This is a genomic window from Streptomyces sp. CB02959 (assembly GCF_002803155.1).
GTDB lineage: Bacteria > Actinomycetota > Actinomycetes > Streptomycetales > Streptomycetaceae > Streptomyces.
The window spans coordinates 56,213-100,781 of record NZ_NNBP01000033.1; the positions used below are offsets into that span (position 1 = coordinate 56,213).

A 44,569-nucleotide genomic window follows, 5' to 3' on the forward strand; every position below is an offset into this window, starting at 1 on the left:
CCCACGGACACCCGCCCCGCACCCGCACCGTCGGCTGTCCGCCGGACGCCGGCACCGCACTCCCCCCGCCACCAGGCCGCACCGGACGGTCCGGCACCGCATCGCCGCGACCGGCGACCGGTGGCGCCGCGGCACGAACCAGCAGAGGAAGCCCGATGAACAAGCCGACGGACGACGACCGCGCGTACTGGCGGAAGGCCCTCGCCGACGGAGGACGCACCGCGATCCCGCGATGGGCCACCGCCCCGGCGGCCGGCCTCGCCACACACGAACTGCCGCTCCCCGACAACCTGGTGGCGCGCCTGGACCGATGGGCCGAGACCCGTCGCATATCCCTGGACGCGGTCCTGTTGGCCGCGCACGCCGCGGTGCTCGCGGCGCTCTCCGGAGAGCAGGAGGTGACCACCGGCTACCTCGCCGCCGACGGCGGTCCGGCGCTGCCCTGCCGGGTGTCCACCGCCCCGGGCAGCTGGCAGGGACTGGCCCTGGAGTCGGCCCGGACGGTGGCCGAGATGCTCGCGCACCGAGATGTCACGGTGGCTGACCTCATCGGCGAACTGGGCCTGCCCGAAGCGCCGTTCGAGACCGAACTCGACCTGTTCGGTACCGACGGCGAGCCGGCCGCGAGCACGGTGCTGCGGGTGGCGGTGGCGCGACACGGCGGGCGGCGCACCCTGCGGCTGCGGTACCGGACCGACGTGCTGGACGCGGAGAGCGCCGCCCGAATAGCCGGCTACCACCTCACCGCGCTGACCCGTTTCGCCGCGGATCCGAACGCCGAACACGGACGGCGGAGCCTGCTCTCCGCCGCCGAACGCCGCTTCCAGCTCGACGGGTTGGCCGGGCCCCACCGGGACCTGCCCGACCTGCGGTTCCACGAACTGTTCGAAGCGCGGGTACGAACCCATCCGGACGCCGTCGCCGCCGTGCACGGCGACCAGCGGTGCACCTACCGGGAACTCAACCGCCGCGCCAATCGATTGGGGCGCGCCCTGTTGGCCAGGGGGCTGGCCCACGAGGACGTAGTCGCCGTCGTCACCGAACGCAACCTGGACTGGATGGCTGCCGTCCTTGCCGTTTTCAAGGCCGGCGGCGTCTACCTGCCCATCGAGCCGCACTTCCCGGCCGACCGCATCGCGGCCGTGCTCGCCCGCGCCGCATGCCGCCTGGTCCTGACCGAACCCGGCAGCACCGCCACCCTCGACCGGGCCCTGGCCGCCCTGCCCGGGGTCCGCACGCTCGGCGTCGACGCCGCCCACGACGGCGCCTACGCGGCGGACGATCTCGGTGTCCCGGTCGGCCCGGACCAGCTCGCCTACATCTACTTCACCAGCGGCTCCACCGGGGAGCCCAAGGGCGCGATGTGCGAGCACGCCGGATTCCTCAACCACCTCCTCGCCAAGATCACCGACCTGGGGATCACCGAGGGCCAGGCAGTCGCCCAGACCGCCCCCCAGTGCTTCGACATCTCCCTCTGGCAACTGGTCTCCGCCCTCCTGGTCGGCGGACGCACCCATCTGGTCGACCAGCGGGCCGTCCTGGACGTCCCGCGCTTCGTCGACACCCTCGCCGAGGGACGCATCACCGTCCTCCAGGTCGTACCGTCCTACCTCGAAGCCGTCCTGTCCCACCTGGAGCTGCACCCGCACCCCCTGCCGGACCTGCGGTGCGTCTCGGTCACCGGCGAGGCGCTGAAGCACGAGCTCGTCCAGCGCTGGTTCGCGGCGCGGCCGGGCGTCAGGCTCGTCAACGCCTACGGGCTGACGGAGACTTCCGACGACACCAACCACCACGTCATGGACCGGGCACCCGACGGCGACCGGGTCCCGCTCGGGCGATGCGTGAACAACGTGCGGGTCTACGTCGTGGACGAGCGCCTGGAGCCGGTGCCGCTGGGCGCCCCCGGCCAGATCGTCTTCTCCGGGGTCTGCGTCGGCCGGGGATACGTCAACGACCCCGAGCGCACCCGGCTGGCCTTCCTCGACGATCCGCACCGCCCGGGCCGACGGCTCTACAAAGGTGGCGACTACGGCCGGTGGCTGCCCGGGGGCGCGTTGGAGTTCCTCGGGCGCCGGGACGCCCAGGTGAAGGTCCGCGGCTTCCGGATCGAGATCGGCGAGATCGAGAACGCCCTGCTGCGCGTACCAGGTATCCGTGACGGTGCCGTCGTGGTCGCCGGGCACGACGATCAGGGCAAGCACCTGGTGGCGTTCTACTGCGGCCCGCGGCCCTTGGAGGCGGACTCCCTGCGCGAGCGGTTGGCCGAGTCGCTGCCGCCCTACATGCTGCCCAGCGCCTTCCACTGGCGGGCGCACCTGCCGCTGACCCCCAACAGCAAGATCGATAAAAAGGCGCTGACCGCTCTCGCCTGCCGACCGGAGGCACCCGGGGAGGGCCACCGCGCCCCGCGTACGCCCACCGAGCGGCGGCTGGCCCGTGCCTGGGCGGAGGTCCTCGGCATCCGGGAGGACGGGATCGGCCGGCACGACCACTTCTTCGACCGGGGCGGCACCTCGCTGTCGGCGGTGAAACTGGCGATCGCCCTGGACCGCACGGTCTCCCTCAAGGACCTCACCCGCCACCCGGTACTCGCCGACCTGGCCGAACGGGTCGACGGCCGCCGCGCGCCGGACCACGGACTGCTCCAGACCCTCGCCGAACCGGTGGACGAACCCATCGGTCACCTGGTGTGCTTCCCCCCGGCAGGGGGCAACGCGGTCACCTTCCGGCCGATGGCCCAAGTACTGCGGACCAGCGGACTGGCCGTCCACGCCGTCGAACTGCCCGGCCACGACCCGGCCGCCGACCACGAGCCCTTCGCCCCGTTGGACGCCGTCGCCGAGCAGACCGCCGCCGAGATCGTCCGGCGCGGCCTGACCGGGGTCCTGCTGTGGGGCCACTCCGCGGGCGCCGCGCTCGCCGTGGCCACCGCCCGGCGGCTCCAGGACCGCCGGTGGCCCGTACAACGGGTCTTCCTCGGCGCGCAGTTGCTCGGCGACGCCACCGAACGACGCGCCGCCGCCGACGCCCTGACCACTCGGAGCGATCCGGAGCTCGCCGAGGAGCCGGGTGCCGACCGCGACCACCCCGCCCTCGGCGCACCGGGCTCCCGGCACGCCGCCCACACCGGCGCCGCCTACCGGCACGACTGCGTCGCCGCGCACCACTACTTCGCCGACGCCCTGGACCACCCGCCGGCCACGAAGCTGACCGCGCCCCTCACCGTCGTCACCGCCGACGACGACCCGAGCACGGCCGACGCCGCACACTTGCACCGCGACTGGCGGCTCCTGGCCGAACACGTCGACCTGCACCGGCTCCCCGCCGGCGGCCACTCCTTCCCCCGCACCCGACCGGCCGAGGCGGCACAGACCGTGCTGTCCGCCGTCCCCCTCCCGACGTCTTCGTGAACCGCACGGAAGACCTCGGCCGCACCACCCCGTACCCCCCACCCATGGGACAGGACAATGCCCACAACAGGAGAGGCACCCCTATGGCATCGCCACCTTCAGTGACCCGGCTCGACGTGGCCCTGCGGCCCGGCCGACCGCCGATGCTGCTGGCCGAATCCCACGGCGACCCGGCAGACTGGGCAGCCCGACACCGGGAGGCCCTGCGCGCCGCCCTCGCCGCGCACGGTGCCGTCCTGGTCCGCGGTCTGGGCCTGCGCGACACCGCCGGGACCACAGCCACCTTCAAGGCCCTGACCACCGATCTGATGGTGGAAACGGAGAGCTTCGCGCCCCGGCAGCGCTACGGAGCGGGCGTGTACTCCTCCTCGAAGTGGCCCCGGAACCAGCCGATGTGCATGCACCACGAGCTCAGCTACACCCTGGAGTTCCCCGGTCTGATGCTGTTCGCGTGCCTGCGGGCCCCCGCCGACGGTGGGGCGACCGCGGTGGCCGACGCGACGGCCGTACTGGACGCACTGCCCAGGAGGGTGGTCAAGCGGTTCGAGCGGCAGGGCTGGCTGCTGACCCGTACCTACAACGAGGAGATCGGAGCCTCCGTCGCCGAGGCGTTCGGCACCGACGACCGCGAAACCGTCGAGCGGTACTGCCGCGCCAACGCCATCGACGTCCGGTGGCAGCCCGACGGCACCCTCCACACCCGCCAGCGGCGCAGCGCGGTGGTGCGCCACCCGCTCTCCGGCCGACGCTGCTGGTTCAACCAGATCGCGTTCCTCAACGAGTGGACGATCGCCCCGGAGATCCGGGAGTTCCTGGTGGACACCTACGGCGCCGACGGCCTGCCGTTCAACACCCGCTACGGCAACGGCGATCCGATCGGCGCGGACGTCGTCGAACTGCTGAACTCGGTCTACGAGCACCACACCGCACGAGAACCGTGGCAGGACGGCGACCTGCTGCTCGTGGACAACCTCCGCACCGCGCACAGCAGGGAGCCCTTCGAAGGGGCCCGCGAAGTGCTCGTCGCGATGGCCGACCCCATCCGCCTTGCCGACTGCTCTCCCAGCATCGAGGTGACTGTCCCGTGACGACCCTGCACTCCCCCGTTCCGCAGCCCGCCGGCCCCGCACCGCGCACCGCACCGTCCTTCGCGGTGATCTCCGGGGCCCAGGTCCAGCACGCCTTACAGGGACGGGCGCGCGAGATCGTGGACCTGGTCGAGGCCACCTATCGCCTGCACGGCGCCGGTGACTCGGTCAACCCGCCGTCGTACTTCCTGAGGTTCCCCGACCGGCCGGCCTCCCGCATCATCGCGCTGCCCGCCTCGCTGGGCGGGGCGACCCCGGTGGACGGCCTCAAGTGGATCTCCAGCTTCCCGACGAACGTGGCGGGCGGAATCCCGCGGGCCTCCGCGGTGCTGATCCTCAACGACCATGACACCGGGTACCCGTTCGCCTGTCTGGAGAGTTCGATCATCAGCGCCACCAGGACGGCGGCGTCCGCGGCCCTGGCCGCCGACCGGCTCAGCCGCGGCCGGCCGCGCCCCCGGCGCGTCGGATTCTTCGGCACGGGGCTGATCGCGCGCTACATCCACACCTTCCTGGCGGACACCGGCTGGGAGTTCGACCAGATCGGCGTGCACGACCTGTCCGCCGACAGCGCCGCCGGATTCCGCCTGTACCTGGAGCAGACCGGCGCCACCCGGTCGATCACCGTGCACGACAGTGCCGAGCAGCTGATCCGCACGAGCGATCTGGTCGTCTTCGCCACCGTCGCCGGACGACCGCACGTCGGCGAGGTGTCGTGGTTCGACCACCACCCGCTGGTGCTGCACATCTCGCTGCGCGACCTCGCCCCCGAGATCGTGCTCGCCTCGACCAACATCGTCGACGACATCGAGCACTGCCTGAAGGCCGACACCTCGCCGCACCTGGCCGAACAACGCACCGGACGGCGGGACTTCCTCCTGGGCACACTCGACGACGTGATGGCGGGGCGAGTGGCTCCGCCCGCGGACCGGACCGTGGTCTTCTCGCCCTTCGGACTCGGAGTGCTGGATCTGGCGGTCGGCAAGTACGTCTACGACGAGGTGGCCCGCTCCGGCGAACTGCACGTCGTCGACGGCTTCTTCCACGAACTGCGCCGCCATGGCTGACCGGCCCGGAGCGGTGCCGCCGATGAGGTGGACGTCATGACCGTCATCTCCGTTCCCACGGACTTCAACGCCGAGGATCTCTACGTCGACCTGCGGCCGATCGTGGGGCATGCGCTGTTTCTCAAGTGCGAGGGCTTCAACTTCGCCGGTTCGATCAAGCTGAAGGCGGCGACCGAGATGGTGGCGGCCGCCGAGTGGAACGGCATCCTCAAACCGGGATCCGTCCTGGTCGAGTCCTCGTCCGGGAACCTGGGCGTGGCCCTGAGCATCCTCGCCGCCAGCAAGGGCTACGGCTTCCTGTGCGTGACCGATGCCCGCTGCAACCTCTCCGCGCGGCGGTTCATGGAGGCGATGGGAGGCCAGGTGCACATCATCGCCGAACCGGCCGCCGAGGGCGGCCTGCTCGGCGCACGGATCGCCCACGTCAGGGCGCTGTGCGCCGCCGACGACCGGTACGTGTGGCTCAACCAGTACACCAACGGGGACAATTGGAAGGCCCACTACCGCACCACCGCACCGGCCATCGCCCGCCGCTTCCCACGGCTTGACGTGCTGTTCGTCGGGGCGGGCACCACCGGGACCCTGATGGGCTGCGCCCGCTACTTCCGGGAGTTGCACCGGCAGGTGCGGGTCGTGGCGGTGGACAGCGTCGGCTCGGTGACCTTCGGCGGCGAACCGGGCCGACGGATGATCCCCGGGCTGGGGACGAGCGTGCGCCCGGCGTTGCTGGACGAGTCCTACGTCGACGATCTGGTCTTCGTCGAGGAGGCGGACACCGTCCGGGCCTGCCACCGCCTGGCCAGGCGCGGATTCCTCTTCGGCGGGTCCACCGGCACCGTCGTCAGCGGTGCCGTGAAGTGGCTGGCCCGGCACGAGGGCCAGGACCTCACCGCGGTCGCCATCGCCCCGGACCTCGGCGAGCGCTACCTGGACACCATTTACCAGACCAACTGGCTGCACGCCCTGTACGGCGAGGACGTGCTCGATCCCGACGAACTCGCGGCCGATCTCAGATCGGTCTGAGATCCGCCGGAGACCGTTCCGAGGGCCACCGGCGGGCACCCCGCCACCGGCGTGGATCCACCCGGGCTCCACCCCTGAGTGGATCCACTCCACCCGGCCCCGGTGCGAGGCTGAGGTCGCACGACCCCGTGTCGGGGTACGGGGTCCGGGAACGGCCGGGAGGTGCTGTGATGCAGCACGCCGTGAACACCGCACTCGTCGTCACACTGTGGGCCTGGGCGGCGGCCGAGGTCCTGCTCCAGGTACGGCAGCGGACCCGCAGCGAGCGGACCGAGCGGACCGAGCGGCTCAGCCTCCTGCTCTTCGTGGTGCTGATCGGTGGCGGGATCGCGCTGGCGGCGCCCATCCGGCACGCGGTGCCCGCCCTGTCGTATTCCACCCAGTCGCCGGCCGTGCGGTCGGCGGTGCTGGCCGTGGCCTGGGCCGGGACAGCGCTCCGACTGTGGGCCATCGTCACGCTGGGCCGCTTCTTCCGCGGCACGGTGCACATCCAGCACGGTCACCGGGTCGTCGCCTCGGGGCCGTACCGGTACGTGCGGCACCCCGCCTACACCGGCTTCCTGCTCGCCGCGGCGGACCTCGCACTGCTCCTGGACAACGCCGCGTCCTGGCTGGTGCTCACCGTCTGCTGCCTGCTCGCGGTGGGCTACCGGATACACGTCGAGGAGCGGATGCTGCTCGACGCCCTGGGCGAGGAGTACCAGGCGTACGCGGCCCGGACCCGCAGGCTCGTACCGGGCGTGTGGTGATGCCCGGCATCGTCGGCCCCGGGGCCCGACGTCCTCCGGACCGCACTCCTCTGACCGCCGTCCTCGGACGTCACCCTTCGGAGTCCTCGAGGAACTCCGCGACACGGAAGAGGGCGGGCAGCGCAGCCCGCACGGCTGCGCGATCGGCCTCCTCCAACGACTCCAGGGCGGCGTCCAGTCGGCTCTCGTGGGCGCGGGTCCAGGCGTCGAGCTGACTTCGGCCCGCGCCGGTCAGGGTGACGACGGAGACGCGGCGGTCCGCGGGGTCGACGGCACGGGCGACCAACCCGGCCTGGATCATCTGCCCGACCAGGCCGCTGACCGTACTGGCCGCCAGCCGCTGGCGGGCGGCCAGGTCCCCGATCCTGGCGGGCGAGTGCTCGGCGAGCACCTGGAGGAGTTCGACCTGGGCCATGGGCAGCGTCTCCCACGGGTAATCGGTGCGGATCGACGCACGCAGGGCACGCCGCAGGCGTGTGACGGCCTCGGTCAGCAGACGGGAATCCGTGGCGTTCCCCGTCCGGTGCGCGGGGAGGCGGGAGCGGGACTGCGGAGGCATGCAGGCACTTTACCCGCGCTGTGCACGGGCCATCCTGGGAGAAATTTCGGTGTCCGATGTAATCTCGGGCCCGTCCCTCCCGGCAGACGGCCGGGTCCGCCCGTGAGAACGGTCGACCGTATGAACCTGGCGTATCTGCCGAGCCCCTCGCAGGGGGTCTGGCACCTGGGCCCCGTGCCCATCCGCGCGTATGCACTGTGCATCATCCTCGGCATCTTCGTGGCGGTGTGGCTGTCACAGCGCCGGTGGGCGGCGCGGGGCCGGGATCCGCAGGAGATCGCCGACATCGCGATGTGGGCGGTGCCGTTCGGTCTGCTCGGCGGCCGGCTCTACCACGTGATCACCGATCCGGAGCTGTACTTCGCACCGGGCAAGCGCCCCATCGAGGCGCTCTATGTGTGGAACGGCGGGCTCGGCATCCCCGGCGCGGTCGCCCTCGGCGCGTTCGGTGCCTGGCTCGGCTGCCGTCGGCGCGGCATCAAACTGGCCGACTTCGCGGACGCGGTCGCCCCCGGCCTGGTCCTGGCCCAGGGAATCGGCCGCTGGGGCAACTACTTCAATCAGGAGCTCTACGGCGCCCCGACCAGCCTGCCGTGGAAGCTGCTGATCGACCCCGCGCACCGGCCCCCGGACAGCCCCACCGTCGCCTTCTACCACCCCACGTTCCTCTACGAATCCCTGTGGGACGTCGGCGTCATGGCCCTGCTGCTCTGGCTCGACCGGCGTCACCGGCTCCCGCGCGGCCGACTGTTCGCCATCTACGTCCTGGCCTACGCGGCGGGCCGCGTCTGGATCGAAGCGCTCCGCATCGACCATGCCAACCACTTCCTGGGCCTGCGCCTGAACGACTGGGTCTCGGTGGCCCTGATCGTCTCGTCGTTCGCCTACCTCGTCGCCACCCAGCGCCGGACCGCTCCGCCGGACACCGAACCGGGCGACGACGCGACCGCGAAGGACGGAACCGCCAAGGACCTCCGGGACGCGTAGCGGCAGGCCCCGCCGCCATCCCTCGGCGGCGGGGCGCAGACGTCCGAATCAAGGCGTAGGTTCACCCCAATCCTGGGAAGCAGAGCTGTTCAAGCCGAGATTCCCGTGCTGGCATGCGCTCGTCATCCCACTCCTGGTGTGCCCGCGCCGCGGGTCCAGGACGACCGGAAGGAAGAGCCCATGCTCAGCACGCTCAGTGCTGGTACCGCTGTGGCAGCCTTGCTCCTCGGATCGGCATCCCCCACCACGCCAGCGCGGTTCGGCGACGACCCGCCCACCGGAAAGATCACCATCACCGTCGCCACGGTCAACGGATCCGGGTGCAGACCCGGCAGCGCCGCGGTGGCCGTCGCCCCCGACAACACCGCGTTCACCGTCACCTACAGCGAATACCTCGCCCAGGTGGGCGGCAGCAGCAAACCGACCGACGCCCGCAAGAACTGCCAGATCGCCCTCAACGTGCACGTCCCGCAGGGCTTCACCTACGCCGTCGCGCGGGCCGACTACCGCGGTTACGCCTCGCTGTCCCCCGGCGCCAAGGGCCTGGAGCAGGCGAACTACTACTTCCAGGGCCAGCCGGAGACGGCCCGCAAGAGCCACACCTTCGCGGGCCCCTACGACACCAACTGGCAGACCTCGGACGAGACCGACGTCGACCAGCTCGTCTACGCGCCCTGCGGCGAGGAACGCTACTTCAACATCAACACCGAAATGCGGGTGGACGGCACGTCGGCGGACCCCAAGTCCACCAGTTTCATGGCCATGGACTCCACCGACGGCAGCATCAACACCCTGTACCAGTTCGCCTGGAAGCAGTGCCCCGCGCGTAGGTAGTCGGCAGCGGCCGGCCCGGAGACCGGTCCGGGGCCCGTACGCCGGTGCGTACGGGCCCCGCGTCAAGTCCCTTCGGTGCGTGCGCCGTTCACGCAGTCGTCGCGCGTTCGGCGACCGCCGTGGCCGCCAGGCGGCGCTCCGCGAGTTCGGTCAGGAGCGCCGCCTGGCGGTGGAGCACCCGGTCGTCGAAGACGGCGCGCGGCGAGTGGTTCATCGGGGCGTGCTGCCAGTCACTTCCCTCCGGGGCGGCGCCCACCAGCAGCATCGCTCCGGGGACGCGCTGCAGGACGTATGCGAAGTCCTCGGAACCGTTGGTGGGTATCGGGGACTCCCACACCTCCTGCGGCGGGAGCACGTCGCGGGCGGTGGCCAGGGCGAAGGCGGTCTCGTCCGCGTCGTTGACGGTGACCGGATAGTGCCTGGCGTAGTCGGCCTCCGCTTCCAGGCCGTGCGCGTCCGCGATCGAGCGCACCAGACGGGGCAGTCCCGCGGCGAGCTGTTCCCGGGCGCGTTCCGAATAGCTGCGCACGGTGGCCCGGAACTCGGCGGTGTCGGGGATGACGTTGGCCTGGGTGCCGGCGTGGAAGGTGCCGACGGTGACGACGACCGGGTCGAAGATGTCGAAGGTGCGGGTCACCCAGCTCTGCAGGGCGGTGACCATCTCGCAGGCCACCGGGACGGGGTCCTTGGCGGTGGCCGGCGTCGAGCCGTGACCGCCCTTGCCGCGCACCGTCACCGTCAGCAGGTCGGAGGCGGAGGTGATGGTGCCGGAGCGGGTGACGACCACTCCCCCGGGCACCTGGTTGGCCGCCACATGCAGCGCGTACGCCGCGTCGAGCGGCTTGCCCGCCGCGTCCAGCACGCCTTCCGTGATCATCGTGCCGGCGCCGTTGTGCCCCTCCTCGCCCGGTTGGAACATGAACACCACGTCGCCGTGCAGGTGCTCCCGGCGTTCGGCCAACAGCCGGGCCGCGCCGACCAGTCCGGCGGTGTGCAGGTCGTGTCCGCAGGCGTGCATCCGGCCGGGGACCTCGGAGGCGTAGGCCACACCGCTGTCCTCGGTGACCGGCAGGGCGTCCATGTCGCCCCGCAGCAGCACCGCACCGCCGGGTCGGCCGCCCCGGAGGACGGCGGTCACCGAAGTGAGTCCCGTGCCGAGGGTGATCTCCAACGGCAGCCCGTCGAGCGCCGCGAGCACCTTCTCCTGTGTGCGCGGCAGCGCCAGGCCCAACTCCGGCTCCCGGTGCAGCGACCGGCGCAGCCGCTCCAGCTCGGGCTGCAGTTCCTTGGCGCGTTCCACTGCCGACATGCCGAATCCCACTCCTGTCGCTCGGGGGTTGCCTGGTACGGTCCGCCCGTACCGAGTCCAGACTGAAGGATGAGCCGACCGGTGGGCCGAATCCGCCGGAAAAACGCAAGGAGGCGTTCTTGGCGCAGGATTCCGGGCCACCGCCCCGGTCCCTGGATCATGTCGATCAGGCCCTGGTGCACGCCCTGCAGATCGCCCCGCGGGCCAGTTGGACCCGGATCGGTGCCGCGCTCGGCCTGGACGCGGTGACGGTGGCCAGGCGCTGGCACCGGCTGACCGAGGCCGGTGCCGCCTGGATCAGTTGTCACCCCGCCCCGGTGCTGGCCGCGTCGGGCCAGGGGTGTCTGGCCTTCGTCGAGGTCGACTGCGCGCCCGGCCGGCTGCGCGGGGTCGCCCGGGCGCTGGCCGCCGCACCGCACGTCGCGGCGCTCTCCCACGTCACCGGGGACCACGACCTGCAGTTGAACGTCATGGCCCGGGATCCGGCCGCGCTGTCCCGCTGGATGACGCACGACCTCGCCGCGCTGGACGGCATCCTGGCCGTCCGTACGCATCTGGCGGGTCCGGTCCACACCGAGGGCAGCCGGTGGCGTCTGCGGGCCCTCGACCGGAGTCAGATCGCCCGGCTCGCCGCGGCCGCGCCCCGTACCAGTCCCGACACCCCGGCCTTCACCCTCGACGAGCTGGACCAACGTCTGGTCACCGCGTTGTCCGTGGACGGCCGGGCCACCTACCGGGCGCTGGCCGAGCAGTGCGGCGCCGGTCCCGACACCGTGCGCCGTCACGTCGGCCGGCTCTTCGCCGCGGACATGCTGCACGCCCGGTGCGAGGTCGCCCGCCCGCTGTCGGAGTGGCCGGTCACGGTGAGCCTGTGGGGCCATGTCCCGGCCGCCCGGCTGCGCGAGGTGACACGCCGGGTCACCGGGATGCGCGAGGTCCGCCTGTGCGCCAGCGTCATCAGCCGCCACAACCTGCACCTGGTCGCCTGGGTGCGCTCCCTCGACGACGCCCAGCGCTTCGAGGTCCGCCTCGCCGAACGGGCCCCGGACCTGACCGTCACCGAACGCGCGGTCGCTCTCTGGCCCATGAAGCACGGCGGCCAGCTGCTCGACGAGGAGGGCTACCGGATCGGGGCGACACCGCTGGCACTCTGGGCGGAGCCCACGGGCCGGGCGGCCACCGGGCGCGGCTGACGCACCGCCGGGCCCGGTCCACGGGTTGATCCCGTCGAACCGGGCCCTGGCCCTGGTGCCCATCGCTTCCAGGCCGCCCCCGCCGACCGCCGGAGGAGGCCCGCGCGCCCTCAGGAGGTGAAGTGCCCCCGCAGCAGGTCGATGATGGCCGGGGCCTCGGAGCTGAGGAAGAAGTGCCCGCCCGGATAGACCTTGAGGTCGAAGTCCCCGGTGGTGTGGCCGCGCCACGCCTCGGCCTCGTCCAGGGAGGTCTTGGGGTCGCGGTCGCCGGTGAGGACGGTCAGCGGGGCCCGGACGGTGATGTCGGGCGCGCAGCGGTAGGTCTCGATGGCCCGGTAGTCGCTGCGGATGGCGGGCAGGATCATCCGCAGGATCTCCTCGTCGCCGAGCAGCGCGTCGTCGGTCCCGGCGAGCTGCTTCAGTTCCTGCACGAGGCCGTCGTCGGACCGCCGGTGGACGGACTCGGCACGGAGCCGGGAGGGGGCACGGCGGCCGGAGGCGAAGAGGCGGGTCAGCTCACCGCCGTCGGCCTCGAAGCGCCGGGCCACCTCGAAGGCCAGGGTCGCGCCCATGCTGTGTCCGAAGAAGGTGCTCGGCCGCCCGTCGAGGAGGAGGGGGCGCAGCGCGTCGTAGACCTGGTCGGCCAAGGTGCCGAGGTCATCGATGCCGGCTTCCTTGTGCCGGTCCTGGCGCCCGGGGTACTGGAGCGCGAACACCTCGGCCACCGAGGAGAGTTGCGCGGACACGGGGTGGTAGAAGGAGGCTGAGCCGCCCGCGTGCGGGAAACAGAAGAGCTGGGCCGGGGCTGCCGGTGCCCGGTGGAAGCACCGGGCCCACAGGCTCTCCTCGGTGGACGTCGTCATGGGGGGACCTCCTAGGGGCGAACAAAGTGGCACACTTCGCCGGGCAGCAGTAGCCGGACGCCTCGACCGCGGAGCTGCCGTGGCGCCCTGTGCACGCCGCCACTACCGGTCGAACGCGTGGTCACACCGTAACTCCGCGGCTCGCGAAGGGCTTTCCGAGCCGCGGAAGTCATTGCACATGATCGCACTGTGGGTGATTCCGTAGTTCTTTGGGTTTCTTCGGAAGAGACCGGGAAACCCCTCCCGGTGGCCGGAATCCGGCGTCCGGCCGCCTGAGCCCGCCGGCACACCACGCCCACCTTCCTCCTCTTTGCCCGCCACTTACCAGCAGCCGCCCCACTGTCAACTCACCACACACGCCAACCACGTTCGGATGAACCCTGCCGGCTTCTCCTTACGCCACGGGGCGAAATAGGTCATACAGAACTGTGCATATCCACGAGGAACATGTCAGCGAGCCCGGCATGGTCGTCATCGACGTCACCGCCGCGGACGAAGCCACCGCCACCCTTGCCGCGGCCGAGCTGGGGCGCCTGTGGCGTTCCAGCGGCCCCTCCGCACCCTGGCACACACCGGGTCGGCCCGGCGTTTCCGTCCGCGCCTATCTGGATCTGCGGCACCGCCCCGTGGCGGTGACCGACGAGGTGCATCCGCTGCCCGCGTCGCGGCGGCGGGACCGGGCCCACGGCAAGTAGGACCTTCTCACCACCGCGGCACGGCCGAGCAGGACCGCCACCACCGCGGCCACGAGGTTGACGGAAGACTCCACGCCCGGCCGACGAGGGCGCTCCATCGACGACACGACTCCGGTGCCCCGCACCGTCGGGTCGTCGTCCGCACACCGACGCCCACCGGCCGGAAGGTGTCCGGGCATTTCCGGGAAATATGCCGTACCGATCCCTCACCACGGGCACCATGATGCCCATGACAACAGAGGACTTCGGCGCCCCAGGCAGCACCGCCGACACCGATCAGCCCCACTCCCCCGCGCACCCGGCTCCGCCCGTCGCGGCGCGCGCCCTGTGGACGCGGCCTTGGGCCGTCGGCCTGGCCGGCCTGGTAATCGGCGCCGCGGCGGTGGGGGTCGCCTGGCTGAGCCTCGCGGACGGCGCGAGCAGTCCGGCGGGCGGCGGGCCGGGCCGGACCTCGACCGCCGAACTGCCCCTCCCCACCACGTTGGGGAAGTTCGTGGGGTTCCAGGAGGCGGTGCGCCGCTCCGCCGGCCGCGGTGCGGGCCAGGCATCGCAGCGGACCGTCAAGTCCGATGAGGAGAGCACGAAGTCGCTGTCCGCCGCGTACGGTGGGACCGCGGCCGCCGTCCGCACCTACGCGCAGGCCGATCTGACCACCACCATCGTGGTCACCGCGGTCCGCGGCTGGACCCCCGCGCCGTTCGCCGTCTACGAGGACCCGTCGGCCCTCGGCGTGGTCAGACCCCTGCACGAGGTCCGCGCAGTGGGCGAGGTCTCCTGCGCGATAGTCAACCAGGTGACGCCGACGGGCCAGACACCCCGACCGGATTCGGTGAACGTCGACTACTGCCAGCGCACCCGGGACGGCCTGACCGTCACGGTCCGCAACGTCAGCGGGGACCTCCGCAACAGCCCCGAGCAGATCGCGGCCCTGGTCGACGACGTCTGGTCCGACCTGGCCTGACCCCGAACAGTCGGTCTCCCCGGTTCGCCCCGCTCACGCGCTCGCACCGACGCCGCCCGCGCCACCGCCTTCGAACCCCTCGCGAAAGGCGCACACCCGCCGCGGGCACCACTGAGGCGTCCGCCGTGCCGAACCGGGGACCTGAAGTACCCCTCACCAACCCCCCTCTCTCCAAAGGCCGTTACATGTCCATCGCACGCAGATCCCTCCTGACCGGTTCGACCGCGGCCGCGGCCGCCACCGCACTCGGCGCCGCCGGGAACGCCGAGGCCGCCGACCACCCCCGGTCCGCGGCGCCGCACCCCTTGCTCCAGCGCACACCGGGCCGCCTGGGCGTGCCCGGCGTGACCGGGCTGCACCTCCAGTTCGGCGCCGACCCCGCCACGGAGATGACCGTCTCCTGGATCAGCCCGCGGTCCGTACGCCGTCCGCAGGTGCGCCTGGGCTCCCCGGACGGGGGGACCGGGCAGCTCGTCGAGGCCGAGACCCGTACCTACCGTGACGGCCTCTCCGGCGAGGAGGTGTACGTACACCATGCCCGCCTCACCGGGCTGCGGCCCGACACCACGTACCTCTACACGGCCGGGCACGACAGTGCGGCGCCGGAGAGCGGGGCGTTCACCACGGCGCCGCGCGGCCGGACCGCGTTCACCTTCACCAGCTTCGGCGATCAGGGCGCACCCAACCTCCGCCGGATCGTCAAGTGGCCTGCGGGCGGGGACCCTTCGCCCGCAGGACGCTACCCGCTCTACACCAGCAGCCAGGCCGGCACACCGGCCTCCGCCGACATCGTGGCCGCGGTGGAGCGGGTCGATCCCCTGTTCAACCTGGTCAACGGCGACCTGTGCTACGCCTCCGCGGCCGGCGTCGTCGGGCAGAACCGCGTGGCGACCTGGGCCGACTGGTTCATCAGCAACAGCCGTTCGACGCGACTGCGCCCATGGATGCCCTGCCTGGGCAACGGCGAGAACGAGAAGGGCAACGGCCCGTTGGGGATGAGCGGCTACCAGACGTACTACACGCTGCCCGGCTCGACGGCCGACGCCGATCCCGAGACCCGGGGGTTGTGGTACGCCTTCACCGTCGGCGCGGTCCGCTTCATCAGCCTGGCCAACGACGACGTGGCGATCCAGGACACCGGCGACACCTATGTGAACGGCTTCTCCGGTGGTGCTCAACGCCGTTGGTTGGAGCGTGAGTTGAAGGCGGCTCGGGCGCACGACGGGATCGACTGGATCGTGGTCTTCATGCACCACCCGATGATCTCCAGCAGTCGCAGTGGCAGCGGCAGCGACCTCGGCATCCGCGCGGCCTGGGGACCGCTCTTCGACGCGTACGGGGTCGATCTGGTGCTCTGCGGGCACGAGCACTACTACGAGCGGTCACTGCCGGTCCGCGGTGCGCTGCCCAACGACGCCCGCACCCCGATCCCGGTCTCGACCCGTACCGATGTCGCCGACACCGGCAAGGGCACCGTCCACATGATCATCGGTGGTGGCGGCAACTTCGCCACCAACCAGGACAACCTGTTCGACGAGCCCAAGGGGCGCGTCGTCGTCGATCTGAGCAAGGAGACCGAGGGCCGCCACCGCAAGGCCGTCTTCGTCACCGAGGACGCCCCGTGGCGCGCCTTCCAGGACCGCGTCCACACCCACGGCTTCGCCGCCTTCGACGTCGATCCGGGCGACCCCCGCACCGGCCGCACCCGCATACATGTCACCTACTACACCTTCGACGGCCCCTACGGCGACCTGACTCCGGTGGACACTTTCACTTTGGAACGGCCGCGCAAGGCCCGGCGCTGAGAGGCGGGGCGGAGGACGGCGGTCGGAGGGCGGAACGGGCATGGTCCCGGGCCGCCCTGCGGCGGCGTCACCCGTGGAACGGCCGCCAGCCCTCCACCACCGGAGACTGCGGATCGTCCCACTGCAGGCACCCCTCCACGACGCCGGGCGCCGCCCGGTCCGCGCCCCGCGGTGCGTACAGCGCGTCCGCGACCTCGGTCAGATAGGCGGCGAACGACGGCCAGGCACCGGGACTGGGAGCCTCGGCCTCCGCGTACCATCCGAGCGTGCCGTGCGCCGCCCCTGGAGTGCAGTCCGCGAACAGCCCGTAGAACCCGTCCGGGTCGGACGCGACGAACGCCACGTACCGCTGCTCGGGAGCGTCCTCGTGGGCGCACCCGGCCGGCCCGCCGACCCAGTACGGCAGGCGCCCCACCGGACCGATCCCGCCCTCCGGCAGCAGGTAGCCGCTGGGGTCGCGCTCGGGATCCCACTGGTCCGGCGGGATCGGCAGGGGGCCGTCCCAGGTCGGCCATGCGAAGTCCGCATCCGGGCCGGTGCCGTTGTGGAGCGCGTAGAACGCCCGGAGGTCGGCGGGGAGTTCCACATCGAGCTCCCGCTCGACGGCCTGGATCTCCTCCTCGGCGGCGGGCGCCGGCAGCCGGCGGTGGCTCCGCGGGGCGTGCGCCTCCAGCCATGCCTCGATCCGGCCCCAGGCGTCCCGGGTCTGCCGGGCGCGTATCTGATCATCAGTCATGCGGGCACCCTAACCAGCGGCGCTGGCAGTACGGGCCGGACGTGCGGGGCGGGGTGGCCCCGGGTCACTTCCCGCTCTGGGCGGCCGTCGCTTCCGGGTCCGGTTCGCCGTGCGGGGTGAGCAGGCGGGTGCGGAAGAGGTCCAGTACGCCGTCCAGTGCCGCTCGGGTCGGCTGGCCAGGTTCGTCGATGAGGTGGTCGGTGAGTACGGAGTGCGGCGCCGTCGCGGCCTGTGGGTTCGCCGCCGAGTCCGGTAGTTCGACGGCGACGAAGGCGTCGCCCAGTTCGCGGCGGAGGAAGGCGAACCGGTCGTCCGGCACCAGCCGGTCGCTGCGGAACCTCAGCCCCATCACCTGGAGGCCCTCGCGCTCGCAGCGGCCCCGCACGGTGGCGAGGTCCTGGGCCGAGATGTCGATGTTGGCGGCCCGGCTCCTGGTGAGGGGAAACGGCAGCGACGGCTGGGACAGCACGGGTGCCAGCAGCCGGTCGTCGACCGCCATGGCCAGGGCGAAACCGCCGGTCAGGCACATGCCGACGGCCCCCACACCGGGCCCTCCGCAGCGCTCGTGTTCGTGCGCTGCCAGGGCCCGCAGCCAGGTCACCACGGGTGAGGACTGGCCGGTGGCCAGCACCGTGAACTCCCGGCTCACACAGACCTTCCGGATCGACGCGGCGACGTAGCGTCCGGCCTCCAGCCGCCCGATGTTGGCCGGGTCGCCATCGCGACCGGGGGTGCCGAAGAGCACCGGGAGCACGGCGGTGCAGCCGATGGCGGCCACCCGTTCCGCGAATGCCAGGACCTTCGGCGTGATGCCGGGAATCTCCGCGATCACGATCACCGCGGGCCCGCTGCCACGCCGGAGGATGCGGTGCGTGACGCTGCCGTGCGTGAAGGTTTCCCGGTCGAACCCGGTCAGGTCATGGTCTGCCATGGAACTCCACCGTTGCGATCGATGACGGCTCGGGACTGGTCGGACGGTGCCGTCGGGCCGAGGGCGCCCCGCCCCGGTCGGGTGCCCTTCGCCGCGATATTACCCACCGGTCACCGCGGGCGACCACCGGTCTGGAGGCCGCCGCGGCGGGGAGCACGGAACGCGGCGGCCCGCGGTGCCATGCCGCCTGTTCAAGACCGCGCGGCCTCGGCGGGCACCTCGCCCGGCTGGCCCCCGGCGTTGCCCAACTCCCAGCCGCGGAACGAGCAGTACACGATCAGGACGCCTCCGCAGACGATCGCCCAGTCGGCGAAGTTCATCACGCTGAAGCCCCGGACCGCGAGGAAGTCCACGACCGCGCCCCGCAGGCCGCCGGGGGCGCGGAAGAGACGGTCCGTCAGATTGCCGAGGGCACCACCGAGCAGCAGGCCGAGCGCGATCGCCCACGGGACGCTGTAGAGCCTGCTCGCCAGACGCACGATCGCCACGGCGACCGCCACCGCGATGAGCGTGAACACGAGGGTCATCGCCCCACCCAAGCCGAAGGCGGCGCCGGAGTTGCGCATCACGCGCAGTTCCAGCCAGGTGCCGAGCACCGGAACGGGCGCGTGGAACTCCAACTTCTCGACCACGAACACCTTGCTGCACAGGTCGAGCGTGTAGGCGAGGCCCGCGACCGCCAGGAGGAGGGGGATACGTCGCCTGCCCTTCACCGACGCTCCCGCGTCCGCCCGTTCGGCGTCGTCCACCCGCTTCGTATCCGTCAAGTTCCCTCACCCCGAAGTCCGTTGCCAGTGGGTCTCCCCCACTTGAGTGGCAGTCCACCTTAAGCACGGTCGCCTCCGAAGGCGGCCCGGACGTCGCGTGGCCCCGCATCACACCGCGGACGCCGAGCGCGCACGTTCCTCCGGCCGCCGGGAAGCGGCCGGAGGGGCGTGGTGCGGAGCGCCCCGGTCGAACGTCGGGGCGCGTCTCACGCCGTGCGGGCGCGGCGGGTCACAAGAAAATTCTCTGCCATATACAAGCAAACGACGCATCACATAGGGTCCGCGGACGGGCCCAGGCACACGGATGCCGACGTCCGGGGAACCGACGAAGTGAGGGGAAGCCGCTCGTGTCCGGTGAGTGCCTGTTTCGCGGTGTCGGCATCGGCATGGTGCGCGCCCCGGTTCTGCCGATGTGGCGCGCGGGGGACGTACGGACCGACCTCGGCGGCGGTCGCGACGAGGCCGCCGACCTGGCCGAATCCTTACGCACCCTGGCGGCCGATCCGTTGGTGCGGGAGGCCGTCGCGGTGTCCAGTCCGTCGCTGGCCGAGGTGGTGCAGCGCGCCCTGGACGGTTCGCCGGACGTGAGCTTGGCCAAACTCCGGCGTTCGGTACGGGCGTTGGCGTCCTACCGGCTGCGGATGAGCACCCGCGCCACACCGTTCGGGCTGATGGCGGGGGTCGCGCCGGTGCGGTGCGCCACGGACGGGACCCCGGCGAAGGTGCGCTGGGGCGGCGGGCACGGCCGCGGGGTCCGGCCGGACCGGGAGTGGCTGACCGGACTCGTCGCGGACTGGGAACGGCGTCCGGGCGTACTGCGCCGACTGCGTGTCGTGGTCAACGCCCTGTGCAGCGAGCGCGGCAGCCGACTGGTGCTGCCGTACGTGCCGCAGTCCGCACGGCCGGACGGGCCCGAGGGCGCCGCCGGGGACGACGCCGGCGGCCGGCACACGGTCCAGGAGGTGAGCGTGCGGAACACCGTGGTGGTGCAGGCGGTGCGGGAGCTCGCGCACCGCCCGGTGCGCGGTGCGGAGTTGGCCCGCGCACTGCGGGAGCGGTTCCCCGGCGCCACCGAGGACACGGTGTACGGGGCGCTGGGCGAACTGGTCACCAAGGAGATCCTGCTGACCGAGGCACGCCCGCCCCTGGAGGCCGTCGACCCGCTGCGGCACGTCCTGCGGACCTGTGCGGACGTGCCGGGTGAGCACCTTCCTGAACTGGTGGAACTCCGGCTTATCCAGGAGGAGTTGTCCTCCTACGCGAGCTTGGAGGTCGGAGCCGGGAGTGCCGCGTTGCGGCGGGTCGGCGACCGGATGCGGAGGCTGCACGACCGGCCGTCCCCGCTCCATGTGGATCTCACGCTGGACGTCGAGGTGCGGCTGCCGGCCGCGGTGGCCGAGGAGGCCGCGCGGGCGGCGGAGTTGTTGTGGCGGTTGGGCCCGCGGGAGTCCGAGCCCGGTCATCTGCGCGAGTACCGCGAGGCGTTCGTGGAGCGCTACGGGACCGATCGGGCCGTCCCGGTGGCGGAGGTGCTCGACCCGGACGTGGGACTGGGCGCACCAGCCGGCTACCGGCGACCGGCCAGTCCCCGAAGGGTCGCGGCGGCCGAGGGCGATCCGGAACGGGACCGGGTCCTGGCCGAGCTGGCCCAGCAGGCCCTGTTGGCGGGCGCTCCGGAGGTGGTGCTGACGGCCGACCACCCCGCGGTGCGCCGCCTGGCCCACGAAGGCGGTCGGCCGCCGGCGTCGTTGGAAGTCAACGCGCAGCTGCTCGCGGCGTCCGGCGAGGCCCTGTCCGACGCGGACTTCGGCCTGGTGCTGGTGGGCGGTTCCGGGCAGGCGGGGGCCATGCTCGGCCGGTTCGGCTACCTCCTCGACGACCGGGCGGGCGCCGAACTGGCCGCGTTGGTACAGGACGAGGCGCCGGACGGGCCGCTGCGCGCCCAAGTCGCGTTCCGGCCCGGGCCCGCCCGGATGGGCAACGTGGCACAGGTGCCGCAGTGGCTGGACCACCTCCTGCCGGTGGGCTGCTTCGCGGATCCGGGCGATCCCGGTGTGCTGGACCTGCGGCGGCTCGCCGTCCGCGCCGACCCGGACCGGCTGTACCTGGTGGACTCCGCAACGGGCCGACCGATCGACCCGGCCGTCTTCCACATCCTCAACCCGCAGTGGGACCTGCCCAACGCGGCGCGGTTCGCCTGCGAGCTCGCCGAGAGCGGGGTGCGCCGCTGGCGTGCCTGGGACTGGGGCGGGGCCGGGGTGCTGCCGTACCTGCCGCGGGTGCGCTTCGGGCGCACGGTGCTCGCACCGGCGCGGTGGCGGCCCGCCCCCGAACTGCGGGACGCCGGGCTGTCGTTCGCTCAGTGGTGGGACGCCTGCCGGCGGTGGCGGGAGGACTGGCGGGTGCCCGAGCGGGTCTGGGTGGGGCAGCGCGATCGGGGCGTCCAGCTCGATCTGTCACTGCCGGGGCATCCGGAGCTGCTCCGACACGAGCTGCTCCGGTCCGGCCAGGCCGAACTCCGGGAGGTGCCGGCCGACGCGGCCGGCCACCCGGACGGCTGGCTGCACGGACCGGACGGCGCCCACCACGCCGAGGTGGTCCTCCCCCTGCGGCGGTCCCAGGCTGCGGACCGGCCGGCCCCGGAGGCGCCCACAGCCCGACGGCACACTCCACCGCGCACCACGGCCGGGGTGCACCTGCCTGGCGGTGAGTGGCTCTACACCGCGTGGTACGCCCCGGCCGAGCGGCACGAGGAGTTGCTCGCCGTGCACCTCCCGGTGCTGCTGGACCAGCTGCCAGCGGAGGTGGACCGGTGGTTCTTCCTGCGCTACCGCGATGTGTACGGGGCGCACCTCAGGTTGCGGTTCCACGCCCCGCCCGACGTCTTGGCGGGCGAGTTGCTGCCACGCCTGCACGACACCACCGCAAGGCTGCGCGCCGGCGGGCTGCTCGGGCGGGTGGTCTGTGACACCTACGACCCGGAGTTGGAGCGGTACGGCGGGCCGGAGGCGATCGCGGCCGCCGAGCGGGTCTTCCACGCCGACAGCGTGACTGTGCTGGAGCACCTGCGCCGCAGGTACGCCCGGCAGGACGGCGTCGAACCGTTGCTGCTGGCCGCCGCGGGCTTCGCGGACCTGGCGCGCGCCTTCCACGACAGCGCCACGGCGGGCTCCGCACCGGGCCGGGGCCACCGTTCCGGCGCGGACTGGCTGTTGCGGTCGGTGCCCAAGGACGAGGAGGCGCACCGGGCCTTCCGCGAGCGCCGGCGGCACGTCCTGTCCCTGGTCGACCCGTACCGCGCCGACCCGGGACCGGCCGCCGCCGGGGACGTGCTGCGCACCGCGTGGGCCCGCCGAGGGCAGCAGGTGTCCGGCTACGGGCGTCTCCTGCGCACGCTGGGCGAGCGCTCCTGGAGCCACCCCGACCGGGTGCTGCGCGCGCTGCTCCACATGCACCACAACCGGTTGGTCGGCATCGACCGGGAGTCCGAGCGACTGGCCCACGCAGTGGCCCGCGAGGCGGCCCAGGCACACACCGACCGCAGGCGGCACGGCCGATGACCGGTGCCACGCCGGGCGGCGGCCGGACGACGATCGGGGCCCCGGCCGCCGCCCCGGAGCCCGCCGCGCTCCGCAGCCGGGCGGCCGCGGTCGTCGCGGACTGGGACCTCGCCCTGGCGCTGCGCCGACCGGCCTCCTCGGGACGGCCGTCCCCGCAATGGCGACGAACCTCGTCGTCGTACCGGCGCGGACCGGCCGGGAGCACCTGGTCCGTCCCGACGGCGCCCCGCCACAGGGGTACAAAGGGGTGCCGTTGACGAGCGGCGAACCAGGTGACAAGTAACCCGCCAGCGACCTTCACTTGGTTTGTCCGACTGATCTGCCGGGTCCTCGCCCGTACGGGGCCCCTATGGAACAGAGCGGGATGCCAGGTGGCGTTGAAGGCCGATGTGAGGGAACTGGTAAACGGGGCCGACCCGGCGCAGGATGTCGTAGGTCTCGTGGGAGACGGCGGTCAGGTGGGCCATGTCCTGCTCGGAGCAGGACCCGTTGGGGCGGGCCTTTCAGGCTGCGTGTGGGTGCAGGCGTGCGGCGCCGCGTCCCAGTCGGATGGCTCCGGCCAGCGGGATCACCATGGCGATCAGGAATGTGCCGATGAGTTCGGCGATGCCGAGGCCGCCGGCGTAAGCGAACAGTGCGCCAGCTGCGGGGATCACCAGCAGGGGTGAGAGGACGCAGATGGTGCCCAGGCGCTTGTCCCGCCTGGTCCATGCTGTGGAGCGCCAGATCCGTACGGCGGCAACGACGGCCAGTACGAGGCCGATACCGAGGACCCAGAACGGGGTGGCCAAAACCATCATGCCCAGGGTCAGAGTGGTGCGCCCGCTGTTTTCCGGCTGCAGCGGGCTGACGCCGGGCTCTTCGGCGATCGCGGCGGCGGCGATCTCCCGGGGGGTGCCGAGCTGGTCCAGGGCCTGCTGGATCGCCGCGTCATCGGCGCCCTGCGGCAGCACAGACTCGATGTGCTCGCGCAGGTCTGCCACCAGGTCACGGCGCCGGTCGTCGGACAGCACTGCTGCCTCTCCGTCGACCGAGGCCAGGTAAGCGCGAACCAGCGGGTGGGCCAGGGCATTGCTCATGATTCAGCTCCAGAAACGAGGAAACGGTCAACAGCATCACGGAAACTGGGCCAGTGTCCGGAGAACTCCTCCAGGGCCTGCCGGCCCTGGTCGGTCAGCTTGTAGTACTTGCGAGACGGCCCGCTGGCCGACTCCACCAGGAACGTGTCCGCCAGGCCACTTCGGCGCAGACGGGACAGCAGCGGATACAGCGTCCCCTGACTGGTCGTCATGACCGGTGTATCCGCAAGAGCCTCCAGCAGCTCCACCCCATAGCGGGGCCTGTCACACAGCAACGCCAGGACGCAGTACTCCAGCACGCCCTTGCGCAGCTGGCTCACACCGCGGGCCTCCACGTGATCGCTTGCTTTGCCAGCTACCATGCAATGCATACTACGCGACGTGTCAACCCCGGCCAGAACTGGCGACCTCGCGTAATCGACCGCCGCACACCCCTGGTTGGGGCCGCCCGAACCTGAGGCGGCCACTCCTGCACCTGCGCCACCCCGCGGCTCGTCGCGAAGATCCAGAACGCGGAGTACCCGGCCGAGCCGAGCGAGCAGATGGGGCCAGTCACCACGCTCTTCCGAGCCCAATGCAGGACGTGCGGCGGCAGATACGACAAGCCATGGCGCCGGACCGGCAGCACGCCCATCAAGCAGATAGGCCGCCCGGAAACGTGAAAACCCGCCCAAGACGCTACTGGCTGGCTACTTGGCGCCTGGTTCGCTGCTCGTCAACGGCACCCCACGCACCGGTGTCCGGGGCGCCGACCGAGACCGTCCCGTCCCTCGCCGGGCGGACGTCGGGGATCGCCGCACCGGCACCGTCCCTTCCAGGCGGGACGTCGACGGTCAGACCGCCCTGCCCGTGCGCAGATCGCGTCCGACGCCGAGGGTCACGGCGGCCAGGAGTCCCAGCGTCCCGGTCGCGGTGAGTGCGCCGAGGTGGGGGGCGGCCCGGCCGCCGTCGAGGAGGCTTCGGACGGCGGCGAGGGCCAGGCCCGTTCCGATGAGGTGGAGGGCGGCGCGAAGCCGGCGGGTGGACGGTGGAGCCGCGGTCCGGGCGATCCGGGCGACGAGGGCGCAGGTGCGCAGTGCGGTGAACCCGAGGACGGACCAGTAGCAGAGCACCGGGACGAGGTGGGCGGCGCCCGTGAGATGGTCGACCAACCCGCTCCGGGCCGTGAGGTACAGGGCCAGGACCGCGCAGGCGGGCGCGGTGAGGGCGCCGGCGGCCGTGCGGGCCAGGCGGCGGAGCGCGCCCGCACACAGGGCGGGCAGCGGAGCGGCCAGGCCGATGCCGCACAGGACCGGCACAAGCCACAGGGCGGTGGCGGCGTGGCGTGCGTCGGGGGTCAGGGCGGCGGACGGCTGGTTGGCACGCAGCAGGAGCGCGGCGACGGCGGTGACCGCGAAGGCGGCGACGGCGACGACGCGGCGGGTCTGGCCGGCGGTCGACTCGGGCCAGTCGCCAGGATGGAGCCAGAGCCGTGCGGCCCCCGCGAGGGTGTCGGGCCAGGAACGGACGCCGGCTGCCGCCACTTCGTGGCTGAGCTCGGCGCCCCAGTGCTCGCGGATGGCGGGCGGGTAGAGCGCGGTGAGGAGCGCTGCCGCCCTCATGCCGGAGCGATCCCGAGCGCGCGGAGTCCGGCCCGTGCGACGCGGGCCATCTGCTCCAGTTCGACGCGCAGTGCCTCCCGGCCCGCGTCGGTGAGTTGCATCGTCCGCTGGCGTTCCTGGGATGCGGCCGTCTCGTCGGCGGGCCGGATCAGGCCGCGGCCCTCCAGCCGGGCCAGCGCGCCGTAGAGGCTGCCGGGGCCGAGTTTGCGGCCGGTGAGTTCCTCGATCCCGGCGTTGATGGCGTAGCCGTGCAGCGCGCCGTCCGCGAGGACGGTGAGCACCAGCATCTGGGCGTCGTTGCTGTGCATGGGTCTTCTCGTCTCCCGTCCATCGCAGTACGAGGCACGATGCTCCTCGGCGCGTAATACATTACACGTACTACTCGTCGCGTACTACGCGCTGCGTACTATGACTCCCAGGGGCGCAGGACGCGCGCCGATCCGGTCCTGGAACGTGGGGATGTGGTCATGAGACGTGGTCAACGTGGTTACGGTCAGCGAGAGTTGCGGGACGGAGCGGCCCCACCGGCCGCGATCTGGTTGTCCCTGGGAACGGCGGTCCTGTTCGAGGTGGCGACGGTGACGGCCTCTCAGGTCGCGGCGGTCCGGGCGGCCAGCCCCTGGCAGGACGACCCCTATGACGCGGTGGTGTCCCTGACCCAGTTCACGGTGCCGGTGCTGGCGCTGGCGATCGCCGTGCGGATGCTGGTGCGGCGGGGGCCCGGCGGTCCGGACCGGGCCCAGCAGACCGGGCGCGCGGCCGGTGCGATGACCGTGCTGATCGGCCTCACCGCCGCCTTCGAGTGGGCCGCGATCCTCGTGGGAGCGCACGCCACTTCGCGGGGGACCTGGACGTCGGTTCTGATCGGCGGGCTGACTGTGGTCTCCGGGCTCACGGTGGTGGTGACGGCACTGCTGGTGCGGGGTCGCGGACCGCGGGGCGCATCCGCCCGGTGGCAGCATGACTGGCTCGGTGACGCGATCGCCGTCTGCGACCGGATTCCCGTACTGCGCAACCGGGTTGGGCCCCGCGCGGTGGCCTGGGTACGCCGGCGGGCGATGACTGTCTTCGTCGGGCTGAGCGCACTGGCCGCAGTCGGCATCGCCGGTTCGCTGGCCATCGGCGAACGGTGGACGAACCCCCTGCTCATCGCCTGGGCGCTGGCGATCGAGACCACCGCCTTCCTGGCGTTCTGCGTGCTGAGCAACGCGCTCGCCGGGTTCGTCGCCCGGCCGCCCCGCACACGGTCCCGTCGGGTCGCCGAGGCGTCGATGGTCGCCGGATGCGTGGCGATCCAGGTCGCGATGGCGTTCCGCGACGCACTGTGGTCCGCGCTGGGGGCGGGCGCGGTGACGTCGGTACCGGTACTGGTGACGGGCACGCTCGGGGCCGGACTGCTCACGTCGGTGGTCACCGCCGGACTGCTGACAGCACTGCCTCAGCACCCCAACCCGCCTCCCGTGGAGGGAACTTCAACCTCGTGGACGTCGAAGTCCTGAAGGGCGACACCCCCCCGCAAGGTGATGGGCGACCACGACGGCGTGAGCCTGGCCGACTACGGCGAGTACCAGTACTCGTCACACGGCGGAGAACCTCGCTCGCACACCCAGGGGCGCCGGCAGGGTTTCGAGTGGGGCCGGGAGTCCCTGGACGCGCTTCCGGAGCGCTCCATAACGTCCGTGTTATGGCCAAGCGTTAGTACTCCGTTCACAAACGCTACGGGAGTATGGCCATGTTCATGGCGAACAACCCCTGCGTACCGGGCGTTCGCCGTGGGCGCGGCCCCTGAGGCCATCGACCCCGCACACGCACGTCCTACGTGGCGTGCCTTCCGGATCGAGGAACCTTGCGCATATCGAAGCTCGTGCCCGCTCTCGCCGCCGCAGCCGTCGCCGTCCTCGCACTTCTCGCCCCCACCGCCGTCGCGGCGCCGGTTCCCCCCGGCGCCAAGGGGCCGCAGCCCATCATCGGTGGGCAATATGCGAACAGCGGCCCCTGGGCCGTCCGGCTGTACTCGAACGGCCAGGAGACCTGTTCGGCCACGATCATCGCCCCGACCTGGGTCCTCACCGCCAAGCACTGCGTCGCCGGCGGGGCGCTGTCGTTCCGCATCGGGAGCCTGGACCAGTACAGCGGCGGGACCGCGGCCAACGGCGTGCAGACCTACACCCACGGGGCGGACCTCGCGCTCGTCCGCCTCGACCGCTCCGTGTCCACGACCTATGCCACCCTCGGGCAGCCCGGCTCGGTGAGTGTCGGACAGAACGTGCAGGTCTACGGCTGGGGTGCCACCTCCCAGTGCGGTTCGGAGATCAACTGCCAGTCCCGCTACCTGAAGTTCGCCAACGTCACCGTCAGCGGCGGCTGCACCGACGCCTACGGCGGCTCCGCGATCTGCGCCTACTGGGGCGACGGCATCACCGCCGGTGGCGACTCCGGCGGCCCGATGATGGCGAACGGCGTCCAGGTCGGCGTCGCCTCCACCAGCGACCGCCAGACGAACACGGCGTACAGCAACGTGACCGCGTACCGCTCCTGGATCCAGTCGATCGCCGGCGTCTGAACCCGTGCCGCCTCCTCGGCGGACACCGGGGCCCTCATCGCGGCGCGGTGAGGGCCCCGGTCGCCACCCGGAAACAACCGCCCCAGGACCGCCGTAACGCCCGCACCCCGGCGGCAAGCACCGGCACACGCCCACCCTGCCGACTCCCTCCCGCCTCCTCCTGCCTTCCTCCTGCCTTCCTCCTGCCTTCCTCCTGCCTTCCTCCTGGCGGAGCATCGCGCGGATTTGGCCAGGCGAGGGGAGTTCCGACCGGAAGGCGGCGCGGACGAACCCGACACCTGAACTTTCAAGTACTACTTGCCCGCGGTCTCCGTATTGCGCAAGCTCCCTTCATGGAACTGGAGTTGAGACACCTGAGGATCCTCCGCGCGATCGCTGACGCGGGCAGTCTGACCAGAGCGGCGACGGCGCTCGGGCTCGCCCAGCCCGCGCTCAGCGCACAGCTCAGACGGATCGAGCGAGCTTTCGGCGGTGCACTGTTCGAGCGTGGGCGGTACGGCGTACGGGCCACCGCGCTCGGCGAACTCGTTCTGGAGCGCTCGCGGGTCGTGCTGCCCGCGGTGAGCGAACTCCAGCGAGAGGCCACCCGGTTCGCCCGTACCAGGCAGGAGACCGAACGGCTGCGGCTGGGCGCGACACACGGCCCACTGCTCGGCGCGCTGGTGGACCGGCTCGCCGACGCCGCCCCGGACACCACCGTGACGACCCACGTCTCCTGGTCCGAGCGCGAGCTCGCCGAGCTGCTGTCCGAAGGGCGCCTGGACTTCGCACTGACCGGCGCCTGCGGGTCCGCGCCACCGCCCGGCGCCCCTCACCTCGCCTGGCGGGATATCGCCGTCGACCCCATCTTCGTCATGCTCCCCGACAGCCATCCCCTCGCCCACGCCCCGGAGGTCGAACTGGCCGCGCTGGCGGAGGAGAAGTGGGCGTGTGTACCGGGCGACGGCTGTTTCGGAGACTGTTTCACCATCGCCTGCGCCCGGGCCGGCTTCAGCCCCCGCCGCATGTACGAGACGGACACCGCCTCCTGCGCGCACCTGGTGCAGGTGGGCCGCGCGGTGGGCTTGTGCCGGGCCACCTTCCCGCCGACACCCGGCCTGACCACCCGCCCCCTGGCCGGCACGCCGCTGCACTGGCGGCACTTGCTGGGCTGGCACCCGGCGAACCAGCGGCCCGACACCGCGGCGACGATGCTGGCGCAGGCCCTGCGCGCGCACGCGCGCACGGCGGCGCACTGCGACACCTACAGACTGGCGGGTCCGGGCGGACCGTGAGACCCGGTCGGCGACCTGCCACACCGCGGCGCCGAAGGAGAGCGCCGCCCGACGTCTGCGGCGACCGGCGGCGGCGTCAAGCTACGCCCCTCCCCCGCGGATGAGCACGACCATCCAGCTCCAGAGGGCACTTCCCAGTCGCCCACACGCAGTCAACTCACCTACAACTTCACCATAGTTGAGGCACAGGTGACGCACCACGGCGCGGCAGCGCCAACCGTACCTACCTGGCTGGAATCCGAGCCAGGCGGGGACCACCGCAGGCTCATTTCGCTCCATAACACTGCCCAGAGGGATCGAGCGGTATCTCGCTCAACGGCCGCCGCTGCCATTACCGTCGTCGGCGGTGACCTCGCCGAGGACGGCCCTCCGAACGGCATGGCGCGGTTTGCGCGCCGGTGCCGTCCGGGTCGGCAGGCCACCGTCCTCACGGTCGACGCGTCCGCGCCTCTCCAGTCACATGTCAGGCACGTCCCGTCCCTCTTCCTTCCCTACTCAGGAGACCGAGGAATCGCCATGACACCCCCTCCTCACCGCGACGCCGGCTCCGGCCCGCCGATCAGCCGCAAGAGCCTGCTCAAGGCGGCCGTCGCCGCCGGTGCCGCGGTCCCGCTGCTGTCGTCGGGCACGGTGGCGCTCGCCCGTGACGCCGCCGGCCTGCGGCGCCCCCTCTCCGTGACGCCCGCCTGCGACGACGGGGACGGCCCCACCCACGAACAGATCGAGGGCCCCTACTTCAAGCCCGACTCCCCGCTGCGGAAGAACCTGGTGGACTCCGGCATGCAGGGCACCCCGCTGACCGTCAGCGGCTACGTCTTCGGCCGTCACTGCTCCCCCCTCTCCGGTGTGCTGCTCGACTTCTGGCAGGCCGACGACGGCGGCAACTACGACATGGCCGGCTACACGCTGCGCGGCCATCAGTTCACGGAAGCGGGCGGAGCGTTCTCGCTGGCCACAATCGTGCCGGGCCTCTATCCGGGCCGCACGCGGCACCTCCACGTCAAGGTGCAGGCCCCCGGAGAGCCCGTACTGACCACCCAGCTGTACTTCCCCGGCGAACCGCGCAACTCCACCGACGCCCTCTTCGATGCCGCACTGCTGATGAACGTCCGCGGGGCGGGCAACGGCAAGGAGGGCACCTTCGACTTCGTGTTGAACGTCGACGGGACGCCGGGGCCGGGCGACCCCACCGACCCGCCCACCGACCCGCCGAGCGGCGCCTGGACGCCCGGCCACTCCTACACCGCGGGCGACCGGGTCACCTACCAGGGCCTCAGCTACCGCTGTGTGCAGGCCCACACGTCGATGACCGGCTGGGAGCCGCCCAACGTGACGGCGCTGTGGCGCCGCGAGTGACCACCGTGCGCAAGCCCGCTGTTCGTGGCGGTCGGCGGCGCGCCCGTGCGGGAGCGGGAGTTTCCGACACACCGGCTGGCAACGGCACTGTGGGGCACCGTCGTTGATGCCCCACAGCTCCACGAACCCGGTCTCAGTCCCGTGTCATCGCCGCTGACGTAGGCGGCCTCGCTGCTGGCGTAGGCAGATCGCCACTGACGTAGCGTCAACGCGACTCGACACGGCAGACACAGCCGACGCGACGCCTGCTACTGCGGCTTGAAGGACCGGATCTGGTAGCTGCCCTGCAGGTTGCCGCCCGATCCGGCCCGGGTGGATCCGACCCGTCCGTGGAAGTTGGTCTGGGTGTAGTACTGCACCCGGTGGCCGGTCCCGTTCCACACGGAGCGCACGCGCTGGCCCCGCCGGATGAAGGAACAGTCGTCGGCGGTGTTCGCCTTGCTGCGCTGCGACCACTGGCAACGGGTTCCGCCGCCGTTCCAGTCGCTGTAGATGCAGAAGTGGCCGGGGGTGCAGTGGTAGGACGCCCGGTGGACGGGCGCTGCGTGGGCGGCGGTTGCGGTGGGCGCGAGGCCGAAGACGACCGCCAGGGCGGCCGAAGCGACGGCTAACGAACGCATACGACGCATGGCAATGCTCCTTGGTGTAGGCGGGAAGGGGCCGTTGCCGCCGGCGACGCCGGACGGCCAGTCAAGGCACCGTCGCCAGTATCGGTCGGGGCCGTGAGCGCCAGACGGCGTTTCGCCGGACTCGCGGCCGGTCGTTGAGGCACGGCGGCGCGCGGGCCGGTCGCGCCCCGGCGCCCGCGCCCCGATGTGCTTCCACACGCCCGCCGACGGCCCGTCCCAGGCGCCGCCCGCCACGGCCGCGGAGCACACCCGCCGCCCCGTCACTCCGGTCGCACGGCCTCCGAGACCTCGGCGATCAGGGTCGCCACGTCGGCGCCCCAGCGCGAGCTGATGACCAGGTCGCGGGCCGGGTCGACCCACAGCAGATGCGAGCCGCCGTTGCCCCGCGCGCAGCGTCCGGTCGACGGGGCGGTGGGCCAGACCGACCGGTCGTCGTTCAGCCACCACGACAGCCCGTAGTTCGGCTTGACGCGGCAGGGGGTCCACAGGGCGTCGATCCAGCGGCGGGAGAGGACTTGGCGGTCGGCGTGACGTCCATCGCGCAGACAGAGCCGGCCGATCCGGGCGAGGTCGAGGGCGCTGATCCACAGTCCGCCGCCCCAGTGCGCCCCGCCGGAGACAACGGGGATCCGGCCGCCGTCGAGTTCGGCGTAGGAGGTGCGGTAGCCGTGCCACGACCAGGACGGGGAGCTTCCGATCGGGTCCAGCACCCGGGTGCGCAGGACGTCCGGGAGGGAGCGCCCGAACAGGACGGTGAGGGCGAGGGCGGTGAGGTTGACCCGGACGTCGTTGTAGGCCCACCCCTCCCCCGGTGGCCCGCCCGGCGACTCCGTCCCCTCACGGGTGCTCTGTGCGTCGACGCTCGTGGGCTTTCCCCACAGCACCCCTTCCCACTGGCTCGTCTGATCCAGCAGGTGCCGCCAGGTGATGCCGCGTCCGTGCTGGTCGGCGAAGGCCGGCAGCCGAACGGACCGGTACACCGGCTCGTCGAGCGCCATCAGCCCGTCGTCGAAGGCGACCCCCGCCACCAGCGACAGCACGCTCTTGGTGGCGCTGAACGCCATCTCCACACGGGTCGGGTCGCCCCAGGACGCCACGACCCGGCCCCTGCGCACGATCACGCCGCTGGGTCCGCCGCCGTCCAGCAGCGGTCCGACCACCTCGCGGTGGGAGGCGTCCGCCACCTGCGCCGCTAGGTACGTGGTCATGTCCTCGACGCCCGCGACCGGCCGCTCGGCCTGTCCTCGGGCGGCCCGCGCCAAGGCGTCGGCGTCCACCCCCGCCCACGGATCGGCCCCCGGAACCTCGTCCACCTGTGCCTGTATCACGGCCGCCCCACCTCCACAGTCCGGACTGTTCGCCGTCAACTGCCCACCCTAGAGCGTGGGTGACCGCCTCCACGGGAGAGTCCGGCGGTCCCGAGATGTCTGGGGAAGCACCCGCGAGAGGTTGCCTCGATCAGGTGACCCGTTGTTCAGGTCATGCTCAGCAGAGGAGATCTCACGAATGACGAGTGGGCGGTGCTGGAGCCGTTGCTGCTCAAGAGCAACAACCGGTGCGGCCGATGGCGGGATCACCGGCAGGTGATCAACGGGATCATTCACCGACTCGGCACCGGCTGCCGGACAGTGTCGGCGCCGACAAGGCACACAGCAACGGTCTGATCCGCTCCTACCTGCGACGCCGCGGCATCCGGCACGTGATCCCGGAGAAGAGTGACACCTCGTCCGCCCGCCTGCGCAGAGGTTCACGCGGCGGCCGACCTGCCGGCTTCGACAAGACCCGGTACCGAGCTCGGAACACTGTCGAGCGGGCGATCAACAAGCACAAGCAGTTCAGGGCCGTCGCCACCCGCTACGACAAGCGCGGATACGTCTTCCTCGGCACAGTCAGTCACGGGGCTTCTTGTACTCCTCACGCGCCCGAATCCCCGCGGGTACACCGCGGGCTGTCAGGCCGGGGAGTCCTCGTTGGCGCAGGTCAGCCAGGACCGGGTGATCGTCCTTGCCTCGTCCGCCTGTTCTGGGGTGACGACGCCCTCCATGTCCGGACCGCGGCCCAGGAAATCCCTGAGGCGTTCGCGTTCATCGGCGCTGACTACCCAGACGGACGAGGTGGAGGACCCGTCGTCGTGCCAGTCGAGCACGCTCAAGGTATGCCGGTGGGTCATCGCGTCCTCCCAGCTCCTCGGTAACGGGATGCTCAGAGCGGCCTGACGTTCTCGGCCTGCAGTCCCTTCTGGCCCTGGGTGACGTCGTACTCCACCTGCTGGTTCTCCTCCAGGGAGCGGTACGAGCCCGGGCCTGCCTCGATCGCCGAGAAGTGGACGAAGACGTCGGCGCCGCCGTCGTCCTGCTCAATGAAGCCGAAGCCCTTCTCGGCGTTGAACCACTTGACCTTGCCTGTAGCCACGGCCCCTCCTGAGGGGAGTGAGGGCGGCGTCCCACTGATTGACCAGGGTTATACCGCCAGACAGAGACTGCCGGTCCCACGGTATCGCCGACGCCCCCTCGCCGCGCGTCACCGGAACTCGCAGCGCAGGATCCGCCCCATGTCGCGGAATCCGGGGGTGTGTGCTGCCAGCACCCGCATGGCCGGCCGGCCCGTACCCGACGTATCGGCGCTGCCGACCACATCGAGGCAGCGCGGCCCCTCGTGCCGGCTCTCCAGCTTGGTTCTGTCTCTCGGAGCGTGATCGGAGAGACAGAACCAAGCTGGGCTGTCGGGGCGATACGGAACGACTACGACGACGCCCCCGCGCAGGCGGCGCCCGTATGCGGGGTCCACGGTTCCGGCAGCGTTCCGGCACCCCGAGATCCCGAAACGGTGGCCGGGGGCCACCGGCGACTGCCGCTCGCGCCCGGGTGCACAGTCACGCCAGGCACGCCGCCTACTCCACGTGCACCGCGATCCTGGCCAGGGAACCGGTCTCCAGGGCGCACCACAGTGCGCCGCGGTGCTGGACGATGCCGTGCGGTTCGCAGGCGGGGCGGGGCAGGTCGTAGCCGGTGATCCGGCCGTCGGTGTCGATGCGTCCGATCCGGTTGCCGCCCCACTCCGTGAACCACACGGCACCGTCGGGGCCGGTGGTGAGGGCGTGCGGTCGCGCCTGGCGGTCGGGCAGCGGGTACTCGGTGACGGTGCCGTCCACGGTGATGCGGCCGATCTGTCCCGCGCCGATCTCGGTGAACCACAGCGCGCCGTCCGGTCCGGCGGTGATGCCGACGGGGGCGGCGGACGGCGTCGGCAGCGGGTACGCGGTGGTCTGCCCGTCCGTGGTGATCCGGCCGATCGTGTTGGCTTGGTTGAGGGTGAACCACAGGGCGCCGTCGGGCCCGGCGGTGAGGGCGGAGGGGAAGGCGCCGGGTGACGGGTACTCGGTGATCTCGCCGTCCATGGTGATCCGGCCGATGCGGTCGGCGCCGGACAGCGTGAACCACATTGCTCCGTCCGGGCCCGCGGCGATACCGAACGGCCCGCCGTCGGCGGTCGGCGGCGCGAAGGAAGTGACTTCGCCGTCCACGGTGATCCGGCCGATCCGGTGGCTGCGGTACTCGGTGAACCACAGGGCCCCGTCGGGTCCTTGGGCCAGCAGGGTCGGGCCCGGGCCGACCGGATGGACGGTGACCCGGCCGTCCGCGCCCCGGCGGCCGATCGCACCCTGGTGGACCAGGGTGAACCACAGGGCACCGTCGGGACCGTCCGCGAGGGCGTACGGCCCTGCCTCCGGACCGCTGACGGTGACTTCCCGGACCGGGTCGGCCAGCCACCGGCTGACCCGTTCGAGGAGTACTTCGCCGGGCTCGGAGACGTGGAACGCGTGCGGCATGTCCTCGTACTCGTCCAGGCGCACACTCACTCCGGCGGCGTCGGCGGCCTCGGCGAACCGGCGGGCGTCGTCCAACAGCACCTCGTCGGTGCCGACGGCGACCAGCAGCGGCGGCAGTCCGCGCGGATCGCCGTAGAACGGCGACTGCGGCGCCTCGTCCGCGCGGGCGCCGGCCAGGTACTGGCCGGTGATGATGTCGAGGACGGCGTGGCCGAGCACGTCCTTGCCGTCGTTGGCGGTCAGTGACGCACCGGTCAAGGCCAAGTCGGTGAGCGGCGAGATCGCGACCGCGGCACCGGGTTGCGGGCCCCCGGTCCGCTTGAGTTCCAGCAGCGCGGACAGCACCAGCGTGGCACCGGACGACTCGCCGACGAAGACGACCTCGGAAGCGGGGACGCCCTCGTCCAACACGGCCTGCCAGGCGGCGAGCAGGTCCTCCAGCGCCGCGGGGTAGGGGTGGGCGGGCGCCAGGCGGTAGTCCACTCGCAGGGTCGGCCGGCCGGTTGCCTGTGACAGCCGGTAGGCCATGACGCGCTCGGCCTCGGGCATGGTGTGGGCGAATCCACCACCGTGTACGTAGATCACCGCGCCGCCCCGGGCGCCCGGCGCGCGGACCCAGTCGCCGTGCACCTCGGCATCGGCCGGGAGCGGCGCGGCGACCAGTGACCCGGCGCGGTCGCGGGCGGCCTGGGCCTGCCCGGGCGCCGCGGGAACAGCAGTGACGTTCAGCAATGGTCCTCCGTCGTGGATGGTGGGCGTCTCGTGGGGCCGGAGGGGCGCGGAGTGGAGACACACGGTCGCGGACGTACCCGTCCCGGGCGGGACTTGAGCATCGGATCGACCCCGAGCGTCGCCGCGAATCCCCCTCCAGAGAAAATACGACGGGCGCAAATTTATTCACCGCGCAAGCTGGGCGTCAACATCAATCCGGTGGGGCAAGGTGCCGCGGAGCCGCCGGACACGGCCCCGCGGCCGCCCCTTCCGCGCACCCGGAGCGCGGCCGCGACCTCGGCGAGCGAGCGGAGGATGTCCACCCGACCCTGGGACCGGACACCGCAGAGCACCTGACCCGACTGGCCGACGCCGCCGACCAGCACGTCTCGACGAAGTGACCAACCGCCAGCCCCCTGAACACCACACCAGGCGCCGCCCCCAGGCACACCGACCACTCCACCAACACCCCTCGGCGACCCAATCCCACCGTGCGACCGAAGGCCGCCCCCGGGCTTGAAGTCAGCCATCACGGCCAACCAAGCTCATGGCAAGCGAAGTTGTGCACGTCGCACGTCACGTCGTTGCGCGAGGGCCGCATTCCCAGGCACTCGGACAAGCAGGCTTCAGCACCCGCAACACGCCCGCGGCCGCCCGGCAGGTAGCCTGCTGCACCGGTCAGTCGCCACTGACCTCCGTCTCTGCCGTCACACCTGGGGGATCCGCACCATGTCCGCACCGCCGCCCTATCAGAACCAACCTCCGCAGCAGCCGTACGGGCAACCGCAACAGCCCTATTCCGGTCCCCCGCAACAGCCCTACGCCGGGCCTCCGCAGCAGCCCTACGCCGGGCCGCCGCAGCCGCCTTACGGTCAGCCGCCGCAGCAGCCCGCGCCCGTTCAGCGGCAGCAGCCGCAGCGCAGTCCGCTGCGCGGGCTGATCACCGCCGTGATCCTCCTGGCCGTCCTCGGCGGCGGCGCCTGGTACGTGTGGGACTACAACACCAACCCCAACGGCGGCAAGGCCAAGAAGGAGGCCGCGCGGGACGCCCGGAACGCGGAGCGCAAGACGCACGATCCGCAGGTCGGCGACTGCGTCAAGGTCGAGCACCCGAACGGCGAACCACTGCCGACGATCGTCGACTGCAACTCCCCCGGCGCACAGTACAAGTTGGGCGAACGCCTCTTGGGCGCGGGCAGGAAGTGCGACTCCGCCTCCTACGACTACAGCATCCAGTTCACCAGCAATCGCAGGACCGACTACACGATGTGCTTCACCAAGGTCTGAGCCGTCCTGCCTCCCGGCCGCCACCCGCCCACCGCGGGTGGCGGCCGCGTGACTTTCCGCACCCGGCATAATGCGCCCATGGACCACGCGACCGCACACACGTTCGTCGACTCCTGGGTGACTGCCTGGAATGCACACGACCTGGACGCGCTGCTGACCCACTTCACCGACGACGTGACGTTCCGTTCGCCGGTGGCCGCGCAACTGCTCGGCGGCAACGGCGTCATTCGGGGCAAGCAAGCCCTGCGGGCCTACTGGGCGGAGGGGCTGCGGCGCATCCCCGACCTGCGGTTCGAGGTGCTCGGCAGCTACACCGGCGTGGACTGCCTGGTCATCAACTACCGCAACCAGAAGGGCGGCCTGGTCAACGAGGTGCTGGTCTTCGACGGCCCCCTGGTCGCCGAGGGCTACGGCACGTACCTCGGCCCGGACACCAACCCGGCCGGGGCACGCGGCACACGGCACTGAGCGACGTCCCGGCCGCCGGCGGCCCGATCTCCGGTGGAAACCGTCTCGTCACCGCAGCACGATCGGCGCGCGGGGCGCACGGAACTGCGCGCTCCGCGCCCGCCACGCCCCGCACGCCGACCGATGTCGCCCGCCCCCGCCGAGCACCGGCTCCACCGTGCGCCGGCCCGACCGCGACAGCTCCACCGGCCCCGCTGGTCGATCGTCAGCACACCGCGCACGCCACCGGCCAGAGCCGACCGCCCCTCGGAGGCCGGATCGCATGACGCCCTGTTGACGGTTCGGGGGCTGGCGGACAGGGTGGGGCGAACGCGGAGCGTGTGGAAATGGACACATGCAGGCAGCGAGGGGAGGGCGAGGTGCTGACGGTCTTTGCTGGTCAGCGAGTTGAGGTGGCAACGGGACGATCGGTGGAGAGCGCTCGGGGGCTCTATGGCTGAAGCACGCGGGGATGCGTTGTCAGTGGCAACCCCTAGCATGTCTCACATGTCCCCAACTCCTTCTGCCCATACGGTTACGCCCGTTCCTGCCTCCGAGGCCAACGATTCGATCCGGCGTTTTGTGCGCGCCCGGCACGGTCTGGCTTGGACGGCGCAGGACATGGCGGAGTATGCGGTGCTGCTGGAGATCTGGACGGTGGCGGTGCGCGCCGAGGTCACGGAGGTCGTCGAGGCCGCCTAGTAGGGCACACCGGCACACCCACGCACGGACGAGTGCACATGCGCGACGGCCCCGGCGCCCCGTCTCCGGCGGGCCGCCGGGGCCTTCCCCTCCCGGACCTGCCGGGCCGCTCCCCTCCCACCTGCGGTACGCCCGATCCGGGCCTGCCCCGCCAGGTCTCCGCACCCCGCTCCCTCCCCCTCCGCCCAGCCGGACCATCACGTCCGATTCCCGCCAGTCCCCACGTCCTCGAACCGGCACACTCGAAGAAACCCCAGGTAACAGCAGACGCCCGAGGACGCCCTATGAACACCCAGAGCACCCACACCGCCACGCCCACTCCTGCCACCGCGCCCCACTGCACCACCCTCGCCTGACCGCCATGCGCGACAATCCACCCGCCGCCATGAGCACCCTCCCTCCGGCCATCGCCGGACGCGCGCCCTCTCCTCTCCTCCCCCGACACGAGGCGGACGCCTACGGCCCGCTCCCCACCCCCGCCCCGCACACCGACGCCGAACTGACCACCCTGTTGCGTCTCTTGGCCGCCCCGACCACCCTCACCATCGGCCACAGCCGGGACGCGGCGTCCATCACGGCCGCGGCGTCGCTCGCGGAGGCATGGCGAGCGGCCGGCCGGACCGTCCTCGCCCTGGTCCACTGGCCGGAACACGCCGCGTCCTGGCTGCGCCCGGCACAACGCTTCACGGCCGGTCGACCGGACGCCTGGGTGGTCGCCGCCGCGCCACTGGGCTGGGCCCAGATGAGCCGCCGGCTCCGCCACAGCACCGACTGGGAGCCGACCCGCACCTACGGTTTCGCCTCCGTCGGCGACTCCCGCCTCGTCGCGCTGGCCGGGCCGGAAACCCTTGATGGCATGCGCGGCGCCACCACGGACGGCGGCACCTGGCTCATCGACCGGGGCTGGGTCACCCTGCACACCCCACGTATCGCCCCACCCCACCCCATGACACGCTGAAGGAGGGAAGCACACGGCAACCGGCCGCCCCCCCCAGCACCCACACCCCCTCCCCCCTCCCCCCTCCGCATCAAGGCAGGTCACAAGCTCATGAGCACCCCGCTCCCCGGCTTCGAGGACGTCGGGCAGCTCCAGGGGCCCGACGGGCCGAGCAGACGCAACGGCCTCGCCCGCCGGCCCGGGGCGACCGCCGGCCTCGAAGGCCGCACGCGCCGGGAACTGGCCCCCGGGGCGGTACACGTCCCCGGTTGGCTGAGCCTCGCCGAGCAGCGCGATCTGGTCACCGCCTGCCGCGACTGGGCGCGCGGCCCGGCCCCCATCCGGCACACCAAACTCCCGCGCGGGGGCGTGATGTCCGTCCAGACCGTGTGCATCGGCTGGCACTGGCAGCCGTACGCGTACCGACGCACCGCCGACGACGTGAACGGCGCCCGGGTCGCCGAATTCCCGGACTGGATGGTCGCGTTGGGCCGCCGCGCGCTCGTCGACGCGTATCAGGACACCACCGCGGGCGACGAGTACACCCCGGACACCGCGCTGATCAATTTCTACGACGCCGAGGCGAAGCTCGGCATGCACCAGGACAAAGAAGAGCACTCCAGCGCGCCGGTCGTCTCCCTCAGCATCGGTGACACCTGCGTCTTCCGCTTCGGCAACACCGAAACCCGCACCAAGCCGTACACCGACATCGAGCTGGTCTCGGGCGATCTCTTCGTCTTCGGCGGCCCGTCGCGGTTCGTCTACCACGGCGTGCCCAAGGTCTACCCGGGCACCGGCGACCCCGCCACCGGCTTGGCCGCCGGCCGCCTCAACATCACCATGCGGGTCACCGGTCTCAGCTGATCCGGTCCCGCTGGCTTTCCCAGAGGGCAGACTGGACACATGTGCCGCAGTATCAAGACGCTCCGTCCGCCCGTCACGCCCGAGGTCAGCGAGGAGGACATCCGCGCCGCGGCCTTGCAGTACGTCCGCAAGGTCTCCGGGTTCCGCGCCCCCGCCGCCCATAACCGCGAGGTCTTCGACCAGGCCGTCGACGCCGTCGCGGCAGCCACCCTGGAACTCCTCAACGGCCTTCAGGTCCGCGGTTCCGCACCCGCCCGCCCCCAGTAGGACGCCCCCTTCGGCCGCTGCCGGAATTCGGCCCGTGATCGCCTCACCAGTCGACCAGCGCCTGTACCGGAAGGTGATCGCTCGGAAACTGTCCGCCCATGGAATAGGTATTGATCGACGCGTACCGGGTCCGCACCACCGGTGAGGTGAGGATCCAGTCGATCCGATCCCCGTCCGGCACCAGCGGCCGATATCCATGGAAGGTCCCGTACTGCGCGCTGCGCCCGTCGGCCGCGTCCCAGCTGTCGACGAGCCTGCCGCCCCCGAGCATGGCCTCGTACACGGGATTCCCGTGCGCGGCGACGTTGAAGTCACCGGTCACGATCCGCGGCAGCGCGGGATCGAGAGCGCCCATCCGATCGTTGATCAGCGCCGCGGAACGCTCCCGCGCATACTGCACAGCGTGATCAAGATGCGTGTTCAGCACATAGAATTCCCTGCTCCCCCGGCTTCCGCCGCCTTCCCGGAGATCCCGGAACCGCACCCAGGTGGCCATCCGAATAACGGTATTCCCCCAGGTCGTCGACCCGATCAGATACGGCGTGCCGGAAAGCCAGAAGTGGTCGTACTCCACAGGGGCAAGGCGTCGCACATCGTAGAAAATCGCCGCGAATTCGTCCCGGCTTCCGCCGGCACGCCCTGTCCCCACCCAGTCGTAGCGAGGACCGAGGTCCGCCGCGATGTCACGCAACTGCCCGTAGAGCCCCTCCTGCGCCCCGAGCAGGTGCGGGGCCTCCCGACGCAGCAGGTTCCGCATCACCGGTCGGCGTTCGCCCCAGGAATGCGGGCGGGTATCCGACGCGAAGCGCAAGTTGAACGTCATCACCCGCAAGGGCCGCCCACTGCCGTCGATGTCGGTGTCGATCTCAGTGCCGGTGTCGATGTCGGCGGCGTACGCGGTCTCACCCCCGTACGCCGCCGACACCGCTGCCGCGGCAGATCCGCCTACCGCCGTGGCGGCCGCCCCACGCAGCACGGCCCGCCGACTGAACGCCGTACCGGAAGCCCACTCACGGAAGTCTCCACAGTCCGCGGAGTTCCCGGATTCCCCGGAGGTTTCACGGGCCTCGGCGGAATCACAAACCGGAGTTGATTCCCGCCCAGGAGCGGCAGCATTCCCGCCGCATACGAAGCGCCCGGCGAGTGAACCCAATCCAGATTCCGCTCCGTCCGTCCCTCCAGAAGCACAACCGTCCACCAGCCACTCCCGACTCGCGACCGCCGATTACCGGCTGTCTTCGTCAGCAATCGTCCTCGACCGCCCCGGACAACCGTCGCAACCCACGCTGCCGCATCCTCCGGAGCTCCGGAAGTCCACCGAAATGAACTGACGCGAAACCCTCGCCCACGCCACCCCGAGAAACGATTGCTCCCTACCGGCGGGCCCGGCGGGCGGGTCTCGACTAACGGTCGGCCGCAGGCCCCTGCCAGTCCTCGTGGCGGATACGCGCGAGGTCGCGAACGCCGCTGACCGTCCCCCACTCGTTTTTCCCCAACCGCGACAGCGGGTGCAGCTTGCTGATCTCCGGGTGCCCGTCGACCAGCACATCCTCCGAGACCACGGCATGCACGACGCGCCCGAACACCACGGTCCCGTCGCCGATCCGCAGCGTGCTGTGCAGTTCGCACTCCAATGCCACCGGCGAGGCGGCAACCCGCGGCGGCTTCACCCGGAGGCTCGGCTCGGATTCGATGGCGGCCGCCTCGAATTCACTCACCCCATGCGGAAAGTCCGTAGCCGTGTCATTGACCTGCTCGAAAAGCTCCTCCGACGTGAAGTTGACGACGAATTCGCCGGTGGCCTCGATGTTCCGCAGGGTGTCCTTACGGCCGACGGAACTGAACTGCACCACGGGCGGCTTCACACTGGCGATACTGAAGAAGGAATGCGGGGCAAGGTTCGCTGAATCACTATATGGATCGTAGGTCGACACCCAGGCGATCGGTCGCGGCACCACCGTCGCGGTCAACAGCTTGTAGAACTCGTTGCGGGACATGTCAGCGGGATCAAAGTCGATGCGCATGGTGATCAGTATCCACACCGGCGGGCGCGGACCCTACAGCGGATCCACGGCACCCCCAAACCCCTGAGTGCGACGGAAAGTACCCGGTATCGGAGCCGACGAGCCAAGGAGCCGACACCGTGTCCACCACCCCAGCCGCAGTCCCAGCCGTCTGGGAGGACTTCGACGTCCCCGCACACGCCCGCGGAGGCCAGGTCACCCTCAACCTCCACGACCACCTTGCCGCGTACGCCCCGAAGCGCCCAGGCGCCTACCTCCGCATCTCCTCCGACCGCTTCGGCCTCGAAGCCGGCGTCGACCGACAGCTCGAAGATGCCGAAGACAGCTGCACCCGCCTGCGCTGGGGCCCCTTCTCGAAGATCTACCGGGAGAACGACACCTCGGCGTTCAAAAAGCGCAAGGTCATCAAGCCGGATGGTTCCATCGACTGGATCGTCCTGCGACCAGAGTTTCGCCGACTCCTCGCCGACCTCGCACACGGCGTCATCGACGGAGTCATCTTCTACGACCTCGACCGGCTCGTCCGACAGCCGCGGGACCTCGAAGATCTCATCGACATCGTCGAGTACGTCAAGCATCCCGTCACCGGCGCCACCGGCGGCCGCATGAATCTCATCAACGACAGCGATCGTCATATGGCCCGCATGATGTGCGTGATGGCGCTGAAGTCCTCCGAGGACACCGCCCGCCGCGTCGCCCGCCAGCACCTCTCCGCCGCGCAGAACGGACTCGCCCAGGGCCGCATTGCCTACGGCTGGGTCCGCAAGGGCGAGAACAAGGGGCGGCTTGTCCCAGAGGAGGCCAGCGTCGTCGTCCGGATCTTCCAGGACTTCCTGTCGGGTGAATCGGCTTACAGCATCGCCAAGGCGTTCAACTCCGAGGGGATCGAGCCTCCTGCCGCCCGCACGTGGTCGTCCACGATGGTCGCCAAGATGCTGCGTAATCCACGCTATGCGGGCATGGTCTCCTACGCCGGCAGGCACCGAGTACGAGCTGCCACGGCCGGGGACGGCTGGTCCCAGGTTCTCTTCGACGACGAAGGACGCCCGCTGCTGGGGACATGGGAGCCCATCGTCACGCCCAAGCTCTGGTCACGGGTCCAGTTCGAATGGCAGCACCGCCGCCAGAAGGCAGGCATCAAACCCGACGGATCAGGCTCCGCACCAGTTAACAAATACCTACTATCGGGAATCCTTCGCTGTCACAAATGCCAGCGCGGACTCGTCGGACACAAGTACAAGCAACGCAAGTCAGGGAAAATAATCCGCAACTACACATGCCCACCATCCGATCGAGGCGGCTGCGGCGGAACAGCAATCGCGGCACCCACCGCTAACTCGGCAGTCGAGGAGGCTATGAGCACCTTCCTACACAGGCAGCTTCAGGCATCGAAGATCGGGGCGGATCAATCCGATGGCGCAATCACAAACTTGCAGGCACGATTGGATCAGGAACTCGCCCGGAAGGGCGAACTCATCCATCGGTGGTCCGAGGACTCATTGCACGAGGTCGATTTGACCGAGGAAGACTACTTCACCATGCTGTCAGCCCTCAATCGAAAAATCTCCAGTTTCAGGGAATCGATTGCCGGCCTGGAGGGCGCCCCTCCGACGAGTGTCACTCTCGAGGAGCTCCTCACTAATTGGACAGCGGGTTCACTGCTTCAGAAGCGCGCGATCCTCAAACGCTATCTGCATTCCATCACAGTGCAACCACCTCTCCCCCCATCGGAGTTCGACCGGTCCAAGCTCGTGAAGGCACGCCTCGCTCCGCACTGGAAGACCTCTGAAGAAATAGCCGTGTAGGCAAAAGGCGTCCCCAGCACATCGATCGACTGGGGACGCCTCCCATCTCACCGCCCCATGTACTCCAAGAGCTTCCGGACTCGCATGGCTTCAGCCTCCAACAGGACGGGACTCTCTTCGAGGAACTTCTCCACCCAATCACTCCCGCACTCACCTTCCCCTGGACCCTTCGATGCAGTTCCCGTATTCGCGCCCTTCGCACAATGCAATGCCCGATCCCATGTCATATAATTTTCCAACCTGAAGGTTTCGGCGACCGCACGACAAAAGCTCACCCAGAGCTCTTCGTCGCCCCTGGGGGCCTTCACCCGTGTCCAGAGGTCCAATGTAGGAGATATTCCCGGCCGCATCAAATAGCACACATACCTTCTCCACTGACAATCCTTTACGGGTGTTGCCAGCGGGGCCCCTGACATCCCAAAGGACGAACCTGGCATCGTTCTTCGGGCCACCCTGCTTGCTCCTCTTGTCAAGAAATTCAACCTGAATCCATAGGACAAGGATCGGATCGGTCCAGCTGCCACCATGTACTTCGAGTACAAGGAGCCGCTGTACGCCGCTCCCCCGCTGCTGCAGAGGATGGTGGACGCGGGGCGGCTGGGGCGGAAGTCCGGGTCGGGGTTCTACTCGTACTAGCCTCGATCGTTCATGAGTCCT

At 71.1% G+C, this 44,569-nt stretch carries 41 protein-coding genes and 3 pseudogenes (1 of these 44 only partly in view); 26 read left to right on the forward strand and 18 right to left on the reverse strand.

Features of this window, described 5'->3' with window-relative positions; all coding sequences use genetic code 11:
- The 6 genes from CG747_RS38385 to CG747_RS38410 form a co-directional block, all read left to right on the forward strand.
- Nucleotides 1-159, forward strand: the 3' portion of a protein-coding gene (locus CG747_RS38385) for a Pls/PosA family non-ribosomal peptide synthetase (protein ID WP_100606519.1). 2,523 nt of this gene lie to the left of the window's left edge; 159 of the gene's 2,682 nt are visible here — the last part of the coding sequence; its start codon lies beyond the left edge, outside the window; the stop codon is at nucleotides 157-159.
- Nucleotides 156-3,410, forward strand: a complete 3,255-nt coding sequence (locus tag CG747_RS38390) for an amino acid adenylation domain-containing protein (RefSeq protein ID WP_100606520.1) — start codon at nucleotides 156-158, stop codon at nucleotides 3,408-3,410. Before CG747_RS38385 ends, CG747_RS38390 begins: the two co-directional genes overlap by 4 nt.
- A gap of 83 nt (nucleotides 3,411-3,493) precedes the next feature.
- The gene (locus CG747_RS38395) at nucleotides 3,494-4,498 is read left to right on the forward strand and encodes a TauD/TfdA family dioxygenase (protein WP_100606521.1); all 1,005 of its coding nucleotides are present in this window, start codon (nucleotides 3,494-3,496) and stop codon (nucleotides 4,496-4,498) included.
- Nucleotides 4,495-5,565, forward strand: a complete 1,071-nt coding sequence (gene sbnB, locus CG747_RS38400; RefSeq protein WP_100606522.1) for a 2,3-diaminopropionate biosynthesis protein SbnB — start codon at nucleotides 4,495-4,497, stop codon at nucleotides 5,563-5,565. The genes CG747_RS38395 and sbnB overlap by 4 nt, the downstream gene beginning before the upstream one ends.
- Nucleotides 5,566-5,601: 36 nt before the next feature.
- Complete coding sequence (gene sbnA / locus CG747_RS38405) at nucleotides 5,602-6,588, forward strand: 2,3-diaminopropionate biosynthesis protein SbnA (protein ID WP_100606561.1); 987 nt, start codon at nucleotides 5,602-5,604, stop codon at nucleotides 6,586-6,588.
- 170 nt (nucleotides 6,589-6,758) lie between these two features.
- On the forward strand, nucleotides 6,759-7,337 hold the full coding sequence (locus tag CG747_RS38410; RefSeq protein ID WP_100606523.1) for an isoprenylcysteine carboxylmethyltransferase family protein: 579 nt from the start codon (nucleotides 6,759-6,761) through the stop codon (nucleotides 7,335-7,337).
- Between the two features lie 70 nt (nucleotides 7,338-7,407).
- Here CG747_RS38410 and CG747_RS38415 read toward each other — a convergent pair whose 3' ends face one another.
- A complete protein-coding gene (locus tag CG747_RS38415; RefSeq protein ID WP_100606524.1) occupies nucleotides 7,408-7,896 on the reverse strand; it encodes a MarR family winged helix-turn-helix transcriptional regulator in 489 nt (162 codons plus the stop codon).
- Between the two features lie 120 nt (nucleotides 7,897-8,016).
- Between CG747_RS38415 and lgt the strand changes: the two genes are divergently transcribed.
- Both lgt and CG747_RS38425 read left to right on the forward strand, forming a co-directional pair.
- Complete coding sequence (gene lgt / locus CG747_RS38420; protein WP_100606525.1) at nucleotides 8,017-8,883, forward strand: prolipoprotein diacylglyceryl transferase; 867 nt, start codon at nucleotides 8,017-8,019, stop codon at nucleotides 8,881-8,883.
- Between the two features lie 180 nt (nucleotides 8,884-9,063).
- Nucleotides 9,064-9,717, forward strand: coding sequence for a DUF4360 domain-containing protein (locus CG747_RS38425; RefSeq protein WP_100606526.1), 654 nt, complete (start codon nucleotides 9,064-9,066; stop codon nucleotides 9,715-9,717).
- A gap of 88 nt (nucleotides 9,718-9,805) precedes the next feature.
- Here the strand turns inward: CG747_RS38425 and CG747_RS38430 are convergent, their stop codons facing one another.
- The gene (locus CG747_RS38430; RefSeq protein WP_100606527.1) at nucleotides 9,806-11,026 is read right to left on the reverse strand and encodes a M20 family metallopeptidase; all 1,221 of its coding nucleotides are present in this window, start codon (nucleotides 11,024-11,026) and stop codon (nucleotides 9,806-9,808) included.
- 119 nt (nucleotides 11,027-11,145) lie between these two features.
- On the opposite strand from CG747_RS38430, the gene CG747_RS38435 reads away from it, so the two are divergent.
- Nucleotides 11,146-12,219 (forward strand): Lrp/AsnC family transcriptional regulator, encoded by a 1,074-nt coding sequence (locus tag CG747_RS38435; protein WP_100606528.1) that lies wholly within the window; start codon nucleotides 11,146-11,148, stop codon nucleotides 12,217-12,219.
- A 110-nt stretch (nucleotides 12,220-12,329) separates the two neighbouring features.
- On the opposite strand, the gene CG747_RS38440 is transcribed toward CG747_RS38435, so the two are convergent.
- Complete coding sequence (locus CG747_RS38440) at nucleotides 12,330-13,082, reverse strand: thioesterase II family protein (protein WP_100606529.1); 753 nt, start codon at nucleotides 13,080-13,082, stop codon at nucleotides 12,330-12,332.
- Nucleotides 13,083-13,510: 428 nt separating this feature from the next.
- Between CG747_RS38440 and CG747_RS38445 the strand changes: the two genes are divergently transcribed.
- From CG747_RS38445 to CG747_RS38455, 3 genes are all read left to right on the forward strand, one after another.
- On the forward strand, nucleotides 13,511-13,777 hold the full coding sequence (locus CG747_RS38445) for a DUF6207 family protein (protein WP_257981010.1): 267 nt from the start codon (nucleotides 13,511-13,513) through the stop codon (nucleotides 13,775-13,777).
- Nucleotides 13,778-14,006: 229 nt separating this feature from the next.
- Entirely contained in the window at nucleotides 14,007-14,738 is a 732-nt protein-coding gene (locus CG747_RS38450; protein ID WP_146022229.1) for a hypothetical protein, read from the forward strand.
- Nucleotides 14,739-14,923: 185 nt separating this feature from the next.
- A complete protein-coding gene (locus CG747_RS38455; RefSeq protein WP_100606532.1) occupies nucleotides 14,924-16,543 on the forward strand; it encodes a metallophosphoesterase family protein in 1,620 nt (539 codons plus the stop codon).
- A gap of 67 nt (nucleotides 16,544-16,610) precedes the next feature.
- Here CG747_RS38455 and CG747_RS38460 read toward each other — a convergent pair whose 3' ends face one another.
- The 3 genes from CG747_RS38460 to lspA all read right to left on the reverse strand — a co-directional run bounded on the left by CG747_RS38460 (nucleotide 16,611) and on the right by lspA (nucleotide 18,977).
- Nucleotides 16,611-17,279 carry an SMI1/KNR4 family protein gene (locus CG747_RS38460; RefSeq protein ID WP_100606533.1) on the reverse strand — a complete coding sequence of 223 codons (669 nt, stop codon included), beginning with the start codon at nucleotides 17,277-17,279 and terminating at the stop codon, nucleotides 16,611-16,613.
- A 64-nt stretch (nucleotides 17,280-17,343) separates the two neighbouring features.
- Nucleotides 17,344-18,210, reverse strand: a complete 867-nt coding sequence (locus tag CG747_RS38465; RefSeq protein WP_100606534.1) for a dienelactone hydrolase family protein — start codon at nucleotides 18,208-18,210, stop codon at nucleotides 17,344-17,346.
- 191 nt (nucleotides 18,211-18,401) lie between these two features.
- Nucleotides 18,402-18,977, reverse strand: coding sequence for a signal peptidase II (gene lspA, locus CG747_RS38470; protein ID WP_100606535.1), 576 nt, complete (start codon nucleotides 18,975-18,977; stop codon nucleotides 18,402-18,404).
- A gap of 347 nt (nucleotides 18,978-19,324) precedes the next feature.
- Here lspA and CG747_RS38475 point away from each other — a divergent pair, with 347 nt between their 5' ends.
- A complete protein-coding gene (locus tag CG747_RS38475) occupies nucleotides 19,325-22,537 on the forward strand; it encodes a lantibiotic dehydratase (RefSeq protein ID WP_100606536.1) in 3,213 nt (1,070 codons plus the stop codon).
- A gap of 503 nt (nucleotides 22,538-23,040) precedes the next feature.
- Here CG747_RS38475 and CG747_RS38480 read toward each other — a convergent pair.
- From CG747_RS38480 to CG747_RS38500, 4 genes are all read right to left on the reverse strand, one after another.
- Nucleotides 23,041-23,616 (reverse strand): hypothetical protein, encoded by a 576-nt coding sequence (locus tag CG747_RS38480; protein ID WP_100606537.1) that lies wholly within the window; start codon nucleotides 23,614-23,616, stop codon nucleotides 23,041-23,043.
- Nucleotides 23,613-23,978: a PadR family transcriptional regulator gene (locus CG747_RS38485; protein ID WP_100606562.1), complete on the reverse strand. Its 366-nt coding sequence runs from the start codon at nucleotides 23,976-23,978 to the stop codon at nucleotides 23,613-23,615. The genes CG747_RS38480 and CG747_RS38485 overlap by 4 nt, the downstream gene beginning before the upstream one ends.
- A 471-nt stretch (nucleotides 23,979-24,449) precedes the next feature.
- The gene (locus CG747_RS38495; RefSeq protein WP_100606538.1) at nucleotides 24,450-25,217 is read right to left on the reverse strand and encodes a hypothetical protein; all 768 of its coding nucleotides are present in this window, start codon (nucleotides 25,215-25,217) and stop codon (nucleotides 24,450-24,452) included.
- A complete protein-coding gene (locus CG747_RS38500; RefSeq protein WP_100606539.1) occupies nucleotides 25,214-25,525 on the reverse strand; it encodes a PadR family transcriptional regulator in 312 nt (103 codons plus the stop codon). The genes CG747_RS38495 and CG747_RS38500 overlap by 4 nt, the downstream gene beginning before the upstream one ends.
- Before the next feature lie 270 nt (nucleotides 25,526-25,795).
- On the opposite strand from CG747_RS38500, the gene CG747_RS38505 reads away from it, so the two are divergent.
- From CG747_RS38505 to CG747_RS38520, 4 genes are all read left to right on the forward strand, one after another.
- Nucleotides 25,796-26,716, forward strand: a complete 921-nt coding sequence (locus CG747_RS38505) for a hypothetical protein (RefSeq protein WP_146022230.1) — start codon at nucleotides 25,796-25,798, stop codon at nucleotides 26,714-26,716.
- 347 nt (nucleotides 26,717-27,063) lie between these two features.
- The gene (locus tag CG747_RS38510) at nucleotides 27,064-27,780 is read left to right on the forward strand and encodes a trypsin-like serine protease (protein WP_100606541.1); all 717 of its coding nucleotides are present in this window, start codon (nucleotides 27,064-27,066) and stop codon (nucleotides 27,778-27,780) included.
- Nucleotides 27,781-28,112: 332 nt separating this feature from the next.
- Complete coding sequence (locus CG747_RS38515; RefSeq protein ID WP_100606542.1) at nucleotides 28,113-29,054, forward strand: LysR family transcriptional regulator; 942 nt, start codon at nucleotides 28,113-28,115, stop codon at nucleotides 29,052-29,054.
- Nucleotides 29,055-29,570: 516 nt separating this feature from the next.
- Entirely contained in the window at nucleotides 29,571-30,410 is an 840-nt protein-coding gene (locus CG747_RS38520; protein WP_100606543.1) for a carbohydrate-binding protein, read from the forward strand.
- Between the two features lie 248 nt (nucleotides 30,411-30,658).
- On the opposite strand, the gene CG747_RS38525 is transcribed toward CG747_RS38520, so the two are convergent.
- The gene (locus tag CG747_RS38525; protein ID WP_100606544.1) at nucleotides 30,659-31,039 is read right to left on the reverse strand and encodes a peptidase inhibitor family I36 protein; all 381 of its coding nucleotides are present in this window, start codon (nucleotides 31,037-31,039) and stop codon (nucleotides 30,659-30,661) included.
- Nucleotides 31,040-31,299: 260 nt separating this feature from the next.
- Nucleotides 31,300-32,367 (reverse strand): serine hydrolase, encoded by a 1,068-nt coding sequence (locus CG747_RS38530; protein WP_100606545.1) that lies wholly within the window; start codon nucleotides 32,365-32,367, stop codon nucleotides 31,300-31,302.
- Nucleotides 32,368-32,520: 153 nt separating this feature from the next.
- Between CG747_RS38530 and CG747_RS51140 the strand changes: the two genes are divergently transcribed.
- Together CG747_RS51140 and CG747_RS50160 are read left to right on the forward strand one after the other, a co-directional pair.
- Nucleotides 32,521-32,703: a transposase gene (locus CG747_RS51140; RefSeq protein ID WP_100606546.1), complete on the forward strand. Its 183-nt coding sequence runs from the start codon at nucleotides 32,521-32,523 to the stop codon at nucleotides 32,701-32,703.
- Nucleotides 32,655-32,903: pseudogene (locus CG747_RS50160) on the forward strand (IS5/IS1182 family transposase); the annotation flags it as partial. The gene CG747_RS51140 and the pseudogene CG747_RS50160, both read left to right, overlap by 49 nt.
- An 87-nt stretch (nucleotides 32,904-32,990) precedes the next feature.
- Here CG747_RS50160 and CG747_RS38545 read toward each other — a convergent pair.
- The 4 genes and pseudogenes from CG747_RS38545 to CG747_RS50810 all read right to left on the reverse strand — a co-directional run.
- Entirely contained in the window at nucleotides 32,991-33,209 is a 219-nt protein-coding gene (locus CG747_RS38545) for a hypothetical protein (protein WP_100606547.1), read from the reverse strand.
- A 32-nt stretch (nucleotides 33,210-33,241) separates the two neighbouring features.
- Nucleotides 33,242-33,451 carry a cold-shock protein gene (locus CG747_RS38550; protein ID WP_018537546.1) on the reverse strand — a complete coding sequence of 70 codons (210 nt, stop codon included), beginning with the start codon at nucleotides 33,449-33,451 and terminating at the stop codon, nucleotides 33,242-33,244.
- A gap of 478 nt (nucleotides 33,452-33,929) precedes the next feature.
- Nucleotides 33,930-34,868 (reverse strand): virginiamycin B lyase, encoded by a 939-nt coding sequence (locus tag CG747_RS50165; protein ID WP_374701872.1) that lies wholly within the window; start codon nucleotides 34,866-34,868, stop codon nucleotides 33,930-33,932.
- Nucleotides 34,863-35,663: pseudogene (locus tag CG747_RS50810) on the reverse strand (alpha/beta hydrolase); the annotation flags it as partial. The gene CG747_RS50165 and the pseudogene CG747_RS50810, both read right to left, overlap by 6 nt.
- 645 nt (nucleotides 35,664-36,308) lie before the next feature.
- Here CG747_RS50810 and CG747_RS38565 point away from each other — a divergent pair.
- From CG747_RS38565 to CG747_RS38590, 5 genes are all read left to right on the forward strand, one after another.
- Nucleotides 36,309-36,866, forward strand: coding sequence for a hypothetical protein (locus tag CG747_RS38565; protein WP_100606550.1), 558 nt, complete (start codon nucleotides 36,309-36,311; stop codon nucleotides 36,864-36,866).
- A 78-nt stretch (nucleotides 36,867-36,944) separates the two neighbouring features.
- A complete protein-coding gene (locus tag CG747_RS38570) occupies nucleotides 36,945-37,334 on the forward strand; it encodes a nuclear transport factor 2 family protein (protein WP_100606551.1) in 390 nt (129 codons plus the stop codon).
- A 1,066-nt stretch (nucleotides 37,335-38,400) separates the two neighbouring features.
- Nucleotides 38,401-38,973 carry a hypothetical protein gene (locus CG747_RS38580; RefSeq protein WP_100606563.1) on the forward strand — a complete coding sequence of 191 codons (573 nt, stop codon included), beginning with the start codon at nucleotides 38,401-38,403 and terminating at the stop codon, nucleotides 38,971-38,973.
- Nucleotides 38,974-39,063: 90 nt separating this feature from the next.
- Complete coding sequence (locus tag CG747_RS38585) at nucleotides 39,064-39,816, forward strand: alpha-ketoglutarate-dependent dioxygenase AlkB (RefSeq protein WP_257981011.1); 753 nt, start codon at nucleotides 39,064-39,066, stop codon at nucleotides 39,814-39,816.
- Between the two features lie 39 nt (nucleotides 39,817-39,855).
- Nucleotides 39,856-40,083, forward strand: coding sequence for a DUF2277 domain-containing protein (locus CG747_RS38590; protein WP_100606553.1), 228 nt, complete (start codon nucleotides 39,856-39,858; stop codon nucleotides 40,081-40,083).
- A 43-nt stretch (nucleotides 40,084-40,126) separates the two neighbouring features.
- On the opposite strand, the gene CG747_RS38595 is transcribed toward CG747_RS38590, so the two are convergent.
- Complete coding sequence (locus CG747_RS38595) at nucleotides 40,127-41,059, reverse strand: endonuclease/exonuclease/phosphatase family protein (protein ID WP_180985885.1); 933 nt, start codon at nucleotides 41,057-41,059, stop codon at nucleotides 40,127-40,129.
- A 427-nt stretch (nucleotides 41,060-41,486) separates the two neighbouring features.
- Complete coding sequence (locus CG747_RS38600) at nucleotides 41,487-42,107, reverse strand: flavin reductase family protein (protein ID WP_100606566.1); 621 nt, start codon at nucleotides 42,105-42,107, stop codon at nucleotides 41,487-41,489.
- 119 nt (nucleotides 42,108-42,226) lie between these two features.
- On the opposite strand from CG747_RS38600, the gene CG747_RS38605 reads away from it, so the two are divergent.
- Complete coding sequence (locus tag CG747_RS38605; protein ID WP_100606554.1) at nucleotides 42,227-43,912, forward strand: recombinase family protein; 1,686 nt, start codon at nucleotides 42,227-42,229, stop codon at nucleotides 43,910-43,912.
- Nucleotides 43,913-44,428: 516 nt separating this feature from the next.
- Nucleotides 44,429-44,548 (forward strand): annotated as a pseudogene (locus tag CG747_RS51145) (3-hydroxyacyl-CoA dehydrogenase family protein); the annotation flags it as partial.
- Between the last annotated feature and the right edge of the window lie 21 nt (nucleotides 44,549-44,569).

Bases quoted from the DNA above. Each gene is read 5' to 3' on its own strand.
- CG747_RS38390 (WP_100606520.1), top strand. From the start codon at position 156: ATGAACAAGCCGACGGACGACGACCGCGCGTACTGGCGGAAGGCCCTC.
- CG747_RS38395 (WP_100606521.1), top strand. From the start codon at position 3,494: ATGGCATCGCCACCTTCAGTGACCCGGCTCGACGTGGCCCTGCGGCCC.
- sbnA (WP_100606561.1), top strand. From the start codon at position 5,602: ATGACCGTCATCTCCGTTCCCACGGACTTCAACGCCGAGGATCTCTAC.
- CG747_RS38410 (WP_100606523.1), top strand. From the start codon at position 6,759: ATGCAGCACGCCGTGAACACCGCACTCGTCGTCACACTGTGGGCCTGG.
- CG747_RS38415 (WP_100606524.1), bottom strand. From the start codon at position 7,896: ATGCCTCCGCAGTCCCGCTCCCGCCTCCCCGCGCACCGGACGGGGAAC.
- lgt (WP_100606525.1), top strand. From the start codon at position 8,017: ATGAACCTGGCGTATCTGCCGAGCCCCTCGCAGGGGGTCTGGCACCTG.
- CG747_RS38425 (WP_100606526.1), top strand. From the start codon at position 9,064: ATGCTCAGCACGCTCAGTGCTGGTACCGCTGTGGCAGCCTTGCTCCTC.
- CG747_RS38430 (WP_100606527.1), bottom strand. From the start codon at position 11,026: ATGTCGGCAGTGGAACGCGCCAAGGAACTGCAGCCCGAGCTGGAGCGG.
- CG747_RS38440 (WP_100606529.1), bottom strand. From the start codon at position 13,082: ATGACGACGTCCACCGAGGAGAGCCTGTGGGCCCGGTGCTTCCACCGG.
- CG747_RS38450 (WP_146022229.1), top strand. From the start codon at position 14,007: ATGACAACAGAGGACTTCGGCGCCCCAGGCAGCACCGCCGACACCGAT.
- CG747_RS38455 (WP_100606532.1), top strand. From the start codon at position 14,924: ATGTCCATCGCACGCAGATCCCTCCTGACCGGTTCGACCGCGGCCGCG.
- CG747_RS38460 (WP_100606533.1), bottom strand. From the start codon at position 17,279: ATGACTGATGATCAGATACGCGCCCGGCAGACCCGGGACGCCTGGGGC.
- CG747_RS38465 (WP_100606534.1), bottom strand. From the start codon at position 18,210: ATGGCAGACCATGACCTGACCGGGTTCGACCGGGAAACCTTCACGCAC.
- CG747_RS38480 (WP_100606537.1), bottom strand. From the start codon at position 23,616: ATGAGCAATGCCCTGGCCCACCCGCTGGTTCGCGCTTACCTGGCCTCG.
- CG747_RS38485 (WP_100606562.1), bottom strand. From the start codon at position 23,978: ATGGTAGCTGGCAAAGCAAGCGATCACGTGGAGGCCCGCGGTGTGAGC.
- CG747_RS38495 (WP_100606538.1), bottom strand. From the start codon at position 25,217: ATGAGGGCGGCAGCGCTCCTCACCGCGCTCTACCCGCCCGCCATCCGC.
- CG747_RS38500 (WP_100606539.1), bottom strand. From the start codon at position 25,525: ATGCACAGCAACGACGCCCAGATGCTGGTGCTCACCGTCCTCGCGGAC.
- CG747_RS38515 (WP_100606542.1), top strand. From the start codon at position 28,113: ATGGAACTGGAGTTGAGACACCTGAGGATCCTCCGCGCGATCGCTGAC.
- CG747_RS38520 (WP_100606543.1), top strand. From the start codon at position 29,571: ATGACACCCCCTCCTCACCGCGACGCCGGCTCCGGCCCGCCGATCAGC.
- CG747_RS38525 (WP_100606544.1), bottom strand. From the start codon at position 31,039: ATGCGTCGTATGCGTTCGTTAGCCGTCGCTTCGGCCGCCCTGGCGGTC.
- CG747_RS51140 (WP_100606546.1), top strand. From the start codon at position 32,521: ATGCTCAGCAGAGGAGATCTCACGAATGACGAGTGGGCGGTGCTGGAG.
- CG747_RS38545 (WP_100606547.1), bottom strand. From the start codon at position 33,209: ATGACCCACCGGCATACCTTGAGCGTGCTCGACTGGCACGACGACGGG.
- CG747_RS50165 (WP_374701872.1), bottom strand. From the start codon at position 34,868: ATGCCGCACGCGTTCCACGTCTCCGAGCCCGGCGAAGTACTCCTCGAA.
- CG747_RS38565 (WP_100606550.1), top strand. From the start codon at position 36,309: ATGTCCGCACCGCCGCCCTATCAGAACCAACCTCCGCAGCAGCCGTAC.
- CG747_RS38570 (WP_100606551.1), top strand. From the start codon at position 36,945: ATGGACCACGCGACCGCACACACGTTCGTCGACTCCTGGGTGACTGCC.
- CG747_RS38580 (WP_100606563.1), top strand. From the start codon at position 38,401: ATGAGCACCCTCCCTCCGGCCATCGCCGGACGCGCGCCCTCTCCTCTC.
- CG747_RS38585 (WP_257981011.1), top strand. From the start codon at position 39,064: ATGAGCACCCCGCTCCCCGGCTTCGAGGACGTCGGGCAGCTCCAGGGG.
- CG747_RS38590 (WP_100606553.1), top strand. From the start codon at position 39,856: ATGTGCCGCAGTATCAAGACGCTCCGTCCGCCCGTCACGCCCGAGGTC.
- CG747_RS38600 (WP_100606566.1), bottom strand. From the start codon at position 42,107: ATGCGCATCGACTTTGATCCCGCTGACATGTCCCGCAACGAGTTCTAC.